Origin of the sequence: Vibrio sp. 10N.261.45.E2 (assembly GCF_002875705.1) — a bacterium.
Classification (GTDB): domain Bacteria; phylum Pseudomonadota; class Gammaproteobacteria; order Enterobacterales; family Vibrionaceae; genus Vibrio.
Genome location: NZ_MCZZ01000144.1, coordinates 1 through 57,671, shown reverse-complemented (window position 1 = coordinate 57,671; position 57,671 = coordinate 1). Strand labels below are relative to the sequence as shown.

Here is a 57,671-nt window from a genome sequence, read left to right as displayed (position 1 = left end):
GAGCTGGAGATTAGTTAAACAGACCTTTTAGTAAGCCGTTTACAGCGTCTCTTGTTTTCTCATCTTTGATCTTGTCACCGTACTTTTCGTCTAGCTTTTCTAAACCACGGTCAATTTCTTTCTGTGCTTTCTGTTTCAACACATCATCAAAAACAAGTGCGAATTTCGGGTCAGCCCATTGGCCAGTTACCTTAATTGGGATAGTCACATCTTTCAGGTCGTCAATGCTCTTACCGCCCTGACCTTCAAGCGAACCCACAATTGATGTACGAACAAGGAAGTCGACCGTTTCATTGATGAAGTTTGCTTTACCTTGACCCGTCACGCGTAACAGTGGCGACTGTGCCGATAAGTCGTTGGTTGAAACCCAACCTTTATCCACTTTCAGTGTCGCTTTCATTGCACTGAAATCAGTCTTTTGCGCCTCGTCTTTGCTCTCGATTTTCTCGCCTTTGATCTTAGCGTAGTTTTCTCGAATCAGTTGAGCTACGTTGATGCCGTTAACCGCACCATCTTCAAAGTTAATCGCGATAGTACCAACCAAGTTTTTCTTAATTCCTGTCGGAGTTAAGCTCTTGCCTTTCACGTTAACATCGATATTACCCGTACCTTCCAGCATATCGTTGTTCGCAACATCAACCAGTAACGGTTGCACTTTAACGCCTTTGATTTTCTTCTTAGCCGTGTAAGTTGCCGGTGTTTTACGAGCATCTAGCTTAGCAGTAGCAGAAATAGAGCCTTGGTAAAGATTCGATGTGAATGAAGTTAGCTCTGCGACACCGCGATTTACCGAGAATGCTGTTTTAACATTCTGCATCTTCGCGTTGTTCGCCTTGAACTTATCAATCGTGATGTCACCTTTCACGTCCAACGTTTTCAATGCTGATAGATCAGGTTCGACTTCTTTCGCTGGCGCTGAGCTGCCAGAATTTGACGTTGAGCCACCAGCAGAACCAGAAGGCGCTGTGCTCGCTGTTTCGGTGGTATTACCTAAACCTAAGAACTCGTCTAAATCGATATTCGGGCTATGAAGAGAAAAACGAACCTTTGGTATTTCAGATAACGTTACGTCGGCTTTACCATCTAACGCGATAGAGTTAGCTTGCAGCTTCTCTAACACAAAGCTCAAGTGGTTCTTAGTTAGATCAAAGCTTAGGTCAGACAACATATCCACTTTCATTGGTGACTGAGGAAGCGTGTCGCCTTTGAATGTTGAGTCTAACGTTAGCTTGTTCAATGTTACTTTTGAAATCGCGCTATCGACTGTTAGTTCACCACTACCTTTAAGATCAAGGTCAAGACCAGCAGCTTTACCAATCACAGCGTAAGTCAGTAGGTTAACCTTATCGAACTCAAACGTATTCAAGCCAATCTTCGCTGACTCAATCGACGTAGCTGGATCATTGAACTTCGCATTAAGGTCAATATTTCGTAATGCGTAGCTTGCGAAGCCTTCCGCTAATTTGAATTCAGCACTGCCGTTTGCAGAAAATTTCTGTTGGTTGTTTTCACCAGAAGCGGCAAACGTCGCAGTTGTCCATGTATCAACAGCAAACTCAGAAAGGTTCAAAGACACATCGTATAGCTTAGTGAATGAACCCGCTTGCTTGTCGTCCATCTCAAACAATGCATTTGAAACAGTTACGCCTGCAAGGTTGATCGTCCAACCAGATGCTTCAGTTGCGCTTTGTTCTTGAGATGCAGGTGTAGATTCAGCATTTGTATCTGCTACAGGCTCAGATTCTTGAGGCACAGACGCTTGCGTTAGTGCATCAATGTTCTTGCGACCATCTTTAAGCGTTTCTAAATAGAATTCTGCACCGTCTAGAGTGATGTTGCCAATCTCTAGTTGGTTGCTAAATAGCGGAGTAACCGAAACATCAACGCCAACGGTATCAACCTTAAACAGGTTTGGTTGGGTGAATCCTTCAGGGTTACGTAATTCAGTTTGACCAAGTTCGAAGCCAATAGATGGGAAGAATTGCCAACTGATATCACCCTCGATCACGAGCTCTAGGCCTGTGTGTTTTTGGGCTTGTTCGACAATTAATGGCTTAAATTGGTTAGGGTTCACTAACAGCACTAGTGCCAGAATTGCTGCAACGACAACAAACACTGGTACAGCTATGAAAATGAGTAGTTTCTTCATCCGCATATTCCTTGCTTAGATTCCAAAAGAAAGTGGCACTATAAAAGTGCCACTGATTCGGTAAAAAATAAAGCTAAGTGAGTCACTTAGGCAAATTTTTATTCGATTAAGACTTCAACAACTTCGCAATGTGCGCTTTTAGCACATCAATCGCAATACGGTTTTTACCACCACGAGGAACGATGATGTCTGCGTGTTGTTTTGAAGGCTCGATAAACTGCATGAACATTGGGCGCACAGTTTCTTGGTATTGCTTAAGTACTGTGTCCATTGTACGACCACGCTCTTCCACATCACGCTTAACACGACGTAATAGACAGATATCTAACGGTGTATCCATAAATACACTTGCGTGCATTAGTTTACGAAGACGTGGGTCTGTAAGAAGCAGAATACCTTCTAAAATGATCACTTTCTTAGGAGTAAGTGTAGTCGTTTCAGAAGTACGCGTGTGCTCTGTGTAGCTGTATTCAGGAACTTCTACGGCATTGCCACTCATTAGCTGCTGTAGATGTTCACATAAAAGGTCATGATCTAGTGCATTTGGGTGATCGTAGTTAGTTTTAACTCGCTCTTCCATACTCAAGTGGCTTTGGTCGCTGTAATAGCAATCTTCCGTGATAACACCAATTTGATGGTCGCCTACTTTTTCGCGCAGCTCATTATAAATCGTACTAGCAATCAGACTTTTTCCTGAAGCTGAAGCGCCAGCGATACCTACGATGACACATTGATTATTATCAGACATTATTTTGCACCCGATATGGTTTGGTGGTGGGAATAGATAAACCGCCTGATTATAGGGGCTAAAGCACATAGATTCTAGTCGCCATTTTAGCTAATTGCAGTCAAATTGATGAACTCAATACATTTACTTAAGACAATCGTTTGCTTTCAAATAACTTGTCTACAACTATTTGCACAAGCCCAATGGATATTGGCTTAAATCCACCGCTGTTTATCTAATCCAAACAATATTTGAACGACTTTATGATTAACTTGCACTATTCAACCATAGAGAAGTTAATCGCTTCCGGCCTTGCTTTACCCGTCCAGAACATTTTCGCAGCCACGTTCTCAGCAAGCTCTAAGTAGTGACGTGTATGTTCGCTATCTGGTCGACGAATCACTGTCGGGCAACCCGCATCGATGTCTTCACGAACGTCAATATGAAGAGGGATCTGTGCCAGGATATCGAGGTAAAATTCTTCTGACATCGCTTCTGCACCACCAGCGCCAAAGATATGCTCTTTCTCACCACAGTGACTACAAATATGATAGCTCATGTTTTCAACTAAGCCTGCAACTGGCACGTTCACCTTATCGAACATCGCCACACCTTTACGTGCGTCTGCTAATGCCAAATCTTGAGGAGTAGTCACCACTACCGCGCCTGTTACTGGGATTTGCTGAGATAGAGTTAACTGAATATCACCCGTGCCCGGTGGCATGTCGATAACTAGGTAATCCAATTCTGGCCATACGGTTTCGTTAACAAGCTGACCTAAAGCTTTGGCCGCCATTGGGCCGCGCCAAATTGCAGCATCATCTTTAGATACAAGGTAACCAATAGAGTGAGTGAAAATACCGTGCGCTTCGATTGGCATCATCCACTTATTGTTCTGAACTTCTGGTTTCGCATCTAATTGACCAAGCATCATAGGTACAGAAGGACCATAGATATCTGCATCCAATAAACCCACTTTTGAACCAGACTTAGATAAAGCCAAAGCAAGGTTGACTGAAGTGGTCGATTTACCCACCCCACCCTTTGCTGATGTCACGGCAATGATGTTCTTAACACCTTTCAATGGTGTCGCTACGGTGGTTTCTAACGCAGATGGCTTCACTTTCACTTCAAATTGGAAAGCACTCACGAGCTTTTGTTCGATCTGGGCATTAATCCAACCTTCAAGATCAACAGCAAGCTGATTGGCAGCAAAAGGCAAGGTAATCACAAACGATCCACGCGGATCAACAGAGACAATATTTTGGTGTAGCGCCCACTCTGGGATGAGGATTGGTGACTCGAACTCATTCAACCATGAACAGAAATCTTGCTTCGAAGTAAAGTTACGCATTGGGGCTCCTTTTTTTATTTATGCTATCACCCACGAGATGAAGACTGAACCCCTAAAAAACTAGGGGAATCCTTTGTCTGATACCTTGGCGTATCACACGTTATAAAGTAGTATTACTTCTCAAATTTATACCTATCAAAAAAGCGAATTATTAAGTATGGCAACTGATCCAAGACAACTTTTGGTAACTTGTGCGCTTCCGTACGCTAACGGCTCTATTCACCTTGGCCATATGCTTGAGCATATCCAAGCTGATATCTGGGTTCGATACCAGCGTCTACGTGGCAACACTGTAAACTTCATCTGTGCTGACGATGCTCACGGCACGCCAATTATGCTTAAAGCTCAACAGATGGGTATCACGCCAGAAGAGATGATCGCTGCTGTTAGTGAAGAGCACCAAAAAGACTTCGCTGGCTTTGATATCAGCTTTGATAACTACCACAGCACACACAGCGAAGAGAACCGTGAACTGGCTTCTCACATCTACCTAGAACTTAAAAAGAACGGCTTCATTTCTAGCCGTACTATTTCTCAGCTTTTCGACCCTGAGAAAGAGATGTTCCTACCAGACCGCTTCGTAAAAGGTACTTGCCCTAAGTGTAAGTCAGAAGACCAATATGGTGATAACTGTGATAACTGTGGTGAGACATACAGCCCAACTGAACTGATTAACCCTAAATCAGCGGTTTCTGGCGCAACACCAGTAATGAAAGACTCTGAGCACTTCTTCTTCGACCTACCTCAGTTCGAAAGCATGCTGAAAGAGTGGACTCGTTCTGGTTCTCTACAGAACGAAACTGCAAACAAAATGCAGGAATGGTTCGAATCTGGCCTACAACAGTGGGATATCTCACGTGACGCGCCTTACTTCGGCTTCGAAATCCCAGGCGAAAAAGACAAATTCTTCTACGTATGGCTAGATGCACCTGTTGGCTACATGGCTTCTTTCAAGAACCTATGTAACAAACGTGACGATCTTAACTTCGATGAATACTGGAAGAAAGACAGCACAGCTGAACTTTACCACTTCATCGGTAAAGACATCGTTTACTTCCACAGCCTATTCTGGCCAGCAATGCTAGACGGCGCGGGTTTCCGTAAGCCAAACAACGTATTTGTACACGGTTACGTAACTGTGAACGGCGCGAAGATGTCTAAGTCGAAAGGCACATTCATCAAAGCAAGCACGTACCTGAACCACCTAGACCCTGAGTGTCTACGTTACTACTACGCTGCTAAGCTAAACAGCCGTATCGATGATTTAGACCTTAACCTTGAAGACTTTACTCAACGTGTAAACGCTGATGTAGTAAACAAAATTGTAAACCTAGCTTCTCGTAACGCTGGCTTCATCACTAAACGTTTTGAAGGCAAGCTTGCTGCTGAATTTGCAGAACCAGAACTTTACAACGAATTTGTTGCTGCTGCTGAGCGTATCGGTGAGCTATACGAAACTCGTGAGTTCAGCCGCGCTATCCGCGAAATTACGGCACTAGCAGACAAAGCTAACCAGTACATCGATGAAAAAGCACCTTGGGTTCTTGCAAAAAAAGAAGGTAAAGAGAAAGAGCTTCAAGAAGTTTCTTCTGTAGGTATTAACCTATTCCGCGTACTGATGGCTTACCTGAAACCAGTAATGCCTGAGCTTGCGGCTCGCACTGAAGCTTTCCTAAACGAAGAGCTAACGTGGGAAGGTGTGTCTACACCGCTAACTGATCACGAAATCACTAAGTTCAAAGCGCTATTTAGCCGTATTGATCCTAAGAAAGTGGAAGCGATGATCGAGTCTTCTAAAGAAGATGCGGCGGCTGAAGCAGCAGCCAAAGAAAAAGCAGATGCTGAGAAAGAGCAAGCAAGCCAAACTGAGCTAGACAAAGAACCAATCGCAGATGAGATTGAATTCGATGCCTTTGCTGCAGTCGATATGCGCATTGCTCGTATCATCTCTTGTGAAGAAGTACCAAAAGCGAACAAACTACTGAAGTTCCAATTGGACATCGGTGGTGAAACGCGCCAAGTATTCTCTGGCATCAAGTCAGCATACAAACCTGAAGAGCTAGAAGGCAAGCTAACTGTTATGGTTGCAAACCTAAAACCTCGTAAGATGAAATTTGGTATGTCTGAAGGCATGATCCTAGCAGCGGGCCCTGGCGGCAGCGACCTATGGATCCTTGAGCCACACGAAGGTGCTCAACCAGGTATGCGTGTAATGTAATTCTGACCTCTGTCAGATAAAACATTCATAGCTAAATCCCTAATGCGTTTTTAACTTGGAAGAGTTAATCAGCATTGGGGATTTTTTATATCTACCGAAAATCAGCGTTCTCTGTTAGAGTCGCCGTCAACTATGCTTTGTAGAGTAGACATTGGCTCGTCAACGATAATAGGCTAACCAGCACCTCTTTACTCTAAAACCCTTTTTAGGAATCTCCAGTGACTAACAACGAAATCTTGCGTCGTATTCAACACGCACTAAACCTTAAAAATGCACAAATCATCAAAGCTATCGAACAAGCTGATGTGACCGTTGCTCACGACCAAGTAATTAACTGGCTAAAACCAGACAACGATAAGTCATGCTCAAAGATGAAAGACAAAGAGCTAGCGGTATTCCTAAATGGTTTTATCAACCTGAAGCGTGGTAAAAAAGAAGGCGAGCAACCTAAACCTGAAGTTGCACTCACTAACAACATGATTTTCATGAAGCTTCGTATCGCATTAAACATGAAAGCAGAAGATGTTTTAGACGTACTAGAAGTGGTTGGTATTAGCCTAAGTAAATACGAAATCGGCGCTTACTTCCGCAAGCCAGAAAACAAAAACTACAAAGTATGTGAAGACCAACTGCTTTGCGATTTTCTAAACGGTGTGCAATTTACCAACCGTCCAGACTCAGAAGAATTCGCAGGTTAAGTTGTTACTCCTACATAAATTACTCGTCATAGGTAAGTAACTGACCCAAAAGTAATTTTCTAGCAACGATAGATAAATAAAAAGCGGCGAGATAATTGAGTTATCTCGCCGCTTTTTCGTTTTCTTTACGTCACTGACTGAACAGGAACAACAGTAGTAAACCTTATGGCTTAGCTGTCGTCTTCAGTAAAGTTCGTTGGCAGTGTCGTTTTCATTTCATTCCAAACTTGTGCACTTGCGATGCCGTAGTTACGAATCACTAATGGCAAAGTTTCGCGCTCACCACTTTCACAAATAATGAACAACTCTTTATAAAAGTCCATCGCCAAACGTCGTGCTTCTGGGTTAGAGAAGTAGTAGCTACCGATACGATCATACAGTTTACGTACACCGTTAAAGATCAGGCCGTAAATCTGGTTGCCTGAGTGGAATGCTAAACGTTGGAAAAGCATGTAATCATAGAAGTTGAAAGTCTTTGCGATTAAGATCGTCTGACGTTTCGCTTCATCTTTTTCTGAATCTTCTTTTACTGCTTGTTTGATCTTGTCTGCGTATGGCGACGATTCTAAGAACTCATCCCATGTTGGCGCCGCAAGTAGCGCTTCACAAGATTCAATCACGTTACTAATAGTACGTTCTGAAGCTTCTTTGTTTGCTTTGAATGCATAACGCATAAAGATCGGGCTGATATTAGTACGAGCAGCAAGCAAGTCTTCTACCATTTTGCTCGCGTTATCAACGTCCAACGTCATTAGCGTATCAAGGATATGGAGACCTGAGGTTTCCATAAACTGGTTAACTTTGGTTGGTTTGCCGTGTTGGATTGTCAACCAACCATCACGAGCAAGACGTTGTAGTACTTCACGAAGCGTAGTACGTGTAACACCAATCAGCTCAGAAAGCTCACGCTCTGCGGGCAAGATAGAACCTGGAGGGAAACGGCCATTCCAAATACTTTCAATGATATACTTTTCTGCAAATCCTGCCGGGCTCTTCGCCTTAATGACCATCTACACTTCAATCCAATTTAATTATTCTGTTCTAATTTACTCATCATACCACTAGTTAACACCTAGCGGAAACACCCTCAAAAATTTTACTCACCCAAAACCCAACTAGAGTTAAAGCTCTAAAGTTAACCACACGTTTGCACCCAAGGTTTGTATAGCAAGCAACTCTAAATTACGATTTCAACAAACCATTAACACAATAAATTTTCTTTAAAATCAATTAGATTGGTCATATTTTTAAAACTATTAATTTGCAATATTAAGTTGTAATAATCATATATAAACCGTCGTTATTCTGTAAATTTCAATCATTTCGCTGAAATATTGATTCTAGTCGGTTTTTATCACATTTTAAGTGGTATGCTTGCGCTACTTTGATCGCGTTTCTCAACAAAAAAGAGGTATTTTTAGTGCTGCAGGGCTTTTCCTGTTGACTAAATGTTATCTAAGAGTAAAGTTGCGCTCAAAAATAAGCAGTGCTTGAGTTTCTAAGGGAGTGACTTGGCAAGACCACAGAACATTACATGGAATGTAGTTTTTCTAAGTCACTGTTAGTTATAGTTTTTAACAATTTCTATAGCTCGATTCTCAAAATGTTGTATTGCTTGTCTATTTATAATCAACATAAAAGAGTATTAACATGCCGATGTCTCTCGGAAACGCTTTTATCAAGAACTTCCTTGGTAAAGCTCCTGATTGGTATAAACTTGCCATCATTTCCTTTTTAATCATCAACCCGTTTGTTTTCTTCCTAGTTGACCCATTTGTTGCGGGCTGGCTGTTGGTGGTTGAGTTTATTTTCACTCTAGCTATGGCTCTCAAATGCTACCCTCTTCAACCGGGTGGTCTATTAGCTATTCAAGCAGTCGCCATTGGCATGACCAAACCAGAAATGGTTTACCACGAACTGCAAGCAAACCTTCCAGTATTACTCTTGCTCGTATTCATGGTTGCTGGCATTTACTTCATGAAAGAACTGCTTTTGTTCATTTTCACGAAGATCCTACTCGGCATCCAATCTAAAATCTTACTTTCAGTCGCTTTCTGTGTCGCTGCTGCATTCCTGTCTGCCTTCCTAGATGCGCTGACGGTAATTGCTGTCGTTATTAGCGTTGCAGTCGGCTTCTACTCTATCTATCACAAGGTTGCATCAGGCAAGGGCACAACGTCGTCTGCGCACGATCATACTCATGATGAAGAGATCTCTGAGCTAACTCGTGATGACTTAGAAAACTACCGTGCTTTCCTACGTTCGCTGCTTATGCATGCCGGTGTGGGTACTGCGCTAGGTGGTGTAATGACCATGGTAGGTGAACCACAAAACTTAGTTATTGCTAAGCAAGCGGGTTGGGAGTTCGGTGAATTCATCATTCGTATGTTGCCTGTAACACTGCCTGTTTTCTTCTGCGGTATTCTTACTTGTGCTCTTGTAGAGAAATTCAAAGTATTTGGTTACGGCGCAGAATTGCCAATGAATGTTCGCCAAATCTTAGTCGAATTTGATAACAAGGAACGTGCAAACCGTACAAAACAAGACGTTGCAAAACTATGGGTTCAGAGCGCTATCGCAGTTTGGCTGATTGTTGGCCTTGCACTTCACGTCGCTGAAGTTGGTTTAATTGGCCTGTCAGTGATCATCTTGGCAACGGCATTTACTGGTGTTATCGAAGAACACTCAATGGGTAAGGCCTTTGAAGAAGCACTGCCATTTACCGCTCTTCTTGCCGTCTTTTTCGCCGTTGTTGCTGTAATCATCGACCAGGCTCTATTTAAGCCAGTCATCGATGCTGTACTTCACGTAGAAGACAAAGGCGCACAACTTGCCCTCTTCTATGTCGCCAACGGTATTCTATCGATGGTTTCAGATAACGTATTCGTAGGTACGGTTTACATCAACGAAGTGAAAACGGCATTAGTTGAAGGCATTATCACTCGTGACCAGTTCGACCTACTTGCTGTTGCTATCAACACCGGTACTAACCTACCTTCAGTTGCTACGCCAAACGGCCAGGCTGCATTCCTATTCCTATTAACATCAGCACTTGCTCCGTTAATTCGACTGTCTTACGGCCGCATGGTTATCATGGCACTGCCATACACCATCGTATTGGCACTTGTTGGTCTAGCAGGCATTGTGTTCTTCGTAGAGCCAATGACAGCATGGTTCTATGATGCAGGTTGGATCATTCAACGCACTGGCGAAGTCGTTGCACCAGTTATATCTGGTGGTCATTAAGCTAAACACTGTGTCGCAAACCACAATAGCTATAACTAACTAATCAAAAATATTAGTTGATTAGGAAACTTATCCAAGATAAAAAGCTCTGAGTAATCAGGGCTTTTTTATTTTATAGACAGGATTCAACTCGTGAACTTTTTAGCAATGATCAAAGACTTCTCTAAGGGACGTTTATCTTGGCTTTTACTGCTGGCTTTTATTGTCTTTTTTGAGGCATGCGCTCTCTTCTTCCAACACGTGATGATGCTTGGCCCTTGCGTAATGTGCATCTATGAGCGCGTTGCGATGCTTGCTATCGGTGTTGCGGCAATCATTGGTGCTATTGCCCCTAATAACCCTATATCACGCTGGTTAGGTCTTGCTGGCTGGGGGTTTGGCGCATACAAAGGTTTGACGCTGGCTTTAGAGCACGTCGATTACCAATTCAACCCGTCTCCTTTCGCAACCTGTGACTTATTCGTAACCTTCCCTAGCTGGGCGCCTTTAAACCAATGGGCTCCGTGGATGTTTGAGGCTTACGGCGACTGCAGTAAGGTGGTGTGGCAACTCTTAAATCTTTCTATGCCACAGTGGCTTGTAATTATCTTTGCGGGTAACTTGGTTGCTTTCGGTTTTGTGGTCATTTCTCAATTCGTTAAATCAAAGAATGACTAACCATTAGTTCATCGTCTTCAGATACAAAAAAGTCGACCCAATGGTCGACTTTTTTATTGCTTGCGCTTTTTATCACATAAGCAAAGTCTGCTGTTCACTAAGCTAGTCTATCGAACAATCTCGATTAGCTGTTTTTACCACAGCATTGTTTAAACTTTTTGCCGCTTTCACAAGGACAAAGGTCGTTTCGACCAATATCTTTAAATGGATTCACGCTCTGCGATTTATTACCTAGCATTGCCTCATCAGCTGCCATTGCCACTTCTGAGATCATCAGATCGACCTGACCCACTAAATCGGCAAGCGATGGTGGGTTTTTAAGCCCAGCCGCAACCATTTGTTGTTGAGTCTGTTCTTCATCAATCGCGAGCATCAAGGTCGTCAGAAGTGCTTGCAACATACGCAAAGTGCCATCAGCCATCGTTACGGTTTGCCATTGCTCTTCCACAGTTGGCCAAACCATCATGAAGCCTTCAGCAAAATCAGCGAATTGCTCGTTAAAATCACCTTCAGCCAGTACCTCTGTCAGTAAGTATTCATTACGCTGAATCAGGTTATGTTGACGGTTAATCTGCTCTGTCACCGTTGTGACAAGCTCTTTGCACGCTTCAGGAGCTACGATAGCAATCCACTCTTCAGGATCGAGTGGCTTTGTCGCTAAGTTGGATGCGAGGATTGCGCCTTCCATAAACTGCGGAGTAATGTCAGTGATTGATTCTGGTAGGCTTAATAATTGATATGTCATGAAAGCTCTGGATATTGGGCATTTTCGATATTATAACGCCATCCTCGCCAAGATGTCGCTATTAAGAGAGAAACCATCATTAAGATAGACACAACACACTCATAGTGACAATCCTGTAAGCACGCCGTACAATCACGCCTCGAATTTTTCGGTTCACTCAGTTTAGGTAAAGCAACATGCGCGTAATACTTGGCCCTATGGAGGGCGTTCTAGACCACCTAATGCGTGAAATTCTCACGGAGATCAATGATTACGATCTCTGTGTCACTGAATTTGTCCGCGTTACGGATCAATTACTGCCACCGCATGTATTCCATCGTTTGTGTCCAGAGCTCCACCAAGGTTCTCAAACCATGGCAGGTGTTCCTGTTCACGTTCAGCTGCTTGGGCAACACCCTAAATGGATGGCTGAAAATGCTATCCAAGCTGCCAGCCTTGGCGCGAAAGGAATCGACCTAAACTTTGGTTGTCCTGCAAAAGCGGTGAACAAAAGTAACGGCGGTGCTTCTCTTCTGAAAGAGCCTGAGCTTATCTACCAAGTAGTAAAAGCAACCCGAGAAGCGGTGCCTGCACATATCCCCGTTTCAGCTAAGATTCGATTAGGTTGGGAACACCCAGATGAGTGCTTTGAGATTGTCGATGCCATTGAACAAGCAAAAGCCGACGAACTGACCGTACACGCAAGAACCAAGACTGGTGGCTATAAAGCCAGTGAAATTAAGTGGGATTACATCAATCAGATCCGTCAGAAAACCTCTCTGCCGTTAATTGCGAATGGTGAGATCTGGAATTACCAAGATGGCCAAGATTGCATCAAAACTACAGGTATTGATTCATTAATGGTATGCCGCGGTGCATTCAATGTTCCAAACCTTGGTAACGTCGTTAAACACAACCACCAGCCAATGCCTTGGCAACAAGTTATTGCACTGCTGCTGCGTTACTCTGAGTTTGAAATTGAGGGTGATAAGGGTTTGTATTATCCAAACCGTGTGAAACAGTGGTTTGTGTACCTACGTAAAGAATACCCTGAAGCTGAAGAGCTGTTTCGCGAGATCAGAACTTACAAAAAAGCCGCTCCGATTGTTGAGCAGATTAAACGTTATCAAGAGCAATACTGCCAGCCTGTTTAAATATCCAAACAAGCAGTTTTTCTCCTACCTCTCACAATACGTTGATTCAATAAGGTGGCTAAAATTCAAGACGGTCTTTACCCGTCGTCTTAGCCACGTACAGTTTTTCATCAGCGTATTTGAATATCTCATCAAAGCTAAGTTTATTTAGCTCAGTTTCAACAATGCAGACACCGCCAGATACCGTAAAACCATTTGGAATAATGTCGGTTGAAGTGGAGCAAATCGCATTCTTCACCCGCTCTAATGTTCTCATCAAAGTTTCACGATCTTCGCCTTTCATATAAACGACAAATTCTTCACCGCCAAACCGTGCAGCTACGTCACTGCTTCGTACACTGTTACTTATCTGACGCGACATATAACGAATCACATCATCACCCTTGTCATGGCCGTAGGTATCGTTGATTGATTTGAAATCATCAATATCAAACACGGTTAAGGCAAACAATTGATCGTGCTCTACACGGCGCCAGAACGCTTCTAAGCCACGTCGATTCAATAAGCCTGTCATTGGATCCTTGGCGGCGAGATCTTTGAAGTAACCGCGCTCAATATTGGAATTAACGTAAAAGAAGATAGTGACAGAAAACAGATACACAATGATGGCCACAATAAGGCTGTCTTTCTCATAAACGAAGAAGTGCTCAACCTCTTTGACTAGATCCAACTCGTAATACATCGCATGGTGAGACGCAACACCATCTAGCTTTATCTCATGATAAAAAGCCGCCGAATCTATCGGGGTTGCTAAAGTGGTATCAATAATATCGATTCTACCGGCTAGGTGCTCGTTCGAGTTCGCGAGTAGCTTATCAGCGTCAATATCTACTGATAGCATCCCTTGGTGTGCCCCTTTGTGAAATACGGGGATCGTCATGCTAATTATGCGATCAAGGGGGTCAAACCGATACGCAGGGCCGGAAAGTGTTAATTGGTCTGGGCTATTGGCTGTTTTTTGCCAGTAAGGACGACTCTTTATGGTCGAGAGCAACTCTTTGCTTAGCCTTTTGGCAAAATCTTCCGGCGAGGAAATCACATACCCACTCGTATCAATAAAGTGTACACCATCGTGATATTCATCAAGCTGAGACAAAAATGAAAGAATCGGCGCTAGCGCTATTTTTTCTGATGCGCTTTTATAGCTATCACTGGCTTCAGAACAAAGAGACTCTGGGCCAATCAGCATATAGTCGATATCGACAGAAGGAATGTCTGACGTTTTACCATCAGCAAGCAGCAACACATCTATGGGCCAGATTTGACAAAGCCCATTCACAACTTGCTTGTTGTGATCAAGAAAGAGCGGATTTCCTGATTTGTAATAGTTAGAGAAACTGTAATCTAGAGCAGTTACCACTTTTGTAGTTCGCTTGAACACATCTTCAATGCGATGAAATTCGCTCTCGATGTCTTTTTTAACCAAATCAAAATGGTTCTTTCCGATCAGGCCGAGTAACATTGCCGCAATCACAGCGGGAAACCCGAAGACAAAGGTAAGGCTAAAGTGCCTATTTACTTTCATATAATGTGCTCTTAGCGCTCAGCTATTTTCATTTACTCCATTAATATTATTACATTAATTGTCATTTCCCACGAGGTAAAAGAGTGTAAATCGATATGAATCGATCTTTCCCATTCACTCAAAGCTTTAAAAACTAGCCCAGACTAAGCAGGGCTAGTCTTGAGTGATTTAATCCAGTTTATTGCCGACGTCAAAAATCATCGACTCCATCGCTGGAATAACAACCTCTGCGGTACCGTTATAGGTCAAAACACTTTCTACTTGGCCAAGCAAAGCGATCAGTTCACCTTGCTCTTGTCCAAGCATCCATACAGGTAAAGCTAGCGACTTTTCTTTGTTAGACAAATTTAATACAACTAGGGTCTTTTCCCCTCTAAGACAACGTGCAAACACTAAGGTTTCAGCGTCACAATACAACTCTAAGTAAGCACCACTTTGTAAGCTTATGCGTTCTGTTCGCAAACTTATCAGCGCTTGATGGAATGAGAACCAATGGGATGTTTGCTCTGCTCCCCACGGAAAACACCTGCGATTATCTGGGTCTTGACCACCTTCTAAGCCCACCTCGGTTCCGTAATACAAACACGGTGTCCCAACGTAAGTGAATAACAAAGTCAGAGCCAATTTTTGTTTCGCTTGATCACCGTTCAGAAGCGTCAAGAACCGAGCTGTATCGTGGCTATCCAATTGATTCAGTTGCGATAACTGATTCAACCATGGAACCTTAGCTCTTGCTTCAGCTAACCAATCTGAGAAAGCGAACATATCAATATTGACAGGCTCATACGCGATATCTTGTTTTGCTAATAACGCGCGTACCGGGTGGGCAAAACCGTAGTAGTTCATTGACCCATCTTCTTGCTCTCCTTGTAACCATTGGCTAGCCTCAAAGAAATGCTCTCCCAAGATATAAGCATCTGAGTTTTCGGCCTTTGCTGAATCACGGAATGCCTTCACATAATTCGCATTGTTATAGGCGCCTTCGCCTTCTCCAAGCATATGGATCACATCGAAACGCCAACCATCGATATGGTAAGGCGCTTTCAGCCAATGCTTGATTACCGACTCTTCGGATTGGTAGATATGATCTCGAACCGCTTCGTTAGAGAAATTTAAAACAGGAAGCGATGAGATACCTTTCCATCCTACGTACTGAGTCGAATCACTTGGTTTAAAGAAGTAGTAGTCATGATAAGGAGAATTAGAATGACCATAAGCCCCTAGCTCCGAGTTCAGATTTAAACTTGAACTGTTGTTTTTTAGCTTATCAAACCAAGGATGTTCTACTGACGTATGGTTGAACACGGCATCTAAGACAATTTTCATATCACGAGCATGAATATCGCTAGAGAGCGTTGCGAACTCTTTATTAGTACCAAAGTGTCGGTCGACCTTGTAGTAATCAGTCGTGTCGTATTTATGATTACTAGGTGACTGGAAGATCGGGTTTAGGTACAGGGCGGTAATACCTAGCTCTTGTAAATAGTCTAGCTTGTTATGAATGCCCGCCAAATCACCACCAAAAAACTCAGCAGCACCGGTTCCGTTATGCCCTTCAACAGAATCGCCCCACTCTTTAACAACGACATCTAAGGTGTTTTCTTTTAAGCGATATTCCCCAGCTTTAACACTGATGCTCGGGTTACCATTGCTAAAGCGTTCTGGGAAAATTTGGTAGAAGACCTGCTCCGACACCCATGATGGCGGGCGGTGATGGGCATTAAACTTGAAATGAAACTCACGGCTTGGAACGCGACGATGTACACCCCTAGCATCAAGCCAGTACTGTCCGTTTGAGTCGACTAACTTGAATACATAATGAGTAATGTCTCTGTCTGAATTAATTGGAAAAGAGGCTTCCCACACCGTCAACCGACCTTCAGTACCAACTTTGCTCATATCAAGCAGGTACTCTTCGTTATCCGGCTCATGCCTCAAGAGTACCCTATTCCAACCACAGCGGTCAGTCATTAATTTAACGGTCAGGACGCCGTCTTTTTCGTGGAAGTAATCTGAGGTTTGAGCATGAAAGATAAATGGCTTCATAGCTGTTCTCGAGCAATGTTTAATTTGCTTAAGATATGAAATTTTTTGTTGGCGGCAATCAGAAAAATATCGTCAGTTAAAGTAGATCACGCTTTGTAGACCCACTTTGTTTTCAGTAAGACGGTTTCTCTCAAAATGATAAAATGAAAAGGCCTGTTGCCAAGCTTAGATCGCGTTTGAAGTAGACCTATTAACGACTGACCACCGCACGATCAATCACAGACTGAGGCAAGCTAACACCAAGCTCGCGAGCAGCATCTAGATTCACCACCAGCTGAGAGCTCTGCGCAGTTTTAACACTCAATTTACCAGGTTTTTGTCCGTTCAGAATGGCAGCCACATAATCCGCGGTTTGAATCCCAACATCATAATAATCTAGACCTAAACCAGCAATCGCCCCCTTCCCGACATAAGACGTTGCTCCTGCAACTACAGGTGTGCCGACTTGGTTTGCAGCGTTTATTAGACCTTCCATTCCATTTGCAACCGTGTTGTCCGTTAAGGCATAGATAACATCCGATTTCTTAGCGACCGATTTAGCTTTTGCTTCAACGTCATCAATGGTCAGCGCTTTTTCGGTGTGAAGTGTATAACCAAAGTCTCGGGTCGCCTTTTTCAACAACCCAACTAACGCAACCGCATTCGCTTCGGCAGGGTTGTAAACCACACCGATTGAACTTGCCTCTGGAAGAAGCTCTTTGATTAGAGATACGTGTTGGACGATTGGAGAGAGATCAGAAAGCCCGGTGACATTTCGACCCGGTTTTTCCAACTGTTTGACAAGCCTTGCACCTATGGGATCGGTTACCGCCGTAAACACAATCGGTATAGTTCGGGTTGCCGAAACCAAGGCTTGAGAAGTCGGGGTTGCGATACCAACAAGTACATGTGGGTTTTCACTCACCAACTCTCTAGCAATCTTTGCAGCCTGAACAGGATTACCATCTGCCATTTCATAAGAGAATTCTAAGTTTTTTCCGGGTTCATAACCCTTGGCTCTCAATCCTTCGAGAAGCCCAAGACGTGTCGCATTCAGATCTGGATGGTCTACAACTTGTGAAACCGACACTTTAGCTACGTTTGCCATTACATTGCCAGTCCATAGCAACATCAAGCAGTTTAAAACAACTACCAACACCTTTCTTACAGAACCCATTACCGCTCCCTGAATCAAGCTCTACTCGTCATACTCGCTCAAAGAGAACAACACTAAAATTACTATTGATATTATTACCAGTAACTATTGATAACTTGAAGTGATATTTAACAAAAATACAACAAAGCTCGAGTTATGTGAGAAAAAGCGGAGTTGCTTGATTTGAAAGGTAAGAAACCAAATGAATACGTGAGAAGCAGGATAGATAAGGTACAACAAAGTAAGCGGTGGAAAGAGAAGTGAGTATAGAAAGGGATCAAAACTGAGAACAAGTTATCTGCTATGGATAGTTGTTCTCAGGTAGAGAGGGAGAGATCAGATTTTTTAGAACCAGCGTTCCATTGAAGATTTGTCTAACTGGCGGAATGCACGATTCAGAATGATCGCCAATTCTTTATAGCGAGGGCGCGACTTCATCGGCTCTAACGCAAAACCCGTTTCAGTAATCTTCTCATGCAGCTCGCGATACCACGATACGAGTGCCGGTGGAAGTTGTGTATTTGAGCGATTGCCCAACCACCACATGCCTTGAAGCGGCAAGCTGATTGCAAACAAAGCCATAACCACAGCTTGTGGCATCGCTTGGTAATTATTAAAGACCATTTGTGTAAGAACACTGATAGCGGCAATCGCGGGCATCACTTTCACGCCAAAACGCGTTGCTTTAATGATGCGCTGTTCAGGGAAGATCGCGTTTAACTCTTTTCGGACGGGCCAGAGATCCATGTACTTTTGGCCATCTTTTAAACTACTAGCTAAACCAACTCTATTGCTCATATGAGTCTCCCATTAAAAAAAAGTTGAAACCATCAACTAAAAACACAAAAATTTGACGAAAAATAATATTCTTTCAAATTTTTTTGTTATATTTGCACAATATCGCTATTATTTGCAGACCTCAATCTCATTGTTGCCCTTATTTACAATTTAAGCAACTTTGGGAAGACTTCTGCAAGGAATGCACAAGCCTCTTTTTGATAAAGGGCGCTTTCACTTTATACGGAAATTAACGTTTTTTTGACCAAGGTTAGTACGCAAGCCTATGCGCTTCGACTATTCTTGAGATTAATTTTCATCCTTAACTGATTTCGATCAGAAAAATAAACAGGTAGTCATTAATGTCTAAGCTAGTTTTAGTTTTAAACTGTGGTAGTTCTTCTCTTAAATTCGCTGTTGTTGATGCAGAAACAGGTGCAGAGCACCTAACTGGTCTTGCTGAGTGTCTAGGTCTTCCAGAAGCTCGTATGAAGTGGAAACTTGATGGCAAGCACGAAGCACAACTAGGCGCGGGCGCAGCTCACGTAGAAGCACTATCTTTCATGGTAGAAACTATTCTTGCTTCTAAGCCTGAGCTTAAAGCTAACCTTGGCGCTATCGGTCACCGTATCGTACACGGTGGCGAGCAGTTCACTTCTTCTGCACTTATCACTGATGAAGTTCTTAAGGGTATTCAAGATGCTGCGACTTTCGCACCTCTTCACAACCCAGCTCACCTTATCGGTATCGAAGCGGCTCAACAGAACTTCCCTGGTCTTAAAAACGTTGCTGTATTCGACACTGCGTTCCACCAAACAATGCCTTCTGAGTCTTACCTATACGCTCTACCGTACAACCTATACAAAGAGCACGGCATCCGTCGTTACGGCATGCACGGTACTTCTCACCTATTCATCACTCGTGAAGTTGCAGGCCTACTAAACAAGCCAGTTGAAGAAGTTAACATCATCAACTGTCACCTAGGTAACGGCGCTTCTGTATGTGCAATCAAGAACGGTCAATCTGTAGATACTTCTATGGGTCTTACTCCTCTTGAAGGTCTAGTAATGGGTACTCGTTGTGGTGACCTAGATCCTGCGATCATCTTCCACCTACACGACGCTCTTGGTTACTCTGTTGAAGAAATCAACAACATGCTAACTAAAGAGTCTGGTCTTGCTGGTCTAACTGAAGTGACTTCTGACTGTCGTTTCGTTGAAGACAACTACGGTGAGAAAGAAGAAGCAACTCGTGCAATGGACGTGTTCTGTCACCGTCTAGCTAAGTACGTTGCTGGTTACACTGCAACTCTAGAAGGTCGTCTAGACGCAATCACTTTCACTGGCGGCATCGGCGAGAACTCTGGCCCAATCCGTGAAATGGTTCTTAACCGCCTAGGCATCTTCGGCATCGAAGTTGACGGTGAAGCTAACCTAAAAGCTCGTTTCGGCAGCGAAGGTACTATCACTACAGCTAACAGCCGTATCCCTGCAATGGTTATCTCTACTAACGAAGAGCTAGTAATTGCTGAAGACACTGCGAAACTAGCAGGTCTTTAATTGATTTTCCTGACTAGCTTCACCTGAAGCTAGTCAGTTTTTCATATTAAGAAAATGGGGCTCAACTTCTATTCCTACCCCAATTTAAATATCGGTGGGAATAGCAGTTGAGCTTTTTTTATTTCCAATAGTCAAAGGTGTTCGTCAATGTCACGTACTATTATGCTTATCCCTACAAGCGCTGGTGTTGGTCTTACTAGTGTTAGCATGGGTGTTCTTCGCGCTATGGAGCGTAAGGGCGTAAGTGTTTCTTTCTACAAGCCAATCGCTCAACCTCGTAGCGGTGGTGATCAACCTGATCTAACGTCTACTATCATCAGTGCAAACAGCGACATTAAGATTGGCGAGCCAATCGCAATGACTAAAGCTGAAGCTTTGATCGGTAGCGAAAAAATGGACGTACTTCTTGAGTCTGTTGTTGAGCAATACAACAAGATCAACAAAGACGCAGAAGTAACGCTAATCGAAGGTCTAGTACCTACTCGTAAGCACCCATTTGCTAACCAAGTGAACGCGGAAATCGCGAAGACACTTGGCGCGGAGATCGTATTCGTTGCGACTCCTGGTACTGACAACCCTACGCAACTTAAAGAGCGTATCGAAGTAGCATGTTCTAACTTCGGCGGTACTAAGAACAAGAACATTAAAGGCGTAATCATCAACAAGCTTAACGCTCCTGTTGATGAAGCTGGCCGTACTCGCCCTGACCTATCTGAGATCTTTGATGATGCAGATACAGCTCAGCAAGCGAACCTTGAAGTAATGCAAATCTTCAACTCTAGCCCTATCCGTGTTCTTGGCTGTGTGCCATGGAGCATCGATCTAATCGCAACTCGTGCGGTTGATATGGCTAAGCACCTTAATGCTGAAATCATCAACGAAGGTGAAATCGCGACTCGTCGTATTAAGAGCATCACTTTCTGTGCACGTTCTCTACCGCACATGATTGAGCACTTCAAACCAGGTTCTCTGCTAGTAACTTCTGCAGACCGTCCTGACGTTATCGTTGCTGCGGCTCTTGCTGCGAAAAACGGCGTTGAGATTGGCGCAATCCTGCTTACTGGCGGTTACGACATCCCAGAAAGCATTGCTAACCTATGTGCACCAGCATTCGCTTCAGGTCTACCGATCTTCAAAGCGCAAGGTAACACTTGGCAGACGTCTCTAAACCTACAGAGCTTCAACCTAGAAGTTCCTGCAGACGATAAAGAGCGTATCGAGTTCGTTAACGATCACGTTGCAAGCCACATCGATGGCCCTTGGATTGACTCTCTATCTGAAGGTACTCAAGGCATCCGTCGTCTAAGCCCACCAGCATTCCGTTACCAGCTAACTGAATTCGCTCGTAAAGCGGCTAAACGCATCGTTCTTCCTGAAGGTGATGAGCCACGTACAGTTAAAGCTGCGGCTATCTGTGCTGAGCGCGGTATCGCAACATGTGTACTTCTAGGTAACCCAGAAGAAATCCGTCGCGTTGCTGCACAGCAAGGTGTTGAGCTTGGCGCTGGCGTTGAGATCATCGATTCTGCATCAGTACGCGAAAACTACGTAGCTCGTCTAGTAGAACTTCGTGGCGCTAAAGGTATGACTGAAGTTGTAGCTCGTGAGAAGCTAGAAGATTCAGTATTCCTAGGTACTATGATGCTTGAAGCTGGCGAAGTTGACGGCCTAGTTTCTGGTGCTGTTCACACAACGGCGAACACTATCGTTCCTCCGTTCCAGATCATCAAGACTGCTCCTGATGCTTCTATCGTATCTTCAATCTTCTTCATGCTTCTGCCTGATCAAGTGCTTGTATACGGTGACTGTGCGATCAACCCAGATCCAACAGCTGAACAGCTTGCTGAAATCGCTATCCAATCTGCAGATTCTGCTGCGGCATTCGGTATCGACCCACGCGTTGCTATGATCTCTTACTCTACTGGTGAATCTGGTAAGGGTGCAGACGTAGATAAAATACGTGAAGCAACGAAACTTGCTCAAGAGAAACGTCCTGATCTAGTGATCGACGGTCCTCTACAGTACGATGCAGCAATCATGGAAAACGTAGCCGCTTCTAAAGCGCCTAACTCTCCAGTTGCAGGTAAAGCGACAGTATTCGTATTCCCAGACTTAAACACGGGTAACACGACTTACAAAGCTGTACAGCGTTCAGCAGATCTAGTATCTATCGGTCCAATGCTTCAAGGTATGCGCAAGCCAGTAAATGACTTGTCTCGTGGCGCTCTAGTAGACGACATCGTTTACACAGTAGCTCTAACTGCTATCCAAGCAGACCAAGCTGCTCAAGCTGAAGAAAAAGTTATTAACTAATTTTCTTTTGTAGAAAGCAAAAAACCCTAGATTGTTATCTAGGGTTTTTTTATGTCTGCAACAAAGTATGTTACTTGAAGATTCTAACCTCGCCCATGCGGCGACTCTAAATCCAAAGCAGGCCCTTTTGTTACAACTTGCGTTGGGTTGATACCAGTATGGCTGTAGTAATAGTGACGCTTAATATGGTAGAAGTCGGTTGTCTCTTTAATACCCTCTACTTGGTACAACTCTTTTAAGTAACCTTGAATATTGGGGTAATCAGCAACTCGCTGCTTATTGCACTTAAAGTGACCCACATAAACCGCATCGAATCGCACCAAGGTCGTGAACAACCGCCAATCCGCTTCTGTAATCTCACTACCCGCTAAATAGCGATGTTCGCTAAGATGTGCATCGACTTTGTCTAACGCCTCAAACAACGCATCATACGCTTCTTCATAAGCCTCTTGTGTTGTCGCAAAGCCGGTACGATAAACACCGTTATTAATGTTCGGGTAAATATAATCGTTCCACTCATCAATTTTGCTCGCCAATTCCCACGGATAGTAATCATCGGTGTTGCCCGTTAGCTCATTAAATTCTGAGTTGAACATGCGAATAATTTCAGAGGACTCGTTACTCACAATGGTGTTGGTTTTCTTGTCCCACAGCACTGGCACCGTGACTCTACCCGAGTAATCCGGTTTGGCTTGAGTGTAGATTTGGTGCATACGAGTGTGACCGAACAGAGGTTCAGGTAACCCCATTTGCCACCCTTCACTCATCATATCAGGGCAGACTACTGTCACGTCAATGTGCTCGGTGAGGCCTTTAAGCTCACGGAAGATCAGCGTGCGATGCGCCCAAGGGCAAGCTAACGATACGTATAGGTGGTAACGGCCACTTTCTGGCTGAAACTGTGCGTCCGGCTTATTCTTTACCCAATGACGAAAACCTGCATCTTCGCGAACGAACTTACCACCGCTTTCTTTGGTGTCGTACCAAACATCATGCCAAACACCTTCAACTAACTTACCCATATCCAAACCTCTATCTTTCATACTGTTCTCTAGTATAAAAAAAGCCAACTTTTTCAAAACTAGAAGAAGTTGGCTTAGTTGTTCGAATTATTTGATGAAGCTTATTGAGTATGAAGCTTTAGAAACAAAAAAAGCGCGACTCTAATAACTAGTCGCGCTTAAGCCTGTCACAGGCTGAACCGTTTTAAATAGGCTCTAGACTTGTACGTGCAAGCAAGATACTGCGTGAACGTCATCGCCTTGAATCGTTGGCTTAGTTTGCGCACATACCTCTGTTGCTTGTGGGCAACGAGTACGGAACACACAACCTGATGGTGGGTTGATTGGTGACGGTAAATCACCCTCCAGCATCTGAATGGTTTTATTACGCTCTAAGCGAGGGTCTGGAATCGGAACTGCAGACATCAAAGCTTTAGTATACGGGTGCTTAGGGTCAGAGAATAAGGCATCTGATTCACCAAGCTCTACCGCATTACCTAGGTACATCACCAATACACGGTCAGAGATATGTTTAACCACTGACAAATCGTGCGCGATGAATACCAAAGACAAACCAAGTTCTTTCTGTAGCTCTTTCAGAAGGTTAACTACTTGAGCTTGGATAGATACATCCAGTGCAGAAACTGGTTCATCACAGATGATCATCTTAGGCTTCAAGATAAGCGCACGTGCAATACCAATACGCTGACACTGACCACCAGAGAACTCGTGTGGATAACGGTTGATTACGTTTGGTAGTAGACCAACCTTTGCCATCATCTCTTTAACTCTGTCCTTCACTTCCTGTTTAGAAAGTTCAGGGTAAAAAGTCTCTAGAGGTTCGGCAATAATGTCACCAACAGACATACGCGGGTTAAGTGATGCTAGCGGGTCTTGGAAGATCATCTGAATCTCTTTACGAGTCTCACGACGCTTTACTTCCTGCATCTTAGTTAAGTCTTGACCTAACCACATCACTTGCCCTTCAGTCGCTTCAACCAAACCGATAATTGCGCGTGCAAAAGTCGACTTACCACAACCGGACTCACCTACTACACCCAGCGTTTCTCCTTCGTAAAGGTGAATATCAACGCCATCAACGGCTTTCAGGTTTGACGGTTTTGCCCAAGGCCACGCTGATTTAGCTGCGATGCTAAAGTGAACTTTCAGGTCTTTAATATCTAATAATAACTGCTTATCTACACTCATTTTGTCCAAGTCTCCCAGTCAGAAAAACAAGCACGCTGACGGTCATTACCAAATGGCGTCAAAATAGGTGCTTCTTGCTTACAACGGTCCATTACACGGTGACAACGGTCTTGGTAAGGACAGCCTGTTGGCAGGCGAAGTAAGTTTGGTGGATTACCTGGAATCGTCGGCAGAATTTCACCTTCTGTATCCAAACGAGGAATCGCTTTAAGTAGGCCTTCTGCGTATGGGTGGCTTGGCTCGTAGAAGATTTCATCAACCGTGCCGTACTCCATTGTACGACCAGCGTACATCACAAGTACTTTGTCACATGAACCCGCAACTACACCCAAATCGTGGGTGATCATGATGATTGCCGTGTTGAACTCATCTTTCAATTCGTTCAGCAATTCCATGATTTGCGCTTGAATAGTTACATCCAAAGCGGTTGTTGGTTCATCAGCGATAAGCAGTTTAGGGCGACACAATAGTGCCATTGCGATCATCACACGCTGACGCATACCGCCAGAAAATTCGTGTGGGTACATAGTGATACGCTTGCGTGCTTCAGGGATTTTCACCGCCTCAAGCATGCGCACTGACTCTTCAAACGCTTCAGCTTTACCCATGCCTTTATGCAGCATCAGTACTTCCATCAACTGATCGCTCACCTTCATGTAAGGGTTAAGCGAGGTCATTGGATCTTGGAAGATCATCGCGATCTGTTCAGCACGAACCTTGTTCAGCTCTTTTTCAGGCAGGTTGAGGATTTCATTGCCTTCAAACTTTGCACTACCTGAGATGATGCCGTTTTTAGCCAGCAGCCCCATCAGTGCAAATACCGTTTGTGATTTACCTGAACCCGACTCACCAACAATACCCAGCGTTTCGCCTTGGTTAAGTGAGAAGTTCAAGTCGTTTACTGCGGTTACGATACCATCTTGCGTGGTAAATTCGACGCGCAGATCTTTGACATCTAATAAGCTCATTATTGCTTCCTTAATCTTTTATAGCTTTTAATTGCTATTTCGTTATCTGTCTTTTGGATCAAGCGCGTCGCGCAGACCATCACCTACGTAGTTAAAGCAGAACAGCGTAACTACCATGAACGCCGCAGGGAATGTCAGTTGCCAGATTGCAACTTCCATTGTTTGCGAACCTTCTTGAAGCAATGCGCCCCAGCTTGTCATAGGCTCTTGAACACCAAGACCAAGGAAAGATAAGAATGATTCTGTAAGGATCATGCTTGGAATAAGCAGCGTAGAGTAAACCGCTACGATACCCAGTACGTTTGGTACGATGTGACGTGTAATGATCTTCCATTTGCTCACACCACATACGTGTGCTGCTTCAATGAATTCTTTACTACGTAAACTTAACGTTTGACCACGTACAATACGCGCCATATCCAGCCAAGCAATCGCACCAATCGCAACGAAGATGAGAATGATGTTACGACCAAAGAATGTCACTAGAACGATAACTAGGAACATAAATGGAACCGCGTACAAGATTTCTAGGATACGCATCATCACTCGGTCAGTTCGTCCACCGATGAAGCCAGAAGCTGCACCGTAAAGCGTACCAATCAGTACCGCTACGAATGCACCCATCACACCAACCATCAGTGAGATTCGGCCACCAATAAGAGTACGAACATACAAATCACGGCCCAAGCTATCAGTGCCAAACCAGTGGTCCGCGCTTGGCGCTGCATGCATTGCGTACCAGTCAGTATCATCATAAGTGTACTGAGCAAGCATCGGTAAAAAGATAACTGCCAGTACCATTAGCGTAAGAATAAACAGGCTTACCATTGCCGCTTTGTTTCGCATGAAACGAATGCGGGCATCCTGCCACAAACTACGACCTTCAATTTCTAAGCTCTCAGAGAACTTTTCGATCGCTTCTAAATTTTCTTTTTTCTTCAACATAACCATGCGTCCCTGTTAGTAGCGAATTTTCGGGTCAATCAGCGCTAGCAAAATATCAACGATTGCGTTGAACAAGATGAATAGGAAACCAATCAAGATGGTTACACCCATTACTAGCGAGTAGTCACGGTTAAACGCGGCGTTAACAAACAGCTTGCCGATACCTGGTAAGCCGAAGATGGTTTCAACAACAACAGAACCTGTAATGATACCTACAAACGCAGGCCCCATGTAAGAAACAACAGGCAGCAGTGCTGGCTTCAGTGCATGTTTTAGAACTATGTAGCGGTAACTTAGGCCTTTTGCACGTGCGGTTCGGATAAAGTTACTGTTTAGCGTTTCAATCATGCTACCGCGAGTAATACGAGCAAATGTGGCTACGTAAAGAAGAGACATCGCGATAACTGGCAGGACGATGTACATATAAGTACCGCCGTGCCAACCACCTGCTGGAAATATGTTCCAGTGCAGAGAGAATAGGTAAATAAGCGCCGGAGCCAACACGAAGGATGGCATTACTACCCCGAGCATGGCGGTCGACATTATGGTGTAGTCGATCCAGGTGTTGTGCTTCAAGGCGGCAATCGTCCCGACCGATACTCCCATAATCAGGGTAAAGATAAAGGCAATAAAACCTACCTTCGCAGATACCGGAAGTGCAACCGCGATCAGCTCATTTACCGTGTAGTCTTGGTATTTAAACGAGGGACCGAAGTCACCTTGTAAGATATTTGTCAAATACGTGGTGTATTGTTCAAATACTGGTTTATCTAAGCCGTATTTAGCTTCGATGTTAGCCATAACTTCTGGCGGTAATGGACGTTCGCTTGAAAACGGGTTACCCGGAGCGAAACGCATGAGAAAGAAAGATATAGTGATCAACACCAACATGGTTGGAATCGCTTCGAATATCCTTTTCATAATGAATTTAAGCATAAACTCACTCTTTTCAGTCTGTGACAATTAAAAGTTAAATAGACACTGTGTGCGATTTCTCGCACACAAGTCTAAGTTAGTTATGTTTTATTTTTATAGGAGGTTATTTTGCTTTGATATAAAGATCTTTTGAATAGATCTTATCTTCGGCGTTACCTTCTGGGTAACCACCTAGCTGAGGTGATACAAGACGTGTTGTAACGTACTGGTAGACTGGAGCAATTGGCATGTCTTTAGCTAGCAATTTTTCTGCATCGATGTATAGCTTCGTACGCTCTTCTTCTGAAGTAGAGCTTAGTGCTTTTTCGATAACCTTGTCATAGTCAGCGCTCTTGTAGTGCTGACCAGCAGTTGTATTCTGACTAACCATCAATGTTAGGAATGAAGATGCTTCATTGTAGTCACCACACCAACCTGCACGAGCAACGTCAAAGTTACCAGTATCTTTACTGTCTAGGTATGATTTCCACTCTTGGTTTTCGAGTTTCGCGTTAATACCAAGCTCTTTCTTCCACATTGATGCAATTGCTACAGCAAGCTTCTTGTGGTTCTCAGATGTGTTGTAAAGCAGATTGAATTCAAGCGGGTTGCTCTTCGTGTAGCCAGCTTCTTCAAGAAGACGCTTCGCTTCAGCAATACGCTCTTTTTGAGAAAGTTGACCATACTCTGGAGTTACCGGGTCAAAACCAGCAGTAATTTCAGGAGTCAAGAAGTAAGCTGGTTTCTGGCCTTGACCAAGAATCGCTTTCGTAACGATGTCACGGTTCATCGCGTAAGACATTGCTTTACGAACGCGTACGTCGTCGAAAGGTGCTTTCTGTGCATTAAATTGGTAATAATAAGTACACAGGTTACCCTTAATGTTAACATCTTCTGGGTATTCTTTCTGTAAGCGACGGAAGTGCTCGTTAGGAACTTCGTATGTAAAATCTAGTTCGCCAGAGAGGAAGCGGTTCATTTCCGCAACTTGGTTCTCAATTGGTAGGAATGTAACTTTGTTAAGAACTGTATGTTCGTTATCCCAGTAATTTTCGTTGCGTACTAGTTCAAGACGCTCGTTAACTACCCATTGATTTGGAACAAATGCACCATTACCAACAAAGTTTTCAGGCTTAGTCCACTGGTCACCGAATTTTTCAACAGTTGCTTTATGTACTGGCTTCACTGTTGTATGACCCATCATCATTACGAAATATGGGACCGCTGTATCTAAAGTCACTTCTAACGTGTAGTCATCTAAAGCTCTAACGCCTAGTTCACTCTTGTCTTTCTTACCCGCGACGATGTCTTTCGCATTCGCCATCTTGGTATATTCCATGTACCAAGCGTATGGAGACGCAGTTAAAGGATCAACCGCACGTTGGAAGCTGTAAACAAAGTCATTTGCAGTTACAGGGTCGCCGTTAGACCATTTAGCGTTTTTACGCAGGTGGAAAGTGAATGTTTTATTGTCTGTCGTTTCCCAGCTTTCAGCTACTCCTGGGATAGTATTGCCGTCGCCATCTTGGTTCACTAAACCTTCTAGAAGATCACGAATTACGTGAGATTCTGGTACACCTTGAGATTTGTGAGGGTCGAGTGTTGCTACTTCAGTACCGTTACCGCGAACCAGTTCCTGAACTTTTGCTAGTTCAGTGCCTGCTGGAACTTCAGCGGCGATAGAAAGGGTAGAAGTGGCAGCGACTGCCAAACCAGCACCTAGAAGAAGGGCTTGAGTGATTTTATTCTTGTACATCTAATAAACTCCAAGTTTTTCGTATTGCATCCATGACTTCTTTGCTAGGTTCACTGAACGGCAGTGATTTAGATCTATTTAGCTCAAAATTTAAGCATAAAAACCTAAAACCTTACAAAGATTGAGGCACACACTATCAACCATTGAAGTAATTTGCCATAAACAAGTCGCAAAAAATCGGATAATTCTCCGAATCACTCAAGGTAACAGTGTAAATCTCTAATAAAAACCTAATGAATAGTGAGTTACACATAGGGATTAATTAAAAAACAGCCTTTAGTGTTGATGTATCTGTATTGATACTTTTTTTTAGCATCTTATGCTAGAACACGGTCAGCAAATTAACATTAATGCCACATGAAATCTAATTGCACATCACATATCCCCTAAATAGACTCCACTATTTGTGAGGGTTATCACTTTATACAAAACAGCATAATGCACTGCACCAAAACGGATTTAGAAGTGCACCAATACAGAAAAAATCACGCATCGAATTTATATTCAGCTTGAATGATTGATTATTTATTAATACGGCACTTATTTATAAATAACCTTGTAGCACGCACAAAAAAACCGACTTTAATAGTCGGCTTTTTATTGTCTCAATCAACAGTTCAAATTTTGAAGCAACATCATATTGCGAGAGTTACTTTTCCCAGCGTTCTGCCGCTTTCGCATCCGAATCACGAGAATCGACCCAACGAGTCATCTCAGTGGTACGTTCCTTTTTCCAAAATGGCGCTTTGGTTTTTAGGAAATCCATAACAAACTCACAAGCTTCAAACGCAGCACCTCGGTGCGCACTGGACACACCAACGTAAACAATCTGATCACCAATATCTAGGTCACCAACACGGTGGATAACACGCATCTTTTGGATGGGCCAACGCGCCTCAGCTTGATCACAGATCTCGCTCAGTGATTTCTCTGTCATACCCGGGTAGTGCTCCAGAGACAAACCAATCACATTGTCGCCAAGGTTCATGTCGCGAACTTTGCCAACGAACGTCACAATCGCTCCGGCAGCGGTACCTTGAGCCAAGTAGTCGTATTCGTCGCCTACAGAAAAATCTTCTGCTGTCACTACTACTCTTCGATCTATAACTCGAGAATCATTCATGACTAGCCTCCGGTTACAGGTGGGAAGAATGCCACTTCGTCGCCGTCTTTCACTTCAGTAGTCAAAGGTACGATTGATTGGTTAAGTGCAGCCAGAAGCTTACCCTCTTCCAATGCGATATCCCATTTGCCTTCTTGTGTTACAAGGTGGCTGCGAATTGCTTCGATGGTGCTGAATTGCGCGTCGACTTCTAGGCTGTCAACACCGACAAGTTCGCGAGTTTGAGCGAAGAAAAGTACAGTAATCATGATTCCACCTTAAAGTGTCCTGATTTACCACCCGTCTTCTCTAACAGGCGTACGTTCTCGATAACAATATCTTTCTGAACGGCTTTACACATATCGTAAATCGTCAGTGCAGCAACAGAAGCTGCCGTTAGCGCTTCCATCTCTACGCCTGTCTTACCAGCAAGCTTACATACCGACTCGATACGTACCTTGCTTTCAGATTCGATAGCTTCAAGCTGCACTTCTACTTTCGTAAGTAGTAAAGGGTGACACAGTGGGATTAGGTCCCATGTTTTCTTTGCTGCTTGAATACCCGCAATACGTGCCGTTGCGAAAACATCACCTTTATGGTGGCTACCAGAAACAATCAGCTCTAGCGTTTCTGCCGACATTTGAACGAATGCTTCTGCTCTCGCTTCACGAACAGTTTCAGCTTTAGCCGATACATCTACCATGTTTGCTTCGCCAGACGCGTTAATGTGTGTAAATTGGCTCATACTCAAACCGCCTTATACAGAAAGGTGTGGCATGAAGTTACAAGGGCGGTGGCTAGCGTCCATCTGTTGCTTGATGATCTTAGTCCAACCTGTGCGACAAGCACCTGTAGAACCTGGCATCGCAAAGATGACAGTGTGGTTAGCAAAACCCGCAATCGCACGAGACTGAATAGTCGATGTACCAATCTCTTCGTAAGATACTTGACGGAATAGCTCACCAAAGCCTTCTACTTCTTTGTCGAATAGTGGCTTAAGCGCTTCTGGCGTGCTGTCACGAGAAGTGAAACCTGTACCACCCGTGATCATGATAGCTTGTACGTTCTCATCAGCAATCCATTGAGATACGATCGCACGGATCTTGTACATATCATCGATAACGATTTGCTTATCAACCACGTTGTGGCCCGCTTCTTTAGCATTCTCAGCTAAGTAACCACCTGACGTGTCATTTTCTTCTGTACGAGTATCTGAAACCGTTAGTACTGCAATGTTTGCTGCTTGGAATTTGCTTTCTGCGTGACCCATTTGTTCACCTATAAATTTTTCAATGATTAGATTTACTCGCCCAGCCGAAATAGGCTGAGCGATAAAATGCTTTAGAGTATATAGCGGGTTAACCGCCGATTGACGCCAAGTTTGGAGTCATGCCGCTGTTGCCATCATGTAAGAAGTGGCTAACGGACTTGGTTTGAAGCTGTGCCTGAATACGATCAATGAGCTCTTGCTCTTGTTGATCTTCTTGAATCAGATCTCTCAGTTCAACACCATGGTCGCCAAACAGACATAGGTGAAGTTTACCGGTCGCAGAAACGCGCAGTCGGTTGCAACTATCACAAAAGTCTTTCTCGTAAGGCATGATCAAACCGATTTCACCTTTGTAGTCTGGGTGGACAAACACTTGAGCTGGGCCATCATTCACGGCTTTGACTTTTAACAGCCAACCATTAGCAATAAGCTGGTTGCGAATCGCAACGCCAGACACATGGTGTTTATCGAACAACTCGTCCATCTCGCCGGTTTTCATCAGCTCGATAAAACGCAATTGAATAGGTTTGTCTTTGATCCAATTAAGGAAGGCTGGTAATTCCTGACTGTTGAGGTCTTTCATCAATACAACGTTGACTTTGACTTGTTCGAAGCCAACTTCAAACGCTTTATCAATACCTCGCATAACCTCAGTAAACTTATTCTCACCAGTGATCTGATGGAACATACGTGAATCTAAACTGTCCACGCTAACGTTTATGTGGGTTAAACCAGCATCACGCCATTGCCCTACTTGTTTCTCCATGCGGTAGCCATTGGTTGTGGTGGCTACTTTTTCGATGCCTGGAGTAGAAGCAATAGTATGTATGATTTCAGGAAAGTCTTTACGCAGGCTCGGCTCTCCGCCAGTAATGCGGATCTTTGAAGTGCCACAATCTGCAAACGCTTTAACAACACGTTTGATCTCAGGAACACTTAAAAAAGACGAGTTTTTTTGCCCTGATGGTTTATAACCATCTGGCAAGCAGTAAGTACATTTAAAGTTACAGACGTCTGTAACCGACAAGCGCAAGTAATAAAACTTGCGATGGAATCTATCTTCGAATTGTTGCGCCACGGAACACCTTTCCAAACACGGGAGGCATAATCATTTCCAATTAAGCCCTTGTGACAACATGTCACTGGCTCTTGATGCGTATCGGTACAGCAAATTCCACTGTGCGACTTAGCATGTAAGAGCTCGGAGTTATGGCAACCACGAGGCTCAGAGGCGCTCGTAGCAGCTGCGTATAAAATACTTAAAAATTGTGCGTGAATCTAGTTCTGATGACAAAAAACGAGTCGTATCAGTAAAAAAAACCATATCAAACGCTCAAAATAACTCTTGTTGAGTATATAGCGATAAGCATTTACTCTAAATTATAGTTGGTAATAACCTAACAAGAACAATAAATGAATATTTACTCTTCAAAGAAAGTCGTAGCAATCGGTGGTGGTCATGGCTTAGGTCGCATGCTAGCTGCATTAAAAGACTTTGGTAGTAATGCGACTGGCATTGTCGCAACAACAGATAATGGTGGTTCCACCGGACGTATTCGAGACTGCCAAGGTGGTATCGCTTGGGGAGATACACGCAACTGTATCAACCAATTGATCACGGAACCTTCGATCAGCTCGATGATGTTTGAATACCGCTTTCGCGGCCAAGGCGAACTCGACGGTCATAACTTGGGTAACCTGATGCTCACCGCATTAGACAACCTCTCGGTTCGTCCATTGGAAGCAATTAACCTCATTCGAAATATGCTCAAGGTCGATGTCAACATCGTCCCAATGACCGAGCATCCTTCTGATCTCACTGCTCTGTCAATGGACGGCCGTTGGGTAACCGGCGAAACCAACGTTGATGACATGACAGAAAAGCTGCGCATGATGGACTTGTCGCCAGAAGTACCAGCAACCAAAGAGGCCGTTGCCGCGGTAGAAGAAGCTGACTGCATTGTCCTTGGCCCAGGAAGCTTTTTGACCAGTGTGATGCCTCCGCTGCTGTTACCAGAAATTGGCAAAGCAATCGCGGAAAATACCAAGGCAAAAGTCATCTTCGTTGAAAACCTTTCACCAGAGCACGGTCCTGCCGGGAAGATGACGCTTCAAGAACAATTAGAATGGTGTGAGCGCACCTGCAAAGCGAGAAAGATAGACATTGTATTAGGCAATGAACCACACCCTGAACTTGAGGGGCAATGGAATTGTGTGACCACTGATCTAGCATCAGCAAATCGAGACTGGCGACACGACCGCGTGAAGCTTCAACAGGCCATTGAAGCTCAATTGGCTTAAACCACACATTAAAGTAGCAGAAAACGAAAAAGGAGCATCATGCTCCTTTTTTAGTATCTGTATATTTGACGATTAACTGCTTTAGAGATCCGTCATCAACTGCTGATATTCAGTGTACGTTGATAAGAGCAATTCTTGCATATCTTTAAAATCAACCTCTGTCACGGGTAAGGCTTGCTTCACTTTTGCGTCTAAGCCAATCGCAAAACTACACAGTGAATCTGCACCAAAGCTCGCTGCACTGCTCTTGAGTGCATGACTGATATCGGCCAAGTACTTAGATGTATCCGACTCTTTATTTATCTCTAGGTGTTCATAGTAGCCTTTCAACTCACCTAAAAAAATTTCCAATAAAACCGGGACATTCTCTTGTCCAATTTCGCCGGCAAGCTCATCCACTTTTTGCTGATTTAGTACTTTGGTCATTATTACTTTCTTATTGTTTGGTGATTACTGCTTCGCATTCCACGCTTGCAACTTACGGTAAATGGTCGATGGACTGACATCTAAAAAGCCAGCCGCGCGAGGTATGTTACCATCACACGCTTTAATGGCCTGTTCGATCGCCGTTTTCTCAGTGATCCACAATGGGAAAATATCTTTTACCGTGATGTCTTCATTCTGCTTCTCTTTCAATCGCAGACTGTTTTCAATCGGTTGGTTCAAAGGTGGTGGAAGCATGTTCAGAGTAATCTCTTTACCGTTATTCAACACCACCACGTTTCGTAATACGTTTTGTAGCTGGCGAACGTTCCCCGGCCACTCATATTGATTAAAGCGATCGAGTACTTCTTGAGCAAAACGAACAAACGCTTTCCCTTCTTCGACCGACATGTAGCCGAGCAGTGAATACGCAATCTCGATGACATCTTCACCACGCTCACGCAATGGCGGCAAGTGCAGTGGAATCACGTATAAACGATAGTATAAATCTTCCCTAAAGCGACCTTCTTGTACTTCTTTCCAAGGGTCTCGGTTAGTCGCACACACAAAACGAACGTCCACACTCTTCATCTTCGAAGAGCCGACTTTTTGGAAAGTACCGGTTTGGATAAAGCGAAGAAGCTTAGTTTGTAGCTCTAAATCCATCTCACACAATTCATCAAGGAATAGTGTTCCACCATCAGCAAGCTCAGCAGCGCCTTGACGATCAGTTGCCGCACCGGTAAAGGCACCTTTAACGTGACCAAACAGTTCACTTTCAATCAAATCTTTAGGGATTGCGGCACAGTTAATCGCGATAAATGGCTTATCTCCACGCTTACTCGCAGCGTGAATGGCCTCTGCACACACCTCTTTGCCCGTACCACTTTCACCTGTAATGAAAATACTCGCCTTACTCGATGCGGCAGAATCGATAGTTCGGTACACCTGCTGCATGGTTTGGCTGCTACCAATAAAGCCTTGATAGTTCTGATTTCCTGGGTGTTCCGAGCTGTTTTTAAGCTTGGTGGCTTTGCGGATCGCGTTGTTCACCGTAATACGGAGTCTATCGGCTTCACACGGCTTGATAAGGAAGTCTTGAGAACCATGACGCATCGCTTCTACCGCGGTATCGATAGAACCGTGAGCAGTCATGAAAATAACCGGAACTTCAGGGTATTTTTGTTTTACAGCAAATAGCACGTCCATACCCGTCATGTCAGGTAGACGTAGATCTAATAAAATAAGGTCTGGGATTCGATGATTCAAACTCTCGATTGCATCGCGGCCAGTGCCTACAATGTTGATATCAATTTCGAGCGGTGTAAGATACGACCGATATAAAGCTGCTACCGAAGCGGTATCCTCTACCATCAACAAATACTTCGATTTGTTATCTAGCGTTTTTGATTGCATATCCTAGCCATTTATAATTTGCATTTCTTATTATAGTCGCATTCCGCTTTGCATTATGCAAATTGGCCACAATATTTGTAGTGTATTTTTTTACTTACTTCAAATAATCAATGTTTTACCTACATGGCACGAACGATGCAGTCTTAAAGATGACCTTCGGGTCACCTAGCCAACTGACGTTGTTAGTGGACCGAGTGTTCACAAACGTAAGCCAGTAGAACATTTACTACTGGCTGTTTTTTTGTCTGAAATACTCTCAATATCTCTATTCAGGGAAACGAATAGATATTAACTGTTGGTAATAAACTGCTTTCTTAGCTGCTCAATTTCATCACGTTTCTGTGCCGCCAATTCAAACTCCAGATTCTGAGCATGCTGATACATCGCGGCTTCTAGCTTGCTGATCTCTTTATCAAGTTGCTGTGGCGTAAGCACTGCATAACTTTCAGAAGGCTCAGCCACCTTAGACAGTGGAACCTGCTTAGATTGACGCTGTTGTTTCGACTTAGTGATGTCACCCAACTCCATAATATCTTTAATATTACGTTTCAGTGCTTGTGGTGTAATACCTTGCTCTTCGTTGTAGGCTTGCTGCTTTTCACGACGACGATCGGTTTCATCAATTGCTTTTCTCATCGACTTAGTAATTGAATCACCATACAAGATCGCCTTACCTTCAAGGTTACGTGCCGCACGACCAATGGTTTGAATCAGAGAGCGTTCAGAACGTAAGAAGCCCTCTTTGTCCGCATCAAGAATCGCCACCAGCGACACTTCAGGCATGTCTAAACCCTCACGAAGTAAGTTAATACCCACTAACACGTCGAACTCGCCCAAACGCAGGTCTCGGATGATCTCTACACGCTCAACGGTATCGATATCCGAGTGCAAGTAACGCACTTTAACGCCGTGCTCACTTAGGTATTCGGTTAAGTCTTCCGCCATTCGTTTAGTCAGCGTCGTCACCAACACACGCTCTTCCTTCGCTGAACGGATTCTGATTTCAGATAGCAAATCATCCACCTGAGTCGCAACCGGACGTACCTCAATAATAGGGTCTAACAGACCTGTAGGACGCACCACTTGATCGGCAATCTCGCCATCTGATTTTTCAATCTCGTAGTTACCTGGCGTTGCGGAAACAAAAATCGTTTGCGGCGCGATCGATTCGAATTCTTCAAACTTCATTGGTCGGTTATCCAATGCAGAAGGCAGACGGAAACCAAACTCAACCAAGGTTTCTTTTCGCGAACGGTCGCCTTTGTACATAGCGCCAATTTGCGGCACGGTTACGTGTGACTCATCGATAATCAGCAAGCCATCATCAGGCAGGTAATCAAATAACGTCGGAGGCGCTTCCCCTTCCGCACGACCGCTCAAGTATCGTGAATAGTTTTCGATACCGGAGCAGAAGCCAAGCTCCGTCATCATCTCAATATCAAACTGAGTTCTTTGTGAAATACGCTGCTCTTCAAGAAGCTTGTTGTTGTCTTTTAAGTATTGAGCTCGATCGCGCAGTTCATCTTTAATGTTCTCAATCGCTTCAAGGATTTTTTCTCTTGGCGTTACATAGTGAGTTTTGGGATAAACCGTAAAGCGCGGTAAGTCTCTTTGCTTAACTGCACCAGTCAGAGGATCGAAAATACTGATGCAGTCGACTTCATCATCAAACATCTCGATTCGCACCGCGTCTTGGTCAGATTCAGCCGGGAAAATGTCTATCACTTCACCACGAACACGGAACTGGCCACGCTCAAAGGCAACGTCGTTTCTTGAATATTGCAGCTCAGCCAAGCGGCGTAAAATGTCTCGCTGATCCATCACCTCGCCACGACTCAAGTGAAGCATCATTTTCAAGTAAGACTTTGGATCACCCAGACCATAGATAGCCGATACAGAAGCCACAATGATGGCGTCTTTTCGTTCTAGCAAGGCTTTAGTTGCCGAAAGCCTCATTTGTTCAATATGGGCATTCACAGACGCATCTTTCTCGATAAACGTGTCCGTGGTTGGAACATAAGCTTCAGGTTGGTAGTAATCGTAGTAAGAAACAAAATACTCAACGGCATTGTTTGGAAAGAAAGATTTCATCTCACCGTAAAGTTGAGCTGCTAATGTTTTGTTAGGCGCTAACAGAATCGCAGGTCTTTGAGATTGGGAAATGACGTTTGCTAGGGTAAAGGTTTTACCAGAGCCCGTTACCCCTAATAGAGTTTGATGTGCCAAACCAGAATCTAATCCATCTAGTAATTTGGTTATCGCGGTCGGTTGGTCACCAGAAGGGCTGTAGTCCGATACCAAGTCAAAGAGTTTACTCATAGGTCGCCATTTCCATACTGTTTTTTTAATCAGGTCATTGTCACTCTAGGTGGAGTGTTGTTGCAACAATTATCTAGAGAAATGCATCTTAAGATTAGATATCAGTTATAGCTTTTATTTTTAGAACTTGGTATTATCCGTGCCCCTGCAAGATCTCTTCAGCTAAATTACTCGATTTTTAATCCACTACTTTTCCCCAAAAAATCTAAAAATACCGCTTGTTTTCCTGTTTACTTTATAATCCACAAAAGTTATACAATCGCGACATTTCGATCTAAACCTTTTAAATACATCACCTTAGGTTGAATTTCTACATTTTCATGTATATCCCTATTATTGTTGTTAAAGTTTCGCACACACACTTATCCACAATTTTGGTGGATAAGTAAAGCAAAGCTAAATCCAATAAGGTGTTCAAGAAAGTAAAGTTTTTTATCTTATTTTTTTCTGCTATTTTTTATTGACAGAAATTCTGACAATTATTAGAATTCGCGTCGCTAACAAGCAATTCCCCTTTAGTTCAGTTGGTAGAACGGCGGACTGTTAATCCGTATGTCGCAAGTTCAAGTCTTGCAAGGGGAGCCAAATTCTAGAAAAAAGCTCAATCGAAAGATTGGGCTTTTTTCGTATATAACTGCGACTAACTTGTTCCAAGTTAATGTCACACCCGAATCGTCGGACCGCCCTACCCGCCCGCGTTCAAGTCTTAACAAGGGTGAAAAGTTTGAAGAAGCCGCATCACTCGATGCGGCTTCTTGCGTTTTAGTCGAAACAAAAGCTCTACACACAGCTTTGATTAACTAACACCCATAAAAAACGCCTCACAAGGAGGCGTTTGGGCTTAGTGACTAAACTGAGCTTTATTCTAGATTGGGATCGCTTTAACCGTTATGCTTCTGCGGTAACCACATTTACCTTTGTCTCTTCATCGGCTTGTTCTTTATCAAAACCTTCATGCAGATGGTAGTAACGCTTGTAAACAAGAGCACTTACCGTCATTAGAATCGCTGGTAAACCTACCATCATGAACTGTAAACCCATAATTGTGCTGTCAGACTGTTCCACGTTTGGTACATAACCCACGATTGATAAACCTATACCAACGATGAAACCACCAGCCGCGCCCGCGAACTTAACTAGCATCGTTTGTACAGAGAAGATAACACTCTCACTACGACGACCTGTTTTGTGTTCGCCGTAATCAACGACATCAGCAAGCATTACGGTTTGCAGTGCGTTCGCAATACCCACACCAAACTTGATTGCTGCGCCTGCGATACCGATTAGAATTGCGTTACCTGGTGCGATAAAGCCCATGATAAGTAGCGTGATACAAGACAATACAGGGAAGCCACAAGCCATAACCCATAGGTGCTTACGTGGTAACACTGAAGCAATGCGAGGGAACAAGAAAACGCCTGCAACTTCTGCGATACCTGCCACCATCATATAGACAGGGAACAAATCAGCATTGCCTAGAGCGTAAGAGAAGTAGTAAATCGCAAAACCACCGACCAGCAAGTTTGCTATTTGGAATGACAGTACGGTACCAATAAGCGCTTTTAGTTGATCATTCTTACCAATGATAACCATTACATCTTTAAAGCTGAAACGCTCAGCTGGTTTAGCATTGGCTGGTGCAGATTTTTCTTTTACGTTGCGAGCAATCAAGAATGCACTCATCACGTACAGAACAGCAATCAACATAGCAACGTTGAAGAAGCCTTGTCCTTGGTCGCCATCACCCAGTTTACCGACAATGTGTAGTCCGTAAGTACCCGTAATAAACCACGCCAAACTAGCAAACAATCGAGGCCAAACAACCAACTTTTCACGCTCTTGACGAGAGCTAGATAATGCAGGAATCATAGACCAGTATGGAATATCCATAATAGTGTACGTAAGACCCCACAGAATATAAGCAGCGGCTGCATAAATGTATAACGTAGTGCCTTCAAACATATGCGTACTAAAAAGGCCAACAAGCACTACAGCATTTAACAGGGTTCCAATCACTATCCAAGGACGGAATTTACCAAACTTCGAACGCGTGTTATCAACGATAACGCCCATCATTGGATCGGTCACCGCATCGACAATGCGCGCGGCTAAAAAGATAGTACCCACAAACGCTGCTGATAACCCAGCAACATCAGTGAAGTAGAACATTAAGAAAATGTAGATCGGAGCACAGGCAAAGTCTTTACCTAAAGCCCCAAGTCCATACGATAATTTAGTTTGTAGAGTAATTTGATCAGACATAGTATTTCCTTCAGGCGCGTAACTTCATCTCCTAACAGACGTTGAAACGCTTACCTTTGATTTATAATAATTTATCCACTCAAGTTCTGTTTTAGAGCCACTCTGTGGTCGCTTCTTAAAACACTCAAGTATCAAGTCCGACGCTAATGTAACGATTCCAACGAGCAGATACTGTGATCAACAGCCACTCAATGGAAACGTTTTCAGTCGAATATCAAAAGTGAGAGATCGAACAATAAAACACTCGAATTAATAGAGAATATCGGCAATTAAAGTGCTCAAAACCATTCATGGCGTGAAGTGACGCATGAGAACGATTACATAACAGAGCAATGAGCCGTTACTCCTACCCGTCCATGTCATAGGGGCACATAAAATTACTAGATGGTTCATGAAGGTATATTGAAGGCAATAAAAAACCGCGTAATTTCACCTACGCGGTTCATCAAAACTAAGGTCTAAAGCTAAGATTTACTCGATACGTTCAAACTTAATCAACATCGCTGTTTCTGCATCAAGTATCGGCATCGTCAGCCCCACCTCTGCACACCAAGCTCCGGATAGTTCACAATCAGTTTCAGTCCATGGTGGTTGATAATTAACAATATCATCGTAGTTTGACGGTTTATCAATCACAGAAACCTTGTATAGACTTTGTGGATCTAACCCAGGTATGCGCAAGTGACCACTCAACGAATTGGTTGGCATCGCCAGTTGCGCAATCATCACTACAGCTTCTGACACATCTTCGGAAACGACCGCATGGATTTGATGCGCACTATCATCCGTTGGAACTCGCCAAGTTCTCCCGCTATGCAATAACGGACGCAGCATCTTGTGCAGCTTAATATAGCGTTCAAACCCTTGTTTTTCTTCTTGAGCTTCTTTCACAGGATCTAATTCAATCCCCATATGGCCAAACAATGCTGTTAGACCACGAAACTCAATGCTATGACGGCGACGAGTGCTGTGGCAGTGGCTCGCGCCAATATGACTTCCCATTACCTCCGGTGGGAAAAAATAACTCATCCCACGCTGAATAGTTTGTCTTTCCAAAGCATCATTATTATCAGAAGCCCAAAAACGTTGCGTACGCTTAAGCACCTCAAAATCGATACGGCCACCACCCGCCGCACAAGATTCAATATCAACCATAGGGTGCTTCTCTCGAACTTTATCGACCAACTCATAATAGCGAGCGGTTTGTTGATGAGCCGCTGCCTTACCTAAATGTGCCGGTTGTACAACTTCTCGGTTCATATCCCACTTGATGTAAGCAATGTTGTACTTACTTAAGAAATGGTCAAGACGCTCAAACAGAAAGTCGAATGCTTGTTGGTTCTGAAGATCGATAACATATTGGTTGCGACCGGTTGGTTGGTCATAGCCATCCACAGCGAGCAACCAGTCTGGGTGGGCTCTGTATAAGTCAGAATCCTTGTTAATCATTTCAGGTTCGAACCACAACCCAAACTCCATTCCCAACTGATTAACGTGTTCAACAATCGGAGCTAAACCATTTGGGTATTTTTCTTCATCTAAGAACCAATCCCCTAGTGCAGCTTTATCGCCACAGCGCCCTTTGAACCAGCCATCGTCAATGATAAAGCGCTCGACTCCCATATCTGCAGCTTGGCTAGCCATCGACATAATATAGTCAGGATCATGGTCAAAATAGATGCCTTCCCATGTATTAAGATGGATAGGTCGAGGCTTTTGGACGAAAGACTCCGGTAAAATGGAACCACGCACATGGGAGTGGAACTGGTGGCTCATTCCATTCAGACCTTCCGAACTGAAGCTTGCATACAACCAAGGTGTGGTTAAGCTTTCACCTTCATCCAATGCAATCTCGCCCGGTAGATAGATAACTTCCGCTTGCACGTAGCGACGACCGTCTGCTTTCACATCAGCACGTAGTCTGTGGTTACCACTCCAAGCGAAGTGGATCCCCCAAACGTCACCTGTCATTTCATTAAAGTTAGCCGTACCAACAACCATCGCAGGATAATGTTCATGAGACGTTCTTCCACGACGGTTTTCTTGTTGATAGCCCCCTTGTTGTAAAGATTGACGCACCGTTTGGAACTCGTGTACCCAACGGCCGTAGTAGGTCATCAACTCGTTAGCTCTAGCTGGCAATGGTAATGTATTAGCGAGACGGCTTACCTGATAAAGGCCGGCTTTAACGTTGGTTAAGGTATGACAAGATTTCACAACATCATGCTTATCAAGGCATAACTCGGTTGTTAATCGTAAGCCTGCACGCAGATCTTCACTCTCAATAATTAAGCTAGATGGTGTTTGTTGAATATCCGTAATAGAGAAAACAGGTGCCCAGTCCAATCCATCTCGATGCCCTTCTAATGCTGGGCTACTGAAAACACCGCGCCCGAGTTCTGGGCTCAACGACATAGCGACATCATTATCAAGACGACCGTAAGGAACGGGCCTTAAAAGAGAAACACGAAAGTTCGCTAGATCGCCACGAACAGGGGCTCCCCAATGCAGAATTTCGGCGAAATCACCAAGTTCAACAATCAGTTGCGAGTCTTGACCCGTAATTTCTATTAGGGATTTATTCGTCATTTTATTTAACCTTAACGCTTTTAATTACCCAGTATCATAATTATCGGGCTGAGAGTTTCTGTGATCAAACCCAAAATCATGAAAACGTTTCCATTAAATTTTGTTAGATTAATAGATTTAAGTAATGCCTTCCAATTCAAAGATTTATGTCAGCCACCATCTCTGCTCATATGATTATGCGCTCAACGAATAGGGTTAAACAGACCGCTACAACTCAAAAACAGACAAGAGCTTAAAGACAGTTAAACAATAAAATTCAACAACTTACAAATAATCTGCAATTTGATAATTAGCTCAAACACATTTCCTCTTGAACTCACTACACCACACTCGTATTCTTAAGCTTTAGAGTACAACTATGAAGTGTCTCTCTGGGTCCTAACTTTTACATTCCAGCTTGACGGTATAAAACACAATGCTTGTCGCCTAGCTTCGGCATTGAACTTGATACTTACTTCCTTGTCTCACATGCCCAGTTATTATTGACTGGGCTGTTTTTCCCCTCACAAATATCCCTAAACCCTTGCTATCTCTAGCCTAGATTCACTATTACCTATATTCGCACGTAGCGAACACCCTCAGCTCTAGCGCACAATCGACTCCCTCAACAATCCTGAAATAGAAAACGATTCCATTTAAAACCCACAGAAAGATCTTAAAAACCTACGCTACAAGCTCAATTATCAGATCAAAATCACACAAAGTAATCGCAAATCCATCAATAACGCAAAAATGCCAACCTCATCATGAAAACGTTTCCATGGTTTATTTACACTCTCCCTCGAGTTAGGACTCAAACAGAAAAGTATCCACCGGTAAAAAATAGAGACACTTCATAAAGCCAGACAGTAGCAACAATATTAGATGTCACTGCAAAAAAAACCGATGACTCAATAAAACTATTACCAATATTGAACACTTTAAGAGTAGGAATACCATGAAGGCATTTTCAAACATCATCCAAAGACGCGATTGGGAAAACCCGCAGTCTGTGAATATCCACTGCCTTAATGCGCACAGCCCATTATCAAGCTACCGCAACCTTAAACACGCTCGAGACGGCATTGAATCACAACGCAAATCTCTTAATGGACAATGGAAGTTCAAATTCTTTGATGCACCAGAACAAGTTGACGGTGAATTTATCGAAACCAGTTTCAACGACTCACAATGGGACAACATCACCGTACCGTCGAACTGGCAAATGCAAGGCTATGACAAGCCAATTTACGCCAACGTAAAATACCCATTTGAAGTGAATCCACCGTTTGTTCCAGCGGACAACCCAACCGGTTGTTACCGCACTCAAGTTACATTAACGGAACAAGATTTAGAAAACACACAACGTATTATCTTCGATGGTGTCAATTCTGCTTTTCATCTCTGGTGTAACGGTGACTGGGTTGGCTACAGCCAAGATAGCCGTTTGCCCGCCGAGTTTGACTTAACTCAGTACCTAACTGTTGGCGACAATACGCTGTCTGTCATGGTGATACGTTGGTGTGATGGTAGCTATTTAGAAGACCAAGATATGTGGTGGCTAAGCGGTATTTTCCGTGATGTCACCTTGCTAGCTAAACCAAAGCAGTGTATTGAAGATGTGTTCGTTACGCCTGACTTAGACGCATGCTATCGCGATGGCTCACTGTCTATTATCACCAAAATTACTGCACCGGACACCTACCAAGTTCAGGTTCAATTGTTTGACGGTGAAAACGCGGTGACCGAGCCACATATCGATCGCCCTCATAATCGACGAATTGATGAGCGTGGCACCTACGATGATGTAGTATTCCAAACTCTTCATGTTCGAGAGCCGAAGAAATGGAGCGCAGAAGTTCCTAACCTCTACCGAATTGTCGTGTCATTGCTTGATGAACAAGGTAACCACCTAGAAAGTGAAGCTTATCAAGTTGGTTTCCGTAAGGTGGAAATGACTGACGGTCAGCTAAAGCTAAACGGCAAACCGCTCTTGATTCGCGGCGTAAACCGTCATGAGCACCACCCTGAACTAGGGCATGTGATGACAGAAGAAGACATGATCCGCGATATCTGTCTAATGAAGCAGTACAACTTCAATGCTGTACGCACAGCACACTACCCTAACCACCCACGATGGTACGAGCTGTGTGATGAATATGGCTTATACGTGTGTGATGAAGCGAACATCGAGACTCACGGCATGCAGCCAATGAACCGCTTATCGGCCGATCCACAATGGGCACACGCTTATATGAGCCGTTACACGCAAATGGTGATGCGTGATAAGAACCACCCTTCCATCATTATTTGGTCTTTGGGTAACGAGTCGGGGCACGGCAGCAGCCACAATGCGATGTATGCTTGGTCGAAACAGTACGACCCTTCTCGCCCGGTACAGTATGAAGGCGGTGGTTCAAATACCACCGCTACCGATATCATTGCACCAATGTACGCACGCGTTAACAGCACAATTGAAGACGATGCAGTTCCAAAATGGTCTATCAAAAAATGGGTTTCTCTGCCTAACGAGCAACGCCCGCTTATTCTTTGCGAATACGCACATGCTATGGGCAACAGTTTAGGTAGCTTCAATGACTACTGGGATGCATTCCGAGAGTACCCTCGTTTGCAAGGCGGTTTCATCTGGGATTGGGTTGACCAAGGATTAAGCCAGTGGGATGAAAATGGTGAACACTTCTGGGCTTACGGTGGAGACTTTGGCGACATAATTAATGACCGTCAGTTCTGTATCAATGGTTTGATCTTCCCGGATCGTAACGTACACCCGACCTTGGAAGAGGCTAAATACTGCCAGAGAATGATCAGTGTTACGTTAGCAGAACAAACTGAAGATCAATGCCGTCTGACGGTTACCAATGAAAATCTGTTCCGAGCAACCGACAATGAAATCTTACGCTGGCAATTGCTCGAAAATGGCATCGTGATTCAATCAGGGCAACAAGTCTTATCCGTTGCTGAAGCGACTAAACAAGAACTGATTATTGACCTTGATTTCACGCCAAAAGCACAAGCTGAATATCATATCAACACCGATATTACCCTGATTCATTCGACCAAGTGGGCGGAAGAAGGCCATGTTTGTGCAACGGAGCAGTTTGCTTTACGTAACCAAGCTGGTTTGCAACTCCCTAAGATTGCAAATGCTTTGGCTCCTCAGTTAAATCAGCAATACGATAAAGTTGTCGTATCAAGCCTAGATGAAACGCATCAATGGCAATGGGACACACAGAGTGGATTGTTGACTCACTGGATCGTTGATGGGCAACCGCAAGTTATCAAGGCACCTGTCGATAACTTCTATCGTGCGCCACTGGATAACGATATTGGTATCAGTGAAATAGACAATATCGACCCAAATGCATGGGCTTGTCGTTGGGAACTCGCAGGCATTAATCAATGGGAACGTCAATGTACAAGCTGTGTCGCGCAAGCACTCGCAGATTCAGTCCAAGTAACATCGGTATTCGCCTACCAATTTAATGGCCAAATCCAAGCGATTACACAGTGGCAATACACCTTAAACAACTTGGGTGAAATGAATATCTCGGTTGATGTGACCCTAGCAGATCACTTACCGCCGATGCCGCGTATTGGCCTTGAAATGGAACTACCGTTACCAATCGAAACAGCCAATAAAACTCCGATTTCATGGCAGGGGTTAGGTCCTTTTGAAAACTATCCAGACCGTTTGGCCGCTGCTCGATTTGGCTTACATAAGCAAACACTGGACCAGATGCACACACCGTATATCTTCCCAACCGATAGCGGTTTGCGTTGCGGAACCAAAAATTTGAATGTTGGAAATATCGGGATCGAAGGCGATTTCTCATTCAGTGTTAGTCAGTACAGCCAGCAACAGTTAACGGATGCTAAGCATACCAATGAGCTAACTCGTGAAGAGAAAATCTATGTACGCGTTGATCACCAACATATGGGCGTTGGTGGTGATGACTCTTGGAGCCCAAGTGTTCACCAAGAGTTTCAACTCACCGACAATCAATATCGTTATCAGGTTACACTAACAAGCGCATCATAAGTAAATTGGGACCAAGCGACTCGCTCTGACGTCACTTGGTTCTCGATTGCCTCGCTTCACATGACTGTGGTTCACGCAGCAATAGTTCATGCGACCATAGTTCACACGCCAATGTGACTCAAAAGCCAAGCTCAAATCTAGAGCTTGGCTTTTTATTATCAAACGATAAGCCAACCAAAAATAAACCATCAAACCTCGTCATATTTGATGTTTAGTATTTGAATTGGCTAACTATCCGTTGTTAAATGTCCAACCACTAGCACACAGCATTATATTCAGAATAAGAGAGCGGAATGGCTACCATTAAAGATGTTGCGAAGGAAGCAGGCGTATCAATCGCGACCACCTCTCGAGTAATCAACAATGCACCTCACACCAGTGAAACCGCAATTGCAGCAGTAAAAGCCGCGATGGAAAAACTCGGTTATCGTCCAAATGCCAACGCCCGTGCATTGGTCAGCAAATCTTCAAACGCGATTGGCGTATTGGTCAACGATGTTTCAGCTCCCTTCTTCGGCTCGATGATCAAAGCTATTGATACCGTGGCCAGCGAGCAAGAGAAACAGTTACTGATTGGTAGTGGCTACCATGATGCAACTAAAGAGCGTAATGCCATTAACCTGCTTATCAACAGCCGCTGTGAATCACTCGTTGTTCATAGCAAAGGCATCAGCGATGAAGAGTTAGTCAAACTCGCCAATGAAGTACCTGGCATGGTGCTGATCAATCGCATTGTTCCCGATATCGAAAACCGCTGTATTGCTCTCGACAACCGCCGCGGTTCTTACATTGCAACCGAGTATTTGATTAAAAATGGTCACAAACACATTGGTTACATCTGCTCGAGTCACGATATTGAGGACGCTCACGACCGCTTAGGTGGCTATTTAGATGCATTGAAAGATCACGGCATTGAACCGAACGATGAGTACATCGAATATGGAGAACCGGACGAGCTAGGTGGTGAGCAAGCCATGGTTAATTTAATGGCAAAAAACACAGATATTACGGCCATTGCGACTTATAACGACTATATGGCGGCAGGCTGCTTGGCGTTACTGCAAGAAAATGGCGTTCGTATTCCAGAAGATATATCCGTTATTGGGTTTGACGACGGCCACATTGCGCGCTTCATCTATCCTCGATTGACCACCATTCGTTATCCTATTCAAGTCATGGCAAACCAAGCGGTTAAGCTATCTTTGCAACTTGCAAGTGACGAACCTAAGGAAGACCCGGAACATAAGCTATTTATGCCAATTTTGGTGCGCAGAGCCTCCGTTCGAAACATTAATTGAGAAAGCTCAGAACCATTCTGATTGAGTAACTTCCTTCTTCGATACTTTTTGCAACAAAGAAAATAGGATTGATTAGATGAGTTATCATTGAGTTAATCTTATTTTTCATTCCCTACAAATACCCACCTATACTTAATCTGATCTATCTTAATCAAACGTTTACTCGTTGATTTTTTCACCAAGTGTCTAAATCCCTAGTGATCCTTGGTTGTTATTAGGTGAGCAAAGCAGGATAATATCGGGATCGGAATCTCAAGAATTAATCCATTATGACCGAATACCTTTTGTTGTTGGTTGGCACAGTGCTGGTCAATAACTTTGTGCTAGTGAAGTTTTTAGGGCTATGTCCATTTATGGGAGTCTCCAAGAAACTGGAGACTGCGATTGGCATGGGCCTCGCAACGACTTTCGTTCTGACGTTAGCGTCGGTATCTGCATACCTAGTAGAAACCTACATCCTTACCCCTCTGGGTATTGAATACCTGCGTACCATGAGCTTCATCTTGGTTATCGCGGTTGTTGTTCAATTTACGGAAATGGTCGTCCACAAAACCAGCCCAACGCTATACCGTCTATTGGGCATCTTCCTACCACTTATCACCACAAACTGTGCGGTGTTAGGTGTGGCACTTCTGAACATCAATGAAAACCATAACTTCATTCAGTCGATCATTTATGGTTTTGGCGCAGCAGTGGGTTTCTCTCTTGTATTGATCCTTTTTGCTGCGATGCGTGAACGTATTGCGGTTGCAGATGTACCAATGCCATTCAAAGGTGCATCAATTGCGATGATCACAGCAGGCCTAATGTCTCTGGCATTCATGGGCTTTACTGGGTTGGTGAAATAAGCATGAGTACCATTTTAATTGCGATCATTGCGCTAGCCGTTTTAGCCGCTGTTTTTGGCGCTATTTTGGGCTTTGCTTCTATCCGCTTTAAAGTAGAAGCCGACCCTATCGTCGACCAAATCGACACAATTTTACCGCAAACTCAATGTGGCCAGTGTGGCTACCCGGGTTGTCGCCCATACGCAGAGGCGATAGCTAACGGAGACAAAATCAACAAATGTCCTCCAGGTGGCCAAGCAACCATTGAGAAACTAGCAGACTTAATGGGCGTAGAAGTCGAAGACTCCGCTCATGACTTAGATAACAAAGTAAAAACCGTTGCCTTCATTCATGAAGATATGTGTATCGGCTGTACCAAGTGTATTCAAGCCTGCCCTGTTGATGCCATTGTTGGTGGCACCAAAGCACTGCACACAGTTATTAAAGATGAGTGTACCGGTTGTGATCTATGTGTCGCGCCGTGCCCTACTGACTGTATTGAAATGATTCCAGTGGCAACAACGACTGAAAATTGGAAATGGCAGATGAACATCATCCCTGTTACTGATATCACTAACCAAGCCACTGATGCGACTGCGTCAGAGCCTAAAGCATAGGGTTGGTATGATCTCTTTAATTGAACAAATTCGCACAGGCTCTATTTGGAACTTCCCGGGCGGTGTGCACCCTGCTGAAAACAAGAAACAGTCAAATACTACTGACATCGTTCATGCAAGGCTTCCTGAGGAAATCGTTCTTCCAGTAAAACAACACATCGGTAAGCCCGGCAACCTATTAGTTGCTGTTGGTGATACTGTGTTAAAAGGTCAGCAACTTACTGCGTTAGATACTGGTTTTACGTTGCCTGTACACGCCCCAACATCGGGTGTGGTAACTGCAATCGAACCACGAACCACCGCTCACCCTTCAGGCTTGAGCGAAATGTGCGTGGTTATTAAACCCGATGGTCTAAACACGTGGGTTGAAAAGCACCCTGTCGAAGATTTTTCTTCAAAAACCTCAGACGAACTGCTTGATGTGATCCGCCAAGCGGGTATTTCAGGTATGGGCGGCGCTGGTTTCCCTACGGCTAAGAAGCTTCAATCTGGCCTAGGCCGTACCGATATCCTGATCGTCAATGCCGCTGAGTGTGAACCTTACATCACGTCAGATGACAAGTTGCTTCAAGAGCACGCCGAAGAAGTATTAAAAGGCATCGAGATAGTTGAACACATCCTTCAACCAAAACTGACTGTTATCGGCATTGAAGACAACAAACCAGACGCGATCAAAGCACTTGAGATTGCAGCGAAAGACAAAGATATCGTCATTCGTGTTATCCCAACCAAATACCCTTCTGGTGGTGAGAAACAACTCATCAAGATCCTCACCAATAAAGAAGTACCTGCTGGCGGTATTCCTGCAGATATTGGTGTTTTGGTTCAGAACGTTGGCTCTCTCTACTCGATCAAGCGAGCGGTCATTGATGGTGAGCCTGTTATTAACCGTGTGGTGACTTTAACCGGCAAGACCTTTAAGCAACCTCGCAACGTTTGGGCATTATTAGGCACCCCCGTACACGAGTTACTTGAAGAGTTTGGCTACAAAGCTGATAAGAAACTGCCGCGTTTGATTTTGGGTGGCCCGATGATGGGCTTTACCTTGCCACATGCCAATGTGCCGATCACTAAAACATCGAACTGTATTTTAGCGCCAACGCGTCGTGAGATTTCACCAAGCACTTACGAAATGGAATGTATTCGATGCAGTGCATGTGCCGAAGCTTGTCCTGCGTCATTGCTCCCTCAACAATTGCAATGGCATGCGAAAGCCAACGAGTTGGATAAGTGCGAAGAGCTAAATATTAAAGACTGTATTGAGTGTGGTGCTTGTGCGTTTGTTTGCCCAAGTGAAATTCCGCTAGTTCAGTACTATCGCCAAGCGAAAGCCGAAATCAAGACAAGAAAAGACGAAGCTGCTGCTGCAGAGCGCGCCAAGATTCGCTTCGAAGAGAAAAACGCTCGTATGGAGCGTGATAAAGCCGAACGTGAAAACCGCTTTAAGAAAGCCGCAGATAGTCGCCGCAAAGATATGAAAACATCTGGCGGTGATGATGCTATTGCTGCTGCGATTGCTCGTGTTAAAGCACAAAAAGCCGCTGCGGATCAGACTCCAAATGAAGAGCCAGCAGTGAAACCTGCGGTTGCTGCTGCGATAGCTAAGGCAAAAGCGAAACAAGCTGCCGCTCAGAAAGCGAATGGCGCTGAACCAGACAACTCTGAAATGTCGAAGCTACGTGAAGAACGTAAACGACAAGCACGAGAACGCAAAGCACAACAAGCAGCAGCGGGTACTTCAACTGAAAGCTCTGGTGATGACAAGAAAAAAGATGCCGTGGCTGCTGCGATTGCACGAGCTAAAGCGAAGAAAGCTCAACAAGCGGAATCAACCTCTGATGCTCCAGTTGAAAGTACTGGTGATGCTAAGAAAGATGCTGTCGCTGCGGCTATTGCACGTGCTAAAGCGAAGAAAGCACAGCAAGCTGAATCATCTTCTGACGCTCCAGCTGAAAGCTCTGGCGATGCTAAGAAAGACGCAGTTGCTGCGGCTATTGCTCGCGCTAAAGCGAAGAAGGCTCAACAAGCGGAATCGGCTACTGAAGCTCCAACTGAAAGCTCTGGCGATGCTAAGAAAGACGCTGTCGCTGCGGCTATCGCTCGTGCTAAAGCGAAGAAAGCTCAACAAGCGGAATCAACCTCTGATGCGCCAGTTGAAAGTACTGGTGATGCTAAGAAAGATGCCGTTGCTGCTGCGATTGCACGTGCTAAAGCTAAGAAGGCTCAGCAAGCGGAATCAGCTTCTGACGTTCTAACTGAAAGTTCTGGCGATGCTAAGAAAGATGCCGTTGCTGCCGCAATAGCTCGTGCTAAAGTGAAGAAAGCACAGCAAACGAAACAGGCTGAGACATTAGAAACTCCTGAACCAGTAATTGAAGTTGAAGCTGAAACTCAACAAGAATCAGTCGATCCTAAAAAAGCGGCTGTTGCTGCCGCTATTGCACGCGCTAAAGCGAAGAAAGCTCAGCAAGCGAAACAGACTGAGACAGCAGAAGCGCCTGAGCCAGTGCTCGAAGTGGTAGCTGATGCTCAACCAGAAGCTGTCGATCCTAAGAAAGCCGCAGTTGCTGCCGCTATCGCACGAGCTAAGGCGAAAAAAGCACAGCAAGCTAAGCCGGTCGAAGCTGAAGAAATCGCTCCCGAACCTGTAGCTGAACCTTTAGTCGAAAAAGAGACTGTGGTTGAATCTGAGGCTCAATCAGAACCCGTCGATCCTAAGAAAGCAGCCGTTGCTGCCGCAATTGCTCGTGCTAAAGCAAGAAAAGCACAGCAAGAGCTAGATAAAAAGAACAATGAGGAGAAAGAGTAGTGGCCTTCTTTATCGCCAGCTCACCGCACGCACACAGTCGTAGAAGCACCCCAGATCTCATGAAATGGGTGGCTATTTGTGCATTGCCAGGTCTACTAGCTCAAACCTACTTCTTCGGATGGGGTACACTCATCCAGTTAGTATTCGCTATTGCACTTGCGGTTACCTTTGAAGCAGCAGTCATGCTGCTAAGAAAGCGCCCGCCAGTGATGGCACTACGTGATTACAGCGCTGTTGTTACTGCTTGGCTGCTGAGTGTTGCGATTCCTCCGCACTCACCGTGGTGGATTCTAGTGATAGGTATGTTCTTCGCTATTATTATTGCGAAGCACCTATACGGCGGCCTTGGGCAAAACCCATTTAACCCAGCGATGGTGGCGTACGTTGTTTTGCTGATCTCGTTCCCAGTTCAGATGACCAGTTGGAATGCACCAGCCAGCTTAACCGCTGAAGCAACGAGCTTTGTTGACTCTTTCTTGATGATCTTTACGGGCTTCAATAACGAAGGATTATCTCTACAGCAAGCTCGTTTAAGTATTGATGGCACCACAATGGCGACGCCACTCGATGCCTTCAAAACCGCATTAACGGCAGGCAACACAGCGTCTGAAGCTCTCTCTCAACCGCAATTCAGCTGGTTAGCTGGTGTGGGTTGGGAATGGGTAAACCTTGCTTACCTTGTTGGTGGCTTGGTGCTTATCAAACAACGCGTGATTCAATGGCATATCCCAGTAGCATTTCTGGGTAGCTTGACGCTATTTAGCCTAGTGTTCTTGATGTTCACTCCCGGTGAAACCGCATCACCGACCATTCATCTACTGTCTGGCGCAACCATGCTTGGTGCATTCTTCATTGCAACCGATCCGGTTTCAGCCTCCACGACAGTCAAAGGTCGCTTGGTATTTGGTGCCCTGATTGGCGGGTTAGTCTTTATTATCCGCAGTTGGGGTGGCTTCCCTGATGGCGTGGCGTTTGCTGTATTGTTAGCCAACATGTGTGTTCCACTGATTGACTACTACACCAAACCTCGTACATACGGTCACTAAGGGAGCGGATACCATGCTAAATGCAATTAAGAAAAACGGCCTTGTACTCGCGATTTTCGCGTGTGCTTCGACGGGTTTGGTCGCGGTAACGCACTACCTGACCAAAGATCAAATCAAACAGCAAGAACAGGCTCAACTACTGTCTGTTCTTAACCAAGTGATCCCGCACGATCTGCACGACAACGAACTGTTTTCGTCTTGTACTTTAGTTCAAGCAGAAGAGCTTGGTACTCAGCAAGCGATGCCTGCTTACATAGCTAAAATCAATGGTGAACCAAGCGCGATTGCCATCGAAGCGATTGCACCGGACGGCTACAATGGCGCGATTAAAGTCATTGTTGGAATGAAAATCGACGGTACTATTTTAGGTACTCGCGTGCTTTCCCACCAAGAAACTCCGGGATTAGGTGATAAGATTGATCTACGTGTGAGTGATTGGATTCTTTCGTTTGCCGGTAAGCAAGTAACGGATACTAACCTTGACCGTTGGAAGGTTCGTAAAGACGGTGGTGACTTTGATCAGTTTACTGGCGCGACCATTACGCCAAGAGCGGTGGTAAAATCAGTCAAACAAGCGGTCCAATACGTTAATCAAAACAACCAAGCATTGCTTGCTCAACCTCTAAATTGTGGTGGTGAATAATGAGTGACCATAAAACACTAATCAAAAATGGCATGTGGGCCAACAACCCTGCCCTAGTTCAGCTTCTTGGCTTGTGTCCTCTGTTGGCTGTGTCTTCAACGGTGACCAACGCACTTGGACTAGGTATTGCGACTCTGCTTGTATTGGTCGGTTCGAACGTTGCAGTTTCTCTGGTTCGTAACCACGTGCCAAAAGAAGTGCGTATTCCAGTCTTCGTAATGATCATTGCATCACTGGTAACCTGTGTTCAGCTTCTGATGAATGCTTACGCGTATGGCCTTTACCTCTCTTTGGGTATCTTCATCCCACTGATCGTAACCAACTGTATCATCATTGGCCGAGCTGAAGCCTTCGCGTCTAAAAACGAAGTGCTACCGGCTGCTCAAGATGGTTTCTGGATGGGTCTTGGCATGACATCTGTACTGGTTGTACTGGGCGCAATGCGTGAGGTTATTGGTAACGGCACCCTGTTTGATGGTGCAGACCTGCTTCTTGGTGATTGGGCTTCTGTATTACGAATCCAGATATTCCAATTTGATAACAGCTTCTTGTTAGCTCTGCTTCCACCGGGTGCCTTTATTGGTGTTGGTTTCTTGATTGCCTTGAAAAACATCATCGACAACCAAGCAAAATCTAGACAACCTAAACAAGAAAAACCAGTCATTGAACGCGCTCGCGTTACCAATGCTTAATAAGTTACAGTAGTTTAAACCCTGCTGAGTAGCTCAACCGCTCAGCGGGTAATTAGATTGACCAAGTACACATAATAATGACGCTCATAAGAGCGCGTAACCGATGATAAAGCCTGAGCATTTAGAGTTTATTGAATACCCACTCTGAAAATCAAGCCCTAACTATTTGAAAGTAATGTCGCTATGAACAATGTAAAACGAGTAGAAATACTTGAGCGTTTAAGAGAAAACAACCCAAAGCCAGAGACTGAGCTTAACTGGAACAGCCCATTCGAACTGCTGATTGCTGTTCTATTGTCTGCACAGGCAACTGATGTCAGCGTAAACAAGGCGACGGATAAACTTTATCCTGTAGCCAATACTCCACAAGCCATTTTCGACCTAGGTGTTGATGGCTTAAAAGAGTACATCAAGACAATCGGTCTATTTAATTCAAAAGCAGAAAACACCATTAAAACGTGTCGCATGCTGCTTGACCTACATAACGGTGAAGTGCCAGAAGATCGTGCGGCATTAGAAGCCCTTCCTGGTGTTGGTCGTAAGACTGCCAACGTAGTACTGAACACCGCTTTCGGTTGGCCAACCATTGCCGTTGATACTCACATCTACCGTGTATCAAACCGAACTAAGCTAGCAATGGGTAAAACCGTCGACGATGTCGAAGCAAAGCTACTTAAAGTGGTTCCAAAAGAATTCAAACTGGATGTCCACCACTGGCTCATTCTTCATGGACGTTACACCTGTGTCGCGCGTAAACCACGTTGTGGCAGTTGTATCATTGAAGACCTATGTGAGTTCAAAGAGAAAACCGACGTCTAAGCTAGCTCTAAGCGAAAGAAGCTAAGAAGCTAAGAAGCTAAGAAGCTAAATATCGCCGCGTTTTTCTAGCGGCAGAAAAATGAATTACAAAAACGTAAACATAGTTAAAGCTAGGAGCAAATCATGTCAAACGGTCGTATTTTACACACCATGCTGCGCGTTGGTGATCTAGACAAGTCTATCGAGTTCTACACAAAAGTAATGGGCATGCAGCTATTACGTAAGAACGAAAACAAAGAGTACGAATACACACTGGCTTTCGTTGGCTTTGGCGACGAATCTCAAGGTGCTGTGATTGAACTAACGTACAACTGGGGCACGACAGAATACGACCTTGGTTCTGCTTTTGGTCACGTTGCGATCGGTGTTGATGACATCTACACAACTTGTGATGCAATTAAAGCGGCAGGCGGTAACGTAACGCGTGAAGCAGGTCCGGTTAAAGGTGGTTCTACACACATTGCATTCGTTAAAGACCCTGATGGCTACATGATTGAGCTGATTCAGAACAAACAAGCAAGCGCAGGTCTAGAGGGTTAATTCCTCAATATTTTGCGAAACTGGGCTGGAACGCCTGATGAAATTAAAAAAGAAGCGAGCACTATGCTCGCTTCTTTTTTATGTTTCCACTCATGAACAATACTCTTCAGCAATTATTCTTAACAATCTCACTGATGAAACTTTACATGATAATGATTATCATTTAAATTAACCACCTATTGATTAGTGAGGTAATACAATGATTAGCGAATGGGAAAAACACACGTTACTTGCCGATACTGCATTGCAGCTCGACGATCCTGTACGAAGTATTCTTCATTATCAGCAGGCTTTGAATTTAAGTGAAGAAATTACGGAACGCACCGATATTCAAGCCGACGAGCGCTTACTTATCTCGGTGATATCTTGCCACAACCTAGCCCAATTCTGGCGTTGGGCTGGCGATACTGAATACGAACTCAAGTATCTTCAACTTGCTTCCGAAAAGGTACTAACACTGATCCCACAGTGCCCTAATACCCAATGTTCAAGCTTTATAGATTCAATTGGTTGCTGCAAAAAAGCGCTTATCGATTTCATGAAACGCCATCCAAACCCTAAAATTGCCTCTATGGTGGAAAAGATTGATACCGCAACCAACTGTGAAATGATCGCTCGTTTCCGCTTGAACTAAACAAGTTGCGTCAAGAAAACGACTAGAGATTTAAAATACAAAAAGCCCGTCATTAAAAGACGGGCTTTGTCACTTTAAACGAACACTTAACTGGGCTTAAACCTGTGTGCGACCTAAAGAGATCACAACGCGTCGGTTCTTATCTTTACCAATCGGCGAGTTATTGTCGGCAATTGGACGACGCTTGCCATAACCTTGTACCTGAATACGGTCTTCTGGCAAACCGAGAGATTTAAAGTACTCTCTTAATGAGTCTGCTCTGCGCTCTGAAAGATTTTGGCTAATACCTTTGCTGTCGACAGAATCGGTGTACGTAGCCACCAGCACAAGATCAATGTCTTGGTTGTAGCGAACGTAATCGGCAATCTGACTCAGCCTTTTACGCGACGCCTTGTTCAGCTGATCGCTGTTGCGGTCGTAGTGCAAAATAGTGAAAGAGATATCTTCAAAGCTGTAAGGCAGCAAGTTGGCAACACAATCACTGAACACATTGTATTTTTCTTGGAATAACACTGATGACAACGACACTTCGATACGTTGATCTCGGCTCTGCCACTCTTGGTAGCTGAATGTTGGATAACGCCCTTTCTCCAACTCACTCAAGATACCCCAAGCTGTTTGACCGCCGACGTAGCCATCAAATTGCTGGAAGAACTTAATGGTTGTCATGCGATCGGCACTTTCGCCCGGACGCCAAGGTGGCGGCATAGAGATCAAGCTTACATTACGCGTTGCACCCATTGGGCGGCGCATTTTTAGCTCAAAGTCCAAAATGATTTTTTTACTCGCGCGAGATGAGAACTCAGCGTCACCGAAGTTTGGGATTGGATGAACTAAGCGACATTCTAGTGGCGTGTTGGCCACCATCTCCCACGTTGATTGTTGAGGAGATGCTCCGTAACGCTTTTCTTGTGCCATTACTGATGACGTGTTTAGGAGCAATAAAGTT

At 44.2% G+C, this 57,671-nt stretch carries 45 protein-coding genes, 1 tRNA gene and 1 riboswitch; of the genes, 20 read left to right on the top strand and 26 right to left on the bottom strand.

Annotated features, from left to right (window positions below):
- Positions 1 to 10 precede the first annotated feature (10 nt).
- The 3 genes from BCT34_RS18440 to apbC all read right to left on the bottom strand — a co-directional run bounded on the left by BCT34_RS18440 (position 11) and on the right by apbC (position 4,230).
- Positions 11 to 2,149 (bottom strand): AsmA family protein, encoded by a 2,139-nt coding sequence (locus BCT34_RS18440; RefSeq protein WP_076656959.1) that lies wholly within the window; start codon positions 2,147 to 2,149, stop codon positions 11 to 13.
- Positions 2,150 to 2,255: 106 nt separating this feature from the next.
- Positions 2,256 to 2,897 carry a uridine kinase gene (gene udk / locus BCT34_RS18435; protein ID WP_004734002.1) on the bottom strand — a complete coding sequence of 214 codons (642 nt, stop codon included), beginning with the start codon at positions 2,895 to 2,897 and terminating at the stop codon, positions 2,256 to 2,258.
- A gap of 256 nt (positions 2,898 to 3,153) precedes the next feature.
- The gene (apbC, locus tag BCT34_RS18430) at positions 3,154 to 4,230 is read right to left on the bottom strand and encodes an iron-sulfur cluster carrier protein ApbC (protein WP_076656958.1); all 1,077 of its coding nucleotides are present in this window, start codon (positions 4,228 to 4,230) and stop codon (positions 3,154 to 3,156) included.
- A 157-nt stretch (positions 4,231 to 4,387) separates the two neighbouring features.
- On the opposite strand from apbC, the gene metG reads away from it, so the two are divergent.
- Positions 4,388 to 6,448, top strand: coding sequence for a methionine--tRNA ligase (metG, locus tag BCT34_RS18425; protein WP_076656957.1), 2,061 nt, complete (start codon positions 4,388 to 4,390; stop codon positions 6,446 to 6,448).
- A gap of 218 nt (positions 6,449 to 6,666) precedes the next feature.
- Entirely contained in the window at positions 6,667 to 7,146 is a 480-nt protein-coding gene (locus tag BCT34_RS18420; protein WP_076656956.1) for a DUF1456 family protein, read from the top strand.
- Between the two features lie 170 nt (positions 7,147 to 7,316).
- On the opposite strand, the gene fadR is transcribed toward BCT34_RS18420, so the two are convergent.
- Positions 7,317 to 8,156: a fatty acid metabolism transcriptional regulator FadR gene (gene fadR, locus BCT34_RS18415; RefSeq protein ID WP_017062161.1), complete on the bottom strand. Its 840-nt coding sequence runs from the start codon at positions 8,154 to 8,156 to the stop codon at positions 7,317 to 7,319.
- A gap of 640 nt (positions 8,157 to 8,796) precedes the next feature.
- On the opposite strand from fadR, the gene nhaB reads away from it, so the two are divergent.
- Both nhaB and dsbB read left to right on the top strand, forming a co-directional pair.
- Positions 8,797 to 10,392, top strand: coding sequence for a Na(+)/H(+) antiporter NhaB (gene nhaB, locus BCT34_RS18410; RefSeq protein ID WP_076656955.1), 1,596 nt, complete (start codon positions 8,797 to 8,799; stop codon positions 10,390 to 10,392).
- A gap of 147 nt (positions 10,393 to 10,539) precedes the next feature.
- Positions 10,540 to 11,049, top strand: a complete 510-nt coding sequence (gene dsbB, locus BCT34_RS18405) for a disulfide bond formation protein DsbB (protein ID WP_076657001.1) — start codon at positions 10,540 to 10,542, stop codon at positions 11,047 to 11,049.
- 124 nt (positions 11,050 to 11,173) lie between these two features.
- On the opposite strand, the gene BCT34_RS18400 is transcribed toward dsbB, so the two are convergent.
- Entirely contained in the window at positions 11,174 to 11,794 is a 621-nt protein-coding gene (locus BCT34_RS18400) for an SEC-C metal-binding domain-containing protein (protein WP_076656954.1), read from the bottom strand.
- 176 nt (positions 11,795 to 11,970) lie between these two features.
- Between BCT34_RS18400 and dusC the strand changes: the two genes are divergently transcribed.
- Entirely contained in the window at positions 11,971 to 12,927 is a 957-nt protein-coding gene (gene dusC, locus BCT34_RS18395; protein WP_076656953.1) for a tRNA dihydrouridine(16) synthase DusC, read from the top strand.
- A 58-nt stretch (positions 12,928 to 12,985) separates the two neighbouring features.
- Here dusC and BCT34_RS18390 read toward each other — a convergent pair whose 3' ends face one another.
- From BCT34_RS18390 to yfbV, 4 genes are all read right to left on the bottom strand, one after another.
- Entirely contained in the window at positions 12,986 to 14,452 is a 1,467-nt protein-coding gene (locus tag BCT34_RS18390; RefSeq protein WP_076656952.1) for a GGDEF domain-containing protein, read from the bottom strand.
- Between the two features lie 168 nt (positions 14,453 to 14,620).
- Positions 14,621 to 16,498, bottom strand: a complete 1,878-nt coding sequence (malZ, locus tag BCT34_RS18385; protein WP_076656951.1) for a maltodextrin glucosidase — start codon at positions 16,496 to 16,498, stop codon at positions 14,621 to 14,623.
- Positions 16,499 to 16,688: 190 nt separating this feature from the next.
- Positions 16,689 to 17,654 carry an ABC transporter substrate-binding protein gene (locus BCT34_RS18380; RefSeq protein ID WP_076656950.1) on the bottom strand — a complete coding sequence of 322 codons (966 nt, stop codon included), beginning with the start codon at positions 17,652 to 17,654 and terminating at the stop codon, positions 16,689 to 16,691.
- Positions 17,655 to 17,978: 324 nt separating this feature from the next.
- Positions 17,979 to 18,431: a terminus macrodomain insulation protein YfbV gene (gene yfbV, locus BCT34_RS18375; RefSeq protein ID WP_017099049.1), complete on the bottom strand. Its 453-nt coding sequence runs from the start codon at positions 18,429 to 18,431 to the stop codon at positions 17,979 to 17,981.
- Between the two features lie 341 nt (positions 18,432 to 18,772).
- On the opposite strand from yfbV, the gene BCT34_RS18370 reads away from it, so the two are divergent.
- Positions 18,773 to 19,969, top strand: coding sequence for an acetate kinase (locus BCT34_RS18370; protein WP_076656949.1), 1,197 nt, complete (start codon positions 18,773 to 18,775; stop codon positions 19,967 to 19,969).
- Between the two features lie 147 nt (positions 19,970 to 20,116).
- Positions 20,117 to 22,282 (top strand): phosphate acetyltransferase, encoded by a 2,166-nt coding sequence (gene pta, locus BCT34_RS18365; RefSeq protein WP_076656948.1) that lies wholly within the window; start codon positions 20,117 to 20,119, stop codon positions 22,280 to 22,282.
- 83 nt (positions 22,283 to 22,365) lie between these two features.
- Here the strand turns inward: pta and BCT34_RS18360 are convergent, their stop codons facing one another.
- The 11 genes from BCT34_RS18360 to moaA form a co-directional block, all read right to left on the bottom strand.
- Positions 22,366 to 23,304 carry a glutathione S-transferase family protein gene (locus BCT34_RS18360; protein WP_076657000.1) on the bottom strand — a complete coding sequence of 313 codons (939 nt, stop codon included), beginning with the start codon at positions 23,302 to 23,304 and terminating at the stop codon, positions 22,366 to 22,368.
- Positions 23,305 to 23,499: 195 nt separating this feature from the next.
- The gene (gene oppF / locus BCT34_RS18355) at positions 23,500 to 24,492 is read right to left on the bottom strand and encodes a murein tripeptide/oligopeptide ABC transporter ATP binding protein OppF (protein WP_076656947.1); all 993 of its coding nucleotides are present in this window, start codon (positions 24,490 to 24,492) and stop codon (positions 23,500 to 23,502) included.
- Positions 24,489 to 25,460: an ABC transporter ATP-binding protein gene (locus BCT34_RS18350; protein ID WP_076656946.1), complete on the bottom strand. Its 972-nt coding sequence runs from the start codon at positions 25,458 to 25,460 to the stop codon at positions 24,489 to 24,491. The genes oppF and BCT34_RS18350 overlap by 4 nt, the downstream gene beginning before the upstream one ends.
- 42 nt (positions 25,461 to 25,502) lie before the next feature.
- Positions 25,503 to 26,405: an oligopeptide ABC transporter permease OppC gene (gene oppC / locus BCT34_RS18345; RefSeq protein WP_019823598.1), complete on the bottom strand. Its 903-nt coding sequence runs from the start codon at positions 26,403 to 26,405 to the stop codon at positions 25,503 to 25,505.
- A gap of 15 nt (positions 26,406 to 26,420) precedes the next feature.
- Positions 26,421 to 27,341, bottom strand: coding sequence for an oligopeptide ABC transporter permease OppB (gene oppB / locus BCT34_RS18340; RefSeq protein ID WP_019823600.1), 921 nt, complete (start codon positions 27,339 to 27,341; stop codon positions 26,421 to 26,423).
- A 103-nt stretch (positions 27,342 to 27,444) separates the two neighbouring features.
- The gene (locus BCT34_RS18335; protein WP_076656945.1) at positions 27,445 to 29,076 is read right to left on the bottom strand and encodes an ABC transporter substrate-binding protein; all 1,632 of its coding nucleotides are present in this window, start codon (positions 29,074 to 29,076) and stop codon (positions 27,445 to 27,447) included.
- Between the two features lie 649 nt (positions 29,077 to 29,725).
- Positions 29,726 to 30,199 (bottom strand): molybdopterin synthase catalytic subunit MoaE, encoded by a 474-nt coding sequence (gene moaE / locus BCT34_RS18330; RefSeq protein WP_076656944.1) that lies wholly within the window; start codon positions 30,197 to 30,199, stop codon positions 29,726 to 29,728.
- 2 nt (positions 30,200 to 30,201) lie between these two features.
- Positions 30,202 to 30,447 carry a molybdopterin synthase sulfur carrier subunit gene (gene moaD, locus BCT34_RS18325; protein WP_019823606.1) on the bottom strand — a complete coding sequence of 82 codons (246 nt, stop codon included), beginning with the start codon at positions 30,445 to 30,447 and terminating at the stop codon, positions 30,202 to 30,204.
- On the bottom strand, positions 30,444 to 30,923 hold the full coding sequence (gene moaC, locus BCT34_RS18320) for a cyclic pyranopterin monophosphate synthase MoaC (protein WP_017076655.1): 480 nt from the start codon (positions 30,921 to 30,923) through the stop codon (positions 30,444 to 30,446). The genes moaD and moaC overlap by 4 nt, the downstream gene beginning before the upstream one ends.
- 12 nt (positions 30,924 to 30,935) lie before the next feature.
- Positions 30,936 to 31,448 carry a molybdenum cofactor biosynthesis protein B gene (gene moaB / locus BCT34_RS18315; protein WP_076656943.1) on the bottom strand — a complete coding sequence of 171 codons (513 nt, stop codon included), beginning with the start codon at positions 31,446 to 31,448 and terminating at the stop codon, positions 30,936 to 30,938.
- 88 nt (positions 31,449 to 31,536) lie between these two features.
- Positions 31,537 to 32,526: a GTP 3',8-cyclase MoaA gene (gene moaA / locus BCT34_RS18310; RefSeq protein ID WP_076656942.1), complete on the bottom strand. Its 990-nt coding sequence runs from the start codon at positions 32,524 to 32,526 to the stop codon at positions 31,537 to 31,539.
- Positions 32,515 to 32,667: riboswitch (molybdenum cofactor riboswitch) on the bottom strand. Its footprint overlaps the gene before it by 12 nt.
- Before the next feature lie 194 nt (positions 32,668 to 32,861).
- Between moaA and BCT34_RS18305 the strand changes: the two genes are divergently transcribed.
- Positions 32,862 to 33,749, top strand: a complete 888-nt coding sequence (locus tag BCT34_RS18305; RefSeq protein WP_076656941.1) for a YvcK family protein — start codon at positions 32,862 to 32,864, stop codon at positions 33,747 to 33,749.
- An 81-nt stretch (positions 33,750 to 33,830) separates the two neighbouring features.
- On the opposite strand, the gene luxU is transcribed toward BCT34_RS18305, so the two are convergent.
- The 3 genes from luxU to uvrB form a co-directional block, all read right to left on the bottom strand.
- Positions 33,831 to 34,175 (bottom strand): quorum-sensing phosphorelay protein LuxU, encoded by a 345-nt coding sequence (gene luxU, locus BCT34_RS18300; protein ID WP_076656940.1) that lies wholly within the window; start codon positions 34,173 to 34,175, stop codon positions 33,831 to 33,833.
- Between the two features lie 24 nt (positions 34,176 to 34,199).
- The gene (gene luxO / locus BCT34_RS18295; RefSeq protein WP_076656939.1) at positions 34,200 to 35,588 is read right to left on the bottom strand and encodes a quorum-sensing sigma-54 dependent transcriptional regulator LuxO; all 1,389 of its coding nucleotides are present in this window, start codon (positions 35,586 to 35,588) and stop codon (positions 34,200 to 34,202) included.
- 288 nt (positions 35,589 to 35,876) lie between these two features.
- Positions 35,877 to 37,907, bottom strand: a complete 2,031-nt coding sequence (uvrB, locus tag BCT34_RS18290; protein WP_076656938.1) for an excinuclease ABC subunit UvrB — start codon at positions 37,905 to 37,907, stop codon at positions 35,877 to 35,879.
- Between the two features lie 509 nt (positions 37,908 to 38,416).
- Here uvrB and BCT34_RS18285 point away from each other — a divergent pair.
- Positions 38,417 to 38,492, top strand: a tRNA-Asn gene (locus BCT34_RS18285).
- Positions 38,493 to 38,795: 303 nt separating this feature from the next.
- Here BCT34_RS18285 and melB read toward each other — a convergent pair.
- A complete protein-coding gene (melB, locus tag BCT34_RS18280; protein WP_076656936.1) occupies positions 38,796 to 40,169 on the bottom strand; it encodes a melibiose:sodium transporter MelB in 1,374 nt (457 codons plus the stop codon).
- Between the two features lie 471 nt (positions 40,170 to 40,640).
- Complete coding sequence (locus BCT34_RS18275) at positions 40,641 to 42,758, bottom strand: alpha-galactosidase (RefSeq protein ID WP_076656935.1); 2,118 nt, start codon at positions 42,756 to 42,758, stop codon at positions 40,641 to 40,643.
- Positions 42,759 to 43,695: 937 nt separating this feature from the next.
- On the opposite strand from BCT34_RS18275, the gene BCT34_RS18270 reads away from it, so the two are divergent.
- The 11 genes from BCT34_RS18270 (at position 43,696) to BCT34_RS18220 (ending at position 56,722) form a co-directional block, all read left to right on the top strand.
- Positions 43,696 to 46,797 (top strand): beta-galactosidase, encoded by a 3,102-nt coding sequence (locus tag BCT34_RS18270; protein ID WP_076656934.1) that lies wholly within the window; start codon positions 43,696 to 43,698, stop codon positions 46,795 to 46,797.
- Positions 46,798 to 47,090: 293 nt separating this feature from the next.
- Positions 47,091 to 48,095: a substrate-binding domain-containing protein gene (locus tag BCT34_RS18265; protein WP_076656933.1), complete on the top strand. Its 1,005-nt coding sequence runs from the start codon at positions 47,091 to 47,093 to the stop codon at positions 48,093 to 48,095.
- Positions 48,096 to 48,364: 269 nt separating this feature from the next.
- A complete protein-coding gene (gene rsxA, locus BCT34_RS18260) occupies positions 48,365 to 48,943 on the top strand; it encodes an electron transport complex subunit RsxA (RefSeq protein ID WP_004734039.1) in 579 nt (192 codons plus the stop codon).
- A gap of 2 nt (positions 48,944 to 48,945) precedes the next feature.
- Positions 48,946 to 49,539, top strand: coding sequence for an electron transport complex subunit RsxB (gene rsxB, locus BCT34_RS18255; RefSeq protein ID WP_004734040.1), 594 nt, complete (start codon positions 48,946 to 48,948; stop codon positions 49,537 to 49,539).
- A gap of 7 nt (positions 49,540 to 49,546) precedes the next feature.
- Positions 49,547 to 52,348: an electron transport complex subunit RsxC gene (gene rsxC / locus BCT34_RS18250; protein WP_076656932.1), complete on the top strand. Its 2,802-nt coding sequence runs from the start codon at positions 49,547 to 49,549 to the stop codon at positions 52,346 to 52,348.
- Positions 52,348 to 53,394 (top strand): electron transport complex subunit RsxD, encoded by a 1,047-nt coding sequence (gene rsxD, locus BCT34_RS18245; protein WP_076656931.1) that lies wholly within the window; start codon positions 52,348 to 52,350, stop codon positions 53,392 to 53,394. The genes rsxC and rsxD overlap by 1 nt, the downstream gene beginning before the upstream one ends.
- A gap of 13 nt (positions 53,395 to 53,407) precedes the next feature.
- Positions 53,408 to 54,037, top strand: coding sequence for an electron transport complex subunit RsxG (rsxG, locus tag BCT34_RS18240; protein ID WP_076656930.1), 630 nt, complete (start codon positions 53,408 to 53,410; stop codon positions 54,035 to 54,037).
- Positions 54,037 to 54,729, top strand: a complete 693-nt coding sequence (locus BCT34_RS18235) for an electron transport complex subunit E (protein ID WP_076656929.1) — start codon at positions 54,037 to 54,039, stop codon at positions 54,727 to 54,729. Before rsxG ends, BCT34_RS18235 begins: the two co-directional genes overlap by 1 nt.
- Before the next feature lie 183 nt (positions 54,730 to 54,912).
- Positions 54,913 to 55,548 (top strand): endonuclease III, encoded by a 636-nt coding sequence (gene nth / locus BCT34_RS18230; protein WP_076656928.1) that lies wholly within the window; start codon positions 54,913 to 54,915, stop codon positions 55,546 to 55,548.
- A 123-nt stretch (positions 55,549 to 55,671) separates the two neighbouring features.
- Positions 55,672 to 56,088 (top strand): lactoylglutathione lyase, encoded by a 417-nt coding sequence (gene gloA, locus BCT34_RS18225; protein ID WP_019822356.1) that lies wholly within the window; start codon positions 55,672 to 55,674, stop codon positions 56,086 to 56,088.
- Positions 56,089 to 56,287: 199 nt separating this feature from the next.
- On the top strand, positions 56,288 to 56,722 hold the full coding sequence (locus BCT34_RS18220; RefSeq protein ID WP_004734047.1) for a DUF2753 domain-containing protein: 435 nt from the start codon (positions 56,288 to 56,290) through the stop codon (positions 56,720 to 56,722).
- 96 nt (positions 56,723 to 56,818) lie between these two features.
- On the opposite strand, the gene BCT34_RS18215 is transcribed toward BCT34_RS18220, so the two are convergent.
- A complete protein-coding gene (locus BCT34_RS18215; protein ID WP_102305864.1) occupies positions 56,819 to 57,664 on the bottom strand; it encodes an OmpA family protein in 846 nt (281 codons plus the stop codon).
- Between the last annotated feature and the right edge of the window lie 7 nt (positions 57,665 to 57,671).

Excerpts from the sequence above, each read along its gene's own strand:
- BCT34_RS18440 (WP_076656959.1), bottom strand. The coding sequence starts at position 2,149 with ATGAAGAAACTACTCATTTTCATAGCTGTACCAGTGTTTGTTGTCGTT.
- udk (WP_004734002.1), bottom strand. The coding sequence starts at position 2,897 with ATGTCTGATAATAATCAATGTGTCATCGTAGGTATCGCTGGCGCTTCA.
- apbC (WP_076656958.1), bottom strand. The coding sequence starts at position 4,230 with ATGCGTAACTTTACTTCGAAGCAAGATTTCTGTTCATGGTTGAATGAG.
- metG (WP_076656957.1), top strand. The coding sequence starts at position 4,388 with ATGGCAACTGATCCAAGACAACTTTTGGTAACTTGTGCGCTTCCGTAC.
- fadR (WP_017062161.1), bottom strand. The coding sequence starts at position 8,156 with ATGGTCATTAAGGCGAAGAGCCCGGCAGGATTTGCAGAAAAGTATATC.
- nhaB (WP_076656955.1), top strand. The coding sequence starts at position 8,797 with ATGCCGATGTCTCTCGGAAACGCTTTTATCAAGAACTTCCTTGGTAAA.
- dsbB (WP_076657001.1), top strand. The coding sequence starts at position 10,540 with ATGATCAAAGACTTCTCTAAGGGACGTTTATCTTGGCTTTTACTGCTG.
- BCT34_RS18400 (WP_076656954.1), bottom strand. The coding sequence starts at position 11,794 with ATGACATATCAATTATTAAGCCTACCAGAATCAATCACTGACATTACT.
- dusC (WP_076656953.1), top strand. The coding sequence starts at position 11,971 with ATGCGCGTAATACTTGGCCCTATGGAGGGCGTTCTAGACCACCTAATG.
- BCT34_RS18390 (WP_076656952.1), bottom strand. The coding sequence starts at position 14,452 with ATGAAAGTAAATAGGCACTTTAGCCTTACCTTTGTCTTCGGGTTTCCC.
- malZ (WP_076656951.1), bottom strand. The coding sequence starts at position 16,498 with ATGAAGCCATTTATCTTTCATGCTCAAACCTCAGATTACTTCCACGAA.
- BCT34_RS18380 (WP_076656950.1), bottom strand. The coding sequence starts at position 17,654 with ATGGGTTCTGTAAGAAAGGTGTTGGTAGTTGTTTTAAACTGCTTGATG.
- yfbV (WP_017099049.1), bottom strand. The coding sequence starts at position 18,431 with ATGAGCAATAGAGTTGGTTTAGCTAGTAGTTTAAAAGATGGCCAAAAG.
- BCT34_RS18370 (WP_076656949.1), top strand. The coding sequence starts at position 18,773 with ATGTCTAAGCTAGTTTTAGTTTTAAACTGTGGTAGTTCTTCTCTTAAA.
- pta (WP_076656948.1), top strand. The coding sequence starts at position 20,117 with ATGTCACGTACTATTATGCTTATCCCTACAAGCGCTGGTGTTGGTCTT.
- BCT34_RS18360 (WP_076657000.1), bottom strand. The coding sequence starts at position 23,304 with ATGGGTAAGTTAGTTGAAGGTGTTTGGCATGATGTTTGGTACGACACC.
- oppF (WP_076656947.1), bottom strand. The coding sequence starts at position 24,492 with ATGAGTGTAGATAAGCAGTTATTATTAGATATTAAAGACCTGAAAGTT.
- BCT34_RS18350 (WP_076656946.1), bottom strand. The coding sequence starts at position 25,460 with ATGAGCTTATTAGATGTCAAAGATCTGCGCGTCGAATTTACCACGCAA.
- oppC (WP_019823598.1), bottom strand. The coding sequence starts at position 26,405 with ATGTTGAAGAAAAAAGAAAATTTAGAAGCGATCGAAAAGTTCTCTGAG.
- oppB (WP_019823600.1), bottom strand. The coding sequence starts at position 27,341 with ATGCTTAAATTCATTATGAAAAGGATATTCGAAGCGATTCCAACCATG.
- BCT34_RS18335 (WP_076656945.1), bottom strand. The coding sequence starts at position 29,076 with ATGTACAAGAATAAAATCACTCAAGCCCTTCTTCTAGGTGCTGGTTTG.
- moaE (WP_076656944.1), bottom strand. The coding sequence starts at position 30,199 with ATGAATGATTCTCGAGTTATAGATCGAAGAGTAGTAGTGACAGCAGAA.
- moaD (WP_019823606.1), bottom strand. The coding sequence starts at position 30,447 with ATGATTACTGTACTTTTCTTCGCTCAAACTCGCGAACTTGTCGGTGTT.
- moaC (WP_017076655.1), bottom strand. The coding sequence starts at position 30,923 with ATGAGCCAATTTACACACATTAACGCGTCTGGCGAAGCAAACATGGTA.
- moaB (WP_076656943.1), bottom strand. The coding sequence starts at position 31,448 with ATGGGTCACGCAGAAAGCAAATTCCAAGCAGCAAACATTGCAGTACTA.
- BCT34_RS18305 (WP_076656941.1), top strand. The coding sequence starts at position 32,862 with ATGAATATTTACTCTTCAAAGAAAGTCGTAGCAATCGGTGGTGGTCAT.
- luxU (WP_076656940.1), bottom strand. The coding sequence starts at position 34,175 with ATGACCAAAGTACTAAATCAGCAAAAAGTGGATGAGCTTGCCGGCGAA.
- luxO (WP_076656939.1), bottom strand. The coding sequence starts at position 35,588 with ATGCAATCAAAAACGCTAGATAACAAATCGAAGTATTTGTTGATGGTA.
- uvrB (WP_076656938.1), bottom strand. The coding sequence starts at position 37,907 with ATGAGTAAACTCTTTGACTTGGTATCGGACTACAGCCCTTCTGGTGAC.
- melB (WP_076656936.1), bottom strand. The coding sequence starts at position 40,169 with ATGTCTGATCAAATTACTCTACAAACTAAATTATCGTATGGACTTGGG.
- BCT34_RS18275 (WP_076656935.1), bottom strand. The coding sequence starts at position 42,758 with ATGACGAATAAATCCCTAATAGAAATTACGGGTCAAGACTCGCAACTG.
- BCT34_RS18270 (WP_076656934.1), top strand. The coding sequence starts at position 43,696 with ATGAAGGCATTTTCAAACATCATCCAAAGACGCGATTGGGAAAACCCG.
- BCT34_RS18265 (WP_076656933.1), top strand. The coding sequence starts at position 47,091 with ATGGCTACCATTAAAGATGTTGCGAAGGAAGCAGGCGTATCAATCGCG.
- rsxA (WP_004734039.1), top strand. The coding sequence starts at position 48,365 with ATGACCGAATACCTTTTGTTGTTGGTTGGCACAGTGCTGGTCAATAAC.
- rsxB (WP_004734040.1), top strand. The coding sequence starts at position 48,946 with ATGAGTACCATTTTAATTGCGATCATTGCGCTAGCCGTTTTAGCCGCT.
- rsxC (WP_076656932.1), top strand. The coding sequence starts at position 49,547 with ATGATCTCTTTAATTGAACAAATTCGCACAGGCTCTATTTGGAACTTC.
- rsxG (WP_076656930.1), top strand. The coding sequence starts at position 53,408 with ATGCTAAATGCAATTAAGAAAAACGGCCTTGTACTCGCGATTTTCGCG.
- BCT34_RS18235 (WP_076656929.1), top strand. The coding sequence starts at position 54,037 with ATGAGTGACCATAAAACACTAATCAAAAATGGCATGTGGGCCAACAAC.
- nth (WP_076656928.1), top strand. The coding sequence starts at position 54,913 with ATGAACAATGTAAAACGAGTAGAAATACTTGAGCGTTTAAGAGAAAAC.
- gloA (WP_019822356.1), top strand. The coding sequence starts at position 55,672 with ATGTCAAACGGTCGTATTTTACACACCATGCTGCGCGTTGGTGATCTA.
- BCT34_RS18220 (WP_004734047.1), top strand. The coding sequence starts at position 56,288 with ATGATTAGCGAATGGGAAAAACACACGTTACTTGCCGATACTGCATTG.